This is a genomic window from Pseudomonas sp. GV105, from assembly GCF_003058185.1.
GTDB lineage: Bacteria > Pseudomonadota > Gammaproteobacteria > Pseudomonadales > Pseudomonadaceae > Aquipseudomonas > Aquipseudomonas veronii.
Genome location: NZ_QBUF01000014.1, coordinates 1 through 57,671, shown reverse-complemented (window position 1 = coordinate 57,671; position 57,671 = coordinate 1). Strand labels below are relative to the sequence as shown.

Sequence of the window (57,671 nt, the reverse complement as noted above, 5' to 3'; positions counted from 1 at the left end):
TGGTGCCGGGCGCGCTGACCACGATGCCCTCAGCCTGGGCCAGCAGCGGCTGCCAGAACAGCGCGTTGGCGAGGATCAATGCCAGCCCGCGCTTGGGCAGGCCGAAGAACGCGTCGCGCGGCTTCAGGGCGGCAGAAGGTTGGCGGGCCAGGAAGGCAAATTGGCGAACATCCATTTTCAAATTCTCGATGTAACGGGGCGTTGAATTACAGGAAGAAATCCATGCGGAAGTAGATCGGCGCTTCGCGCTCGCTCATCACTGCCGGGCGTTCCAAAGAATGGGCAAACGTCACGCTGGTGCTGACATGTTTGCCCCGGGCGAACAGCTCCAGGGAGTTGCTCGAGACCCGACCGTGTACGTCGCCGTTGTAGCGACCGTGGCTGATCACACCTTGGTCGTAGCCGACGCTGGCGCCGTATTCGGCAAAGGCCGGGCGCAGCCAATCGAGCGTCACCGGGCGCGCCCAGCGCACGTCGTTGCGCCAGTAGCCGCCGCTGTCGCCGCTCAGTTGCTGGTCCTTGAAGCCGCGCACCGAGGCTGAGCCGCCGAGGCTGATGCGCTGTGGACTGAACAGGATGTCTTCACTGCGTTGGCCGGTGGCCAGGCTGGAAAAGCTGAACGACTCGCCCCACAGCGTGAACGGCTGCAGGAAGCTGGCGGTGGCGGTGTATTTGCGATAGCGCGCGTTGGGCTGCCGATTGCCAGCGTCATCACGCTCGTCCTGGGCCTGGGCATCGAGCAAGCCGATGCCGTTCTGCATGCCCAGGTCAACGTTGACGAACCCGCTGCCGATGCGACGCCCGTGGTTGAAGCCCAGTTGCAATTCGCTGAGGCGGTTGCTGCTCGAGGCGGTACGGGTATCGAGGATGTAGTTGTTGGTGCGCAGGTGCGCCACGCCGACGTTCAGCGATGTCTTGCTCACATCGTCACGATGGACCACCCGCTCGGCGCGCAACTGGTGATTCTGGTTGTCGCCGTTCTGCTTGAATTTGTAGTCGTTGGTCACGCCAAAGGTGCGGTAGTCGCTCTCGTTGTAGGTGTAACTGAAGTTCCACCAGCCCCACGGCACGTTGTAGTAGAGCATGCTGTTTTTCGAGGTTTTCTGGTGGTCGCTGACAGCATCGTGGCCGCCACGCAGCACCAGTTGGTCGGCCAGGCCGAGCGGGCTGTCCCACTCCAGGCCGGCGCCCCATTGCTGTTCGCCGGTGCTTTTCTGCCCATCGTTGTTGCGCGACAGGCTGGCGCGCCAGGGCTTTTGCGGGGTGTTCTTGACCACGACGTCACTGCCGCCTACCTGGGTGCCGGGGGTCAGTTCCATTTGCGCCTGCTTGGAGGGCAGGCGGTTGAGCTGGTCCACCAATTGCTCGACTTCGCGCAGGTTGAGCGCCTCGCCGACCTTGCCGGGAAAGGCCATGGCCAGCTCGCGATCAGTCACGCTGCTGCCTTGGGCGCCTTTGAGTCCTTCGAGTTTGCCTTCAACCACCAGCACCTGGAGGTGGCCGCTGGAAAGGTCTTGTTGCGGCAAGTAGGCGCGGCTGGTGACCCGGCCTTTGTCGATGTAGTAATCGGTGATGACCTTGAGCAGTTCATTGAGCTGCGACACGCCCAGGCACTGGCCGACATAGGGTTTGAGCAGGCGCTCGCGGTCGGTGGCGGGCAGGCTGTCGGCGCCTTTGAGCGTGATGTCCCGGATCGGGAAGCAACGGCTGTCGGCGGGCGTGGCCGGGGCCTGGGGCTTGGCTTCTTTGCCGGGCAGGTCCTTGAGCTCGTCGAGGCGCCGGCGCTGCTCGTCGAGCAGGCGGTTCTGGCGGTCGCGGATCAGGTCCTGATCGCCCGGCGTGGGGGCGGCCGTGGCGCTGTTCAGGCTTAACCAGGCGAGCAGCAAAGTACACAGAAGATACCGAGTCCGTGGCAATAACAAAGACATGTTCGATCCGTCGAAAATCAAGGCGCGGCAAACTAACATCGAACTTCGGCTGACCCAAGGAACTGGATTAGTTGCACGCAAGTTCTAGATAGTTCTGCAACACACTGATTTATAACCATAAAAATAATCAAAACAGATAAGCAAGCGCTCACCGGAAGTATTATTCCGACAAACGGCAACTATTTTGATGTTGATTCAGCGAATAACTTATTAATTGCCACTACTTGGCCATCAAGTTATTGCCGAGTTAGGTTAGTACCGGGAAAGACGGAAAAGTTCGCAGGAGTTTTGTGAACCAGGGCTCATTTATCGAGATTGCAGGGCAAACCGATTGGCGACGAGCGGCAAACCTGATGCTGCAGAACCGCTGGAGGCGCTGTAGAGCCTCGCCGGGGCTCCACAGCGACCACAAAGAGCGGCGTGGTCTGGCCTTCAGCCGATGTCCTTGCCTTTTTCCTGGCCGGGCACCAGGGTCAGCGGCGGGCGTTCCACGTCGCGGGAGACATGCGACTTCACGTCCTCGACGCCGCCGTGCTCGTCGTTGTGGATGACCAGCACACCCGGCCTGCGCAGTTGCTCCAGGGCCCCCTCGTCCAGCTTGAAGCTCTCACTGAGGTTCTTATCACTGAGCGCATTGGCCTCGGCGCGGCGCTGGGCGAACTTGCGTCCCTTGCGTTGCTGGTAACGCGCCCAACTGATCAGGATCACAGCGTTGAACAGGGCGATCCACAGGTAGATCTGCAGGGTGTTGAGCGCCGCGAAAATCGGCGCTTCCAGGCGCGGGCCACCATGGCTGTCCAGCATCGACGTAATGCCGCGCACCAACAACCAAATCAGCCCGGCCCAGGCCAGCAGGGTCAACACCACATCGATAACCCACATCACCGGGTTTTGACGAGTTCTCACCAGTTTCATGATCTCGCGTCCTTATTGACAGGTTTGATACCGCGATCCGGGCTGACCCAGCGCGCACGCTTCTGATGCTGCTTGAACAACACCTTGGGAAAACTGACCAATGTGGTGAGCAAGCTGACCAGCCAGAACACCATCGGGTACCACACGGTCCAGAACAGGGTTTTCCACAGGTCTTTTTCGTAGCGCCGGTCGATCAGGATGCTCACGGCAAACTGCACCAGGCACACCATCGCCAGCACCAGCCCGGTAAAGGCCGGAGGCACCAGGGAGTCCACCGCGATCGCCGGGGGCAGCACGATGAACTTACCCACGGCCCAGAAGATCACCGACAACAGGAAGGTGAAGGCCCAGCCGGTGGACAGGCAGTATTCGAACAGCAGCGGCCACAGGTAACGATGCCGCCATTGCCAGATGCCACGGATGTTCTTGAACAGCACTTCGGCGCCACCCTGGGCCCAGCGCAGGCGCTGTTTCCACAGGCCGCCGACGGTTTCGGGCATGAGAATCCAGCACAGGCCGCGCGGCTCGTAGAAGATGCTCCAGTGATCGAGTTGCAGCTTCCAACTGATATCGATGTCTTCGGTGATCATGTCGGTGCTCCAGTAGTCGACGCGGTCGAGCGCCTTTTTACGGAACGCCACCACCACACCGGAGACCGTGAAGATCCGTCCGAACACACGCTGGGTGCGCTTGATCAAGCCGATGATCGAGGAGAACTCGCCGACCTGCACGCGGCCGATCAAGGTCGAGCGCGTGCGGATGCGTGGGTTGCCGGTGACGGCGCCCAGGCGCGGGTTGTCGAGCATCGGCGCCACCAGGTAGGCCGCCGCGTTTTTGTCGAGCAGCGCATCGCCGTCGATGCACACCAGGTACTCGCTGCGCGCCGCCACGGCGCCCATGCGCAAGGCCACGGCCTTGCCCTGGTTCTGCGCCAGGTGCAGCACCCGCAGGCGCGGATGCTCCAAGGCCAAGGCATCGAGCACCGCTGCCGTGTTGTCCTTGGAGCCGTCGTTGACGGCGATCACTTCAATGTTCGGGTACACCTGGCCCAGCGCCGCATGAATGGTCTCGGCGGCGTTATCGCCTTCGTTGTAGCAAGGGATGATGATCGAGATCAGCGGGTTGCCGGCCAGGGTCGGCGCCGGCGTGTCTTCTTCCCACGGCCAGTGGCGCTCCCAGTGCAGCCAGAAGTACAGGCCGCCGGCGATCCACAGCGCCGACATGAACAGCGGGTAGAAGAACACGAAGTCCATCAGGAATTGCCCGGTGATCAGGAAGATCAAGCCCAGGGGCACGCCCAATACCAACGCCAGTACGAATAAAGCCAGGATTCTATCGAACATGGTCAAGGGTTCCATTGGTTGGAAAGGGCCGGACGCACGGTTTTCAAGTCCGGGGAATTTTCCAGGAAGTTGTCCGGGTAGTAGCCAAAACTCGTGACCCCCTGGCGTTTGAGTACGCCCATCCATTCGGCCAATTGCGCACCGTTCAGGTCCGGCGCGGCCTTGGTGCGCCAGTCTTTGGCTTGCAGTTCGAATACGGTGCGTTCCAGTGCGCCGGGGCGCGCCTTGACCGTGGCGACCAGTTTTTCCAGCCAGGCATTGGAATTCTTGAGCGTCTCGCCTTCCATCAGCGGCATGGCCATCGGCGCGGTCCAGTCATAGGTCTGGAGGAAGTCGTCGAGGTTCTGCGCGAACCACGCTTCGCTCTGCGGGTTGAGCATCGGCTCGGCGAAGATATTGCGCGCGGTCTGCACCTGCGGACCACCGATGGCGCGGACCTTGGCGGTCAGCTCCTGGGTGAAGTCGATCAGGTAACGACTCTTGAAGCGCGTCCAACGCTGCATCACCGCCGGGTCGGCGCGCAGGGCCGCGATGCTGGCGGGCAGGCCGTTGGCGGCATAGACCTTGAGCGCGGCGGGGCTGGCGTCTTCGAAGTCGGACAGCAGCGCATCGTCGTGGTACAGCACGCCGTCGATGGCATTGTTGCGGGCCAGGTCCTCATAGATCTCGCCAATGATCTTGCGCACCTGCGGGTCGAACGGCGACAGGCGCTGGTATTGATCCGGGTCGAGGCCGACCTTGCCGGTCTCCGGGTCCCAGCGGGTCACGCGCGGCAGCTTGGGGTCGAGGGCGAAACTGAGCACCGGCATCCAGGCATACACGCTGGCATGGGCACGGGTGTGCAACTGCCAGGCGACACGGTTGAACAGGTCGGCACGCACCGGCAAGTGGCGGTTGGGGAAGTACAGTTGATGCACCAGGCCATCACCCTTGGGGTCGGCGAAGGCTTGCAGGAACACGGTGCCCGCGCCCATGTCCACCACGCGCTGCACCAGTTGGTCGAGGTTGCGCGCTTGTTGGGCCGGGTCCGGGTCGTAGACGTTGTCCAGGTCCACATGCAGCACCCGCAGCGGTGCCTGGGTTTGCACCGCGACGATGCTGTTGGCGAAATGTTCGCCGTCCGGGTCGGACGCCACCAGGAAGCGCGGGCTGTTCATCAGGTTGGACGAGCTGTCGAGGCCGTCTTCCAGGGTCAGGGCCATCTCATAGCCCTGCTCGCCGACGATCGCCAGCGAGGTGCCCTTGGCTGCGCCGTAGGGCCATACCCACACCCGCGGTGCCTTGCCGGTGACGCTGCGGATCTTGTTGGAGATCGCCACGACATCCGCGCGCATCCGCGCCTCGAACTGCGCCTGGGTTTCATAGCGGCCGGTGGCCGGATCGAAGCGCAGGGAGGTCGCCGCCGGCTCCAGGTTGCCCTGGGGGTTGGCCAATATCCCTTTGTGACTGGCATCGGTGTGCGCGGCGATTTCCACCAGACCCGAGCGGGACACTTCGCGGATCTGCGCCCAGGTCAGGAACTCACCCCGCGGGCGCGGTGAGCCGGCGAAGTCCACCGGTTGGTTCATCGGCGTGTCGATCCAGGTGCCAACCGGCGCGAGCAGGGCCGGCCAGTGATAGGCCCGCAGTATCGGCATCACGCGGGTATAGAAGCTCGAATAGCCATCATCGAAGCTGAGCATCACGGCTTTCGGCGGCAGCGCTGGACCGCCACGGCGGGCCGCGAGGATCTGGTCGACACTGACCGCCTGGTAACCGTTCTCCCGCAGCCAGGCCAACTGCTCGATCAAACGTTCGGTACGCACCGCCACCACCGCCTGGTCGGGGTCGCGATCCTCGACGTCGTGATAGGCAATGCCCAGGAAATGGTTTTTCGGCCACGGCACTTCGTTGGCCGGGGTCGGCCGCTCGGCGGGTGGAGTGAAAGGGGCGGGCTGCTGGGCGCAGGCACTGGCCAGCAATACACCCAGGACCAGCAAGCAACGGCTGAGGACAGTCATGGTCAGGCTCTTCTAGAAACGGTAAGTGAGGTCGACGAGCAGGCGCAGATCGCGTTCGCGATCACCGTCATAGGGTCGACTGATCAGGCTCAGGTTGGCGCCGGCTTCGAGAACGTCGTTCCAGCGAAAGCGTTGGCCGTAACCGATCAAGCCGACACCGCCGGTGGAATAATCCCTCTGGCTATACGTACCCGCTCCGACTTGGAACTGCTGACTCCACTGGGTCTCGTAGCGGTGATAGAGCACATGGTTGACGGTGACGGTGGGCAACACGCTGAAGTCCGACTTCGGGTTGAAGTACACCGTGTCGGCCTTGCTGTTGTGGCTGGCGCTGACTTCCAGGCCCAGGTCCACTTGCACGCCCGGCGAGCTGTAGATGCCCTCGCGGCCAGTGAGCAAGGTTTCGATGCGGTCGTTGCCGTCGCTGAAGTGGGACGGGCTGAGGGACAGCTTCCACTCACGGCTTTCATTGGCGCGCCAGCGGATGAAGCCGCTGCCGCCGTTGGCCGTGATGTCGGCATTCAGCGCACGCAACGGTGTGGTGGCCGAGAGGTAATCGAGGCTGCCGCCGTATTGCCAGTTATCGTTGATGTCGCGGGCGATCGACACGCGCGCGCCTTGTTTGGAGCCAAAGCCGTAGGAGTGGTTGGACACCTCGGCTTCCAGGGTCATGTCGCGGGTCCGCCGCTCCACGCCCACGCGCTGCCAACGGTGCTGGCCGGTGCCTTCGGAAAAGTCGGCGGTGGCGTAGCCGGCGCCGGCGAACAGGCGCCAGTCTTCATCGATGGGCGGCGTGTAGATCACGCTTTCAATGCCCCAGTCACGGCTGCCGGTGACCGCGCCCACGTCGCCGTTATTACCGCCGCCATAGCTTTTGCCGGTGTAGGCCTCGACGCGCACTTCGGCCATGTCGTGGACGTTGCGCAGGCGCTGGAGACGCTGCACCTGGCGGCTGTCGGGGTTGCGGGCGATGACGTCGTCGGCGAGCACGTCGAGTTGGCGCCACTCCTGCAGATCCATGGCGGTGTAGGCCTGGGACACTTCCAGGCTGATGTCGCGCGGCACCTGGGCTTCGGTTTCCTTGAGGGTCGCTTCGGCGCGCCGTGGCAGGTCGCGGGCGCGGTACATGTCCGCCTGGGCCAGGCGCAGGCCGACGTTGCCCGGAGCCCGTGCCACCAGGGCTTCCAGGCCGGCTTCGCTGCCCGGCAGATCGCCCCCGTACACGCCGGACTGCGCCGACAGTTGCTGGGCATCCATCCATGCATCGTTGGGGTTGCCGATGGGCAGGCCTTTGAGTTCGACCCGCGGTTTCTGGTTGTCGGCGAGGGTAGTGGCAACCTTGCGGGCTTCGACACCTTTGTCGCTTTCCTGCAGGGCGTAGAACAAGGCCGTGCTGTCTTCGACCCGGTCATCGGGCTCGGCGTCGGTGGCGCTCAGTGCCTGGCGATACAGCGGCTCGGCCTTTTCCGGCTGGCGCTGGTCGAGGTAGGACGCCGCCACCCAGCGCACTGCGTAGGTCGGCAATTGCACGCCTTCGGCCGTGAGGGTTTCGTACTCGCGAATCACCTCGGCGGTGCGCGCCCGGGCCTTGAGTGCGCCCAGGCGGTCGATGCGCCAGCGCACCACGTCGTCATGGGCGCTGGCATCGGGGGTCCAGCGGGTGAGCAATTTGTCGTAGTCCTGCAGGGCGCGGTCGGCGATCACGTAGCGTTCTTTCTCGGTGCGCGTGGCGAACTCGGCCATGCGTACCCGTTCGGCGGCCAGGTCGCCTTCGAGGCGGCGCTGGGTGACGGGGTCGAGCAGGCCCGGGCGCTGGGTCGCCAGACGCAAGGCCGGCTCCGGCAGGCGGGCCTTTTGCAGGGCGACGATGTATTCACGGGCGACCTCAGGCTTGTCGCCGGCGCGGATAAACGCTTGGTCGAACTCGAACAGGGCGTCGTAATTCAAGCCGGCGCGGGTCAGCGCGTAGCCCAGGGCCATGCGCCGGTTGGGGTCGTCGGGCTTGGCCGCGACCATTGCGCGGGTGCGCTGCACGGCCTCGCTGGCTTGGCCGCCGTCGGCCTGGGTCAACGCCAGGCCGAGTTGCAGGTCGGTATTGTTCGGTTCACGCAGCAACGCCTGGCGATACACCGCCTCGGCCTTGGCCCACTGCTGTTGGTTGCGATAGGTGCGCGCCACCGTGGCGAGCGCCTGGGGCGTGAGGTTGCGATTCTGGCCCTGGGCCTCGTACACCTTCAGTACTTCGGCGTCCTGGCCGGCCCACCCGGCGATCACCAGATGGTCGCTGACCTGGCCCGCTGTCTGCCGTTCGGCAGGCAACTGGCGCAGTTGGGTCAGCGCGGGGGTGAAGTTGCCGTTGCGCGCCTGAATGATCAGGGCGTCATAGGCCGGGTCGGCCACGGCGAAGGTGGGCATCAGCAACTGACTGCACAAGGCGACCCCGATGAGCAGTCGCAACCGGCCTGATGCACTGAGTGGAGGGTTTGGCAACATATCGCGAGCTTCCTTACACACGGAAAGCTGTAACGATAGGTGGTCCTGAGCAATTTGCTGCAGGGTGCCGGCGTCTCGGGACCCGGCCTAGCTTTCCTGTGGGAACTATCCCTCAAGAAAATAGGAAAAAGTCCAATTCAGAACAATTGTTCAGAATTGCCCGACATCCTGAAAAAAATCAATGTGGCGGCGGACTTACCGAAGATAACGGGGCTTCAGCCAATCGCCATGGCGACTATTTGACCCGTTTCACCCGCAAACCCGCCCCCGCTTTTTTTATTTCTGACCGCAGCAGAATATTTTTACTGCGCGCCGCCCATCGCACCGACTTTGGACATGACGAAGGAGAGGAATTGCTCAACCGTCATCTTCTGGCCGTTGAACGTCACTTCGTTGTTGGCGTAGTGCAGCTTGGACACCACGTCGCTGCCGACCAGGGTCGCCAGTTGCGTACCGACGGCCATGCCGCTGATCATCTCGCTGGCCATCTGGGATTGCTGCTCGATGGCTTCAGGGTCGGTCACACCACCGAGCTGCGCTTGCAGGGCGGCAACGTCGGCGATCATCGGCTTGGACAGGCTCAGGTTGGCATCGAGCAATGCGATGATCTGCTTGCCCAGCTCCAGCGGTGGCAGTTCCATGCTGCTTGGCTTGGCCAGGTCCACGACCAGGCTGAATTTGCTTTCGCCACGGGTGGTTTTCAGCGACAGGTTTTCCACCGCCACTTGCGGCTTGGCGGCCAGCAGTTGGTTGACGTTGGTATCGGCCAGGGCCTGCTCGGCGTCGCTCAGTTGCAGCTCGGGTACCGGTTCACCGGCGGCAGCGGCGGCCTGCACGGGTGCCATCTTGTCCTGATAGAGCTTGGTCAGCACCAGCATCGACGGCACGTCGACGTTCTTCATGCTCAGGGCCATGGCGGCCGAACCCACGGGTTTGCCCTGGTAACCGATCTCGTCGATCTTGTAATCGACGCGCCCGGCCAGGTTGTTGTCCTTGGTGTCGCTGGTGTCTTTCTGCTCGAAGCCCTTGAGGGTCAGCACGGCCTTCTGCGGGCCCATGGTGAGCTTGGTGTCGGTCAGTTCCACGGTGTTCTGCCCGGTGTAGAAACCGAACGTGGATTTTTCCAGGTTGCTGGCCACTGTCAGCCCGGCCAGTTCGGCTTCGAACGGCGAGCCATTGGCGTCGACGACGGCGACCTTGAGGCTGTTCATGTAACCGTCGGCCTTGACCTTCTTGCCTTCGGCGCTGCTGTCGAAGTTCAGGTTGGCACCGGAGAAGCTCACCGACGACTTGTCGTCCTTGAACGCCAGGGGCAGCAATTCGACGTTGCCGTTGACCGAGAGGCTGTAGCCGATGTTGGCCACGCCCTTGAGCGGCGACACGTCTTTGGCGGCGGCAAACCACTTCTCGGTGGTGGCGTTCTTTTCCAACTCATAGTGACTGGTGGCCATGACCGGCAGCCACTTCAGCGTGACCAGGCGCGACAACGGCAGCGGGCCGTGTTCGATATGGTCGACGAACAGCAATTCAGGGTTCGGGTTGTCTTCGCCGAAGACCGCACCTTGTGCTTTCAGGCGGTAATGGGCGGTGCTGCTGAACACGCCACGCTCCAGGGACACCAGCTCAAGGGCCATCGTGCCGTCGACGCCGGCCATGGAGGTCTTCAGTTCCTTGTTGGCGTTCTGGATCGCGGTTTGCAGCACCGGTTCCAGTTGCTTACCGGTGTACCAGGCGCCGCCTGCACTGACGACGCCAACGGCGACAACAAAACCCAAAAGAACGACTGCTGGCTTATTCATGAGGTGACCTGATCAAATCCTGTGAGAAGTGGGCTGTCTTCCTTGAACCCCGAGTGAGGTTGGCTCAAGCCCGCCGAAAAACGGGGGGAAGATTAGCACTGGCGGCCGCGAACGGCCCAGACTTTCAGAGGGATCAGTTCCACGCAAGTTCAGGAATATTCCGTTTCGATCTCGTCCAACTGGTGGTCGAAACTCTTCAACCGGGCGGTCCAGGTGTACACCAACACCTCGAATTCACGGTGTATCACGGCATTACCGGGGGTATCGACCTTGGGGTCGCAGAAGTCCAGTTGGTAGCGCTCGCGGGCCATCTGCGTGGCCACATCGGACAATTCCCGCGCATTATTCAGCCAATGCCTACCGTCGGCGACCTGCCGATCCAGCAGCACGCATTGTTTTTTCAGGGTCTCGAGGCTTTTTTCCAGGGGCGTGCCGGTCAGGTCGCCCATGACTTCCTGGAAGGTGCGCCCGGGCTGCCAATAGCTGCCCCAGAAATAGCGGTCGAACACGGTTTCGACCCGGCGCAGGGCGACCTTGGTGTCCCAGATCGCGACGCGGGTCTTGCCTTGTTCGAGGAGTTTTTTCTTCACCTTTTGGTTTTGGTAGGACGCCCAGGCGACGACGCCGATGGACAAGGTGCCGATCACCAGGCAGGCGCTGTCGAGAAACACCATGGCCGTGTCGATTCGGTGAGCGAGCATGACGCCGTAGAAGTAGGCCGCCGATAACAACACCAGTGCGAAGCACACGCACCAGAAAGCGGGAGCATAAGGGTTTTTCATTATTGGAATCCCCATGAGCAAACGCGAGCTGTGTCAGGCGGGCCCTCTGCCGGTCAAAAAGCATGGCGGCCCGCTTGTCAAAGCATAGCTAGCTGCTCAGGGTTTGCCGGGCTGTGAGGCTTGCGTTCGTCCGCTTTCCCAGCCGCCGCCCAGGGCCAGGAACAGATCGATCTGGCTCATGGCAACCTGGGTGTTGGCCGCCGCCAGTTGCGCGCGCACATCGGTGTAGGTGCGCGTGGCTTGCAGGTCGGCGAGGAACGATGCGCGGCCGGCCTGGAAGAAGCGGTGGGTCTGGTCTGCGGCTTCCTTGGCCGATGCGTCGGCTTCGGCCAGGGCATCGCGGCGCTGTAACTGCGCGGTGTACTGCGCCAGGCCGGTCTGGGTTTCGCGGATGGCGTTGAGCACCACCCCGTCGAAGTGCGCGAGGGCGCCCTGGGTTGCCGCTTCGGCTTCGTGGATGCGCGCGCGGGCGCCGTTGGTCGGCACGGTCCAACTGATCATCGGGCCAAAGCCCCAGCGGTTGGTGGCCGGCGTGCCGAGATTTTCGAGCAACCCGACCGTGCTGACCGAGGCGCCGATGCTGATGTCCGGGTACAGCGCGCCCGTGGCCACGCCGATGCGCGCAGTGGCCGCGGCCAGTTGGCGTTCCGCCTGGCGCACATCGGGGCGACGCTTGAGCAGCGTTGCGCCATCGCCCACCGGCAGCAGTTGGGCGATGTGCGGGAGTTCGGCGCACGTACCGGTGCCCGCCGGCAGTTGCGCCACAGGCTTGGCCAGCAGCATCGACAGGCGAAACAGCCCGGCCTGGCGCGCAGCTTCGTAGCGCGGCATGTCGGCGCGCAAGGATTTGTACTGGGTCTGCGAGCGGGTGACCTGGGTTTCATCGCCGCGCCCGGCGTCGCGCAGGCGCTGGGTCAACGTCGTGCTCTGGGCTTGCAGGTCGAGGGATTCGTTGGCGATCGCCAGCTCTTCGTTGGCCGCACAGACTTGCGTGTACGAACGCACCACATCGGCGACCAGGGTGATCCGCGCAATATCGGCCGCGGCCTGGGTTGCGTCGGCGCTGGCCTGGGCGCTTTCGATGCCGCGCTGCAAGGTGCCGAACAGATCGAATTGATACGAGGTGGTGATCCCCACGCTGCCGATGTTGCCCACCGGGACTTTTTCCGAGAGTAAAAACGCTTCGCCGGACTCTTGCAGGCGCTGGGCTTCGGCCTTGGCGCCGGCGCTCCAGCCGCCGACGGATTCAGCCTCCTGCACCTGATAGCGCGCCCGCTGCAAGTTGGCGGCGGCGACGCGCAGGTCGGCGTTGGAAGCCATGGCCTGGCGCACCAGTTCATCCAGGCGCGGGTCGTTGTACAGCTTCCACCAGTCCGCCGGCACCGGCGCCGAGACCACGTTGGCGCCCTCGCCCGCCAGTTGCCCTTGCAGGTCGCCACGGTTCATGGCGGCCTTGTCCGGCAGTCGGTAATCCGGGCCGACCACCTGGCAGGCTGACAACAGCACACCCAGCGCCGCGGTTGCCAAAATCTGCTTCATGGCTGGGCTCCGTCCTTGGGCTTGTCGCCGATGATCGACACCGTCGCGGTGCGCCCGGCGATCATGCGAAAGTCCGCCGGCACCTCGTCAAACGCGATACGCACCGGAATCCGCTGGGCCAGGCGCACCCAACTGAACGCCGGGTTGACGTTGGGCAGCAGGTTGGCGCCGCTGCTGCGGTCACGGTCCTCGATACCGGCGACGATGCTCTGCACATGGCCGTGCAGGCGGGCGCCGTCGCCAATCACACGGATATCGACGCCCATGCCGACGTGGATGCCGTCGAGCTTGGTCTCTTCGAAGTAGCCGTCGATATGGAAGGAGTTGCTGTCCACCACCGACAGCACCGGGCGCCCGGCGGTGACGAACTCCTGCGTGCGCGGCGCACGGTCGTTGACGTAGCCGTCCACCGGGCTGCGGATCACCGAACGGTCGAGGTTGAGTTGCGCCGAGTCCACCGTCACTTGCGCTTCGGCCAGGGCCGACTGGGCACGGGCGACGCGGGACTGGCTTTCTTCCAGTTGCTCGCTCGGCACCAGGTTGCCCAGGCCACGGTTACGCTTGTACTCGCGCTGGGCCTGGGCCAGGGTTTCCTGGCGGTCGGCCACGGCGGCCTGGGCCTGGCGCAGGGCCAGCTTGAAGCGGTCCTGGTCGACGGCGAACAGCACCTGGCCTTTGCTCACCAGTTGGTTGTCGCGCACGTCGACGCGCTGGATCAGCCCGGACACGTCCGGGGCGATCTGCACGATATCGGCACGGATGTGGCCGTCACGGGTCCAGGGCGCAAACATGTAGTACATGACCATGCGCCATACGACGACGACCGCGAAGCTCACGATCAACAACGTCAGGACGACACGGCCGATGGTCAAAAAAGGTTTTTTCATGTCATCAGGTATCGACTGAGTGAGTCCACCGCGCCCAGCAACAGCGCGTAGAGCCCCACGTTGAACAATGCCCGGTGCCAGACCAGGCGATAAAAGTGCAGACGGGTCAACAACCCGTGCACCAGCAGAAACAACACGTAAGCAATGCCCATCAGCACCAGCAGCGTGGGCAGGAACACCCCGCTGATATCCAGATCACCGATCATAAAGGCGCTCCATCAGGCAGCGGCGCCTCGGTCTCGGTGCCGCCAATCAATTCCACGCCGGGCAACAGCGCCAGGCGCAGACCCGCCAGGGCATGCAACAGATGCAGGCGGGTGTCGTCTTCGTCTTGCAGGCCTTGGCCGTTGAGGGCGCGGCGCGTGCGGTCGAGGGTCATCAGCAGGCCGCTGGGCGAAGGCAAGCGTCGGCCCGCCTTGAGGCAGGCCTTGTAGTAAGCGCCGACGCCTTCCACCACTTGGCCGAGCAACACCCGCGGTACGCCGTAGATCCGTGGCGAGTAGGCCAGCAGGTCGAGCAGGTTCAGCGCCACGCGCAAATCGCGCAGGGCGACGCCGGTGTCATGGCCGATGATGGCCAGGCGCGGCAGGTGCTGCATCAAGCGGTCGAGCATTTGCGCGGCCAGGTGCCGTTGTTCGGCCAGGTTCGCCGGTTCGGTCAGGCCGACGATGTCGTGCCAGGTGAACCGGGTCAGGCGCTTGGCGGCCAACTCGGCACCGAAGGGCCGCGCGATCAGCGTCCACACAAAGGCAAACAGCAGGCCCACGGGCCCGGCAAGGTTGACGTTGGCGAAGTTGAGGAAGTCGGCGTCATAGGCGCCCTGGATGCTGATGAACGACGAGGTGTTCACCAACGTCAGCAGCATGCCCAGGTAGAAACGCGGTTGGACCGTGAGTGTGCCGATGCAGATAAACGGCACCGCGAACGCCAGCACCAGCATGGGGAAATCGTGCAGGTTGGGCAGCACCAGGAACAGATACAGGCTGGCGAACAGCACCGACATGGCGGTCCAGAAAAAGAACCGGTAGATCTGCGGCGCCGGGTCGTCCATCGACGCAAAGAAGCTGCAGGCGACGGCTGCCAGGATCACGGCGCTGCCGCCGTCAGTCCAGCCCAGCAGAATCCACAGCACCGAGGCGACGATGATCGCAGTGACGGTGGAAAACGCCGAGTAGAACATCAGGCCACGGTCGAGAAAAGGCGTCAGGCGGCCCAGGCGCCAGTGGCGGTAAACGGCGCGCCAGGTGTCCTGGCTCTCGCATTGGATCGCGGCCTGCAGGCTGCGGCAGTCTTGCCACAGGTCGATCCACTCACCCAGGCGATACAGGGCGTTGGAGAACAGCAGCGTGTGGCGGTCGTCCAGCGCTTCGCCTGCCGGTTGCAGCGCGTCGAGTTGGTCACGCAGGGTGCGCCAGCGCTCCAACGGGGCCGACTCGGTGGTGCTTTGCAGCCACTGATCCGTGGCCTCCAACAGCGGCGTGAGCGTTTCGAGAAACTCCGGCGCACGGTGTTCGATGGCGTATAGCGCATCGTCGAGCGCATCCACCACCGGCAGCAGGTGGATCATCCGCCCGCGCAGTTCCTTGGTGTTGCGCACCGTCTGCGGCCGGGCGCCTTCGTGGGGCAACTGGCCGATCATCAATTCCAACGTGTTGAAAGTGGCGACCATGCCGCCGCGCAAGGCGCTGACTTCGTCGCGCGCCACGTTGCGGCTCATAAAGCGCTGGCTGTAGACCTGGGCGTCGCTGAACCACTTGGCCACCGAGCCATCGAACACCGGCATCAGGCGCCGCGGCCAGAACATTGCGCCGACCACCGCCGCCACCGCGATGCCAAGAAAGATTTCCTCGGTGCGCGCTTCAGCCACGTCCCACACCGTCAGCGGGTTATCCACCACCGGCAAGGCGATCAGCGGCAAGGTGTAGCCGGCCAGCATCAAGGCGTAGTTGTTCGCGGTGCGCAGGTGCATGGAGAGAAACAGCAGGGTGCCCGTCCACAATGCAATCACCACCACCAGCAGGTAGGGCGATTGCACAAACATCGGCACGAACACCACCGCCGCCGCCGCGCCCATGAAGGTGCCGATCGCACGGTACAGCGCCTTGGAACTGGTCGGCCCGACAAACGGGCTGGAGACGATGTACACCGTGGCCATCGCCCAGTACGGACGCGGCATTTGCATGAGCATGGCGATGTACAACGCGATCATCGACGCCGCGAACGTGCGTACCCCGTAGAACCAGTCCCTGGCCGGCGGCATGCCGGTAAAAAATCCTCTCAAGATGCTGCAACCACAGGGTATTGATGCGCGACTTCGAAGGCGCGCAACACGCGCAGCGCAACCTCCATGTCCGCAGGCGCGATATCGGCCAGCACGTCGCGGCGCAGGCGCACCAGTTGCGCCTCCACCGCCTGTACCAGCTCACGGCCCCGCGCGGTGAGGCTCAAGGCCTTGGCGCGGCGGTCGTGGGTGTCTTCGCTGCGGCACACATAGCCGCCGCTGCACAGTTGGTCGAGCAGGCGCACCAGCGACGGGCTTTCCATCCCCGAAGCCTGGGCCACTTTGACTTGATGCACCCCGTCGCCCAGGCGGCCGATCATCAGCAACGGCACGGCGCAGGCTTCGGAAATACCGTAGCTCACCAGCGTGTTCTGGCAGATTTTGCGCCAATTACGGGCGCCCACCACCATGCTGCTGCTGAGGTTCATCTGGAGTTGTTCGAGGGTTTTGGGCACTGGATCGTTCGCATACAGTTAGTTTGCTAACTATCAATATGGTGGATGGCGCTAGATGCGTCAAGTTTTGAAACAAATTTAGCGGATGGGTGGTGTCGGTAAGTAAAGCGGCTTTCAGCACGAAGGTTGGATCTTCAACGATAGCCGCAACGCCGCATGACCCATGTGGGAGGGGGCTTGCCCCCGATAGCGGAGTGAAGGCAATACACGGTTGACTGATCTGCCGCTATCGGGGGCAAGCCCCCTCCCACATTTGGATCGGTGTCGGCTTCAGGATTGCTGTGCGGCCTGCCATTCGGGCGGCGCGTGGGTAAGTAAAGCGACTTTCAGTGTGAGGGTTGGATCTTCAACGATAGCCACAACGCCGCATGACCCATGTGGGAGGGGGCTTGCCCCCGATAGCGGAGTGAAGGCAATACACGATTGACTGATCTGCCGCTATCGGGGGCAAGCCCCCTCCCACATTTGGATCGGTGTCGGCTTCAGGATTGCTGTGCAACCGGCTTATTGACCGCTCAGTCTCCTAAGTGGCTCTGCCGGAAAATATCAGCACCTTTTGCTCCACCGCCAGACGCTCCAGACTTTCACTGCCTCGGATACAACAACTAACGCAGCCATTAACACCACGTTGTAGTTGGGAACAAGCTGAGCACCCACTAGCAACAGCGAAACAGAAGGCACAATAAAAGCCAATCGCAAGGGTGTTTGAAGGTAAGTAATCCACCTCACCTGTTCACGTCCAAGAAAGAACAGCAAGCACGAGATCACAATGGAAACTTGCAGCAGCATGGCAAAGCCGAACATGAATAACTGCACAACGCTATGATCACGCAGCACCCATAAAGCACTTTCAAGATCACTTAAATATGGAATCCTTCCCTCTATTGCGCTGGCCACTGCATAGCGAATCAGATAAAGGGCATCCATGGCTCCCCAAAACCATAAGATCTGTTTGCGTGTCATTTTTTAACATCCTTGTATTCATAGGCCACATCAGGTGTTACAGGTTGCCAGTGCCAGGATTTTCCACCCTGTAGCCAATTGTCATCCCCTTCCAGATAGCGTTGTTTGATATGCCGTAGATCACCATACCGCCGCTCAACCGATCTGTGAGTGAGCTGATCATCGCGACTGTCAAGCCGCACCCACCGTTGAGTCATAACCCTAGTGGTGTTCGCGAGATCCTTGCCATCCGATAAGAACATTCGCCCCTCATCACCCATGGAAACTAATCGATTAGCCACCAATAGTGCGGCGTTTTTAATGCCATCGTAATCGATGCTGACCTTTTCCCACTTACCCGGTCCGATATAAAGCCGACGGCCCATCAGATGCCCGTATTTAACGCGACACGCTCTACTTAAAGGAACGAAGGGATGATCCGTCACGAATAACCAATCACCTGCCGCGAGTTTATCCAACACTCGCCTTTGATCTTTTTCCCCAGAACAAAAAACAGGGGAAATATTGCATTCACCAAGAAGTTCACTCAGTCCCTGCAACGCATAAGGCGCACGGAAAAACTCCCTTACTTTGCTGCCGGCAAAATAGGGACTCTCGATTTTTGTGAGGTCATATTGTTCAATTTCAGCGCGGGGGATCAGTCGTTTCATGTTGTGTTCAGAATAAGGAGTCAGCCCCTGTTGATAAGGGTTCCTCACTCTGCCCACCATCATCCACTTCCTATTAGTCGATAGGAAATTTCCCAACCTCGTGTATCACCCACCCCAGCGCGCAGGTCGATTGCCATGGTGCGAAGCTTTCCAGAAAAAATTAACTGGGCCGCTTACAGCCCAGTTTTTTACCGCACACTAATTTTTTTTACATTACGGCATTTCATCAAAGATTTTTTTACACCTCTCAATTACGCCGCAACATCAGGTTCAACTCATCCACCACTTCAGCCCAATCCGCATCCTCCAGAATTTCCTCACGCAAAAACGCTTTCTGGCTATCCGTCCAGAAAAACGCATCGGCCAGTTTCAGGTCCGCCTTGAGCGGTGAGTGCGCGGTGACGAACTGCTCGATGCCGACGGGGTCGTCGGCCAGGCCGAGTTGTTTGAACAGGGAGGGCAAGCTGTGTTCAGGCGATTGCATGATGAGCTCCGGATAGGTGGGTTTATCCGAGTCTAGCCCTCACCCACGGCAGGCGCGAGCTTGCGCTACAGGGTTTGCAACCAGGCCTGCAGTTGTGCGACGCATTGCTGCACGGATAGCTGGCCGGTCTCCAGGACCAGGGCGGCTTGCGGCGGCGGTTCGTAGGGTGAGCCGATGCCGGTGAACCCCGGCAGTTCGCCGCGTCGGGCGCGGGCGTAGTGGCCTTTGGGGTCGCGGCGTTCGCAGATGTCCAGTGCGGCGTTGCACCACACTTCCCGATAGTCCGCGCCCAGGCGTTCGGCGAGTACCGCGCGTAATTCGACCAACGGCGCGATCAGCGCCAGGATCACGATTTGCCCGTTGTCCACCAGCAACGCCGCCAGTTCGGCGGCGCGGCGGATGTTTTCCAGGCGGTCGCCGTCGGCAAACCCCAGGTCTTTGTTCAAGCCGCCACGCAAGGCATCGCCGTCGAGCACGATGCTGTGTCGGCCTTGTTCGAACAACGCCGCCTGCAGCCCTTGGGCCAGGGTCGATTTACCCGACGCCGGCAGGCCAGTCAGCAGGATCGCCACGCCGCGATGACCGTTGCGAGCCTCACGCTGGGCACGCGTGATGCTCGCGGTCGGTGCCACCAGGTTACTTGACGGCGGCACGGGGCACCGGGGCGGCGATGTTGCCGGCGGCCCATGCCGATTCGCGGCCGGCCAGAGCGGTGGCGATGGACTGCACGCGGTCGGAATCGACCTGCTCCGGCAACGGGTCGAGCCCGGCGCTGGCGAAGATCTGGCCGTAGGCGTTGCGCAGGTCGGCGTAGGCCAGGTCGCGGCGCAGGTCGGCTTGCAGGGTATTGAGTTCGCCCTGGATCAGGTCCAGTTCGCCTAGGCCTGCGGCTTGGTGACGGTTGCGCAGTTGGGTGAGGATCTGCCCGTCGATGTCGGCCAGCTGTTCGTTGGTCTTGAACTGGCGCACGGCGTCCTGGAAGTTCGCGTTGGCGACGTAGAGTTGCGCCAGCACCGCGATGGACATGGCCTGGCGCCGTGCGGTGGCGACTTCTTCGCCGGCCTTGGCGACGTCGATGGCCGCCGGGGCGGAGAGCACGTTGAACAGGTTCCAGGTGACCTTGGCGCCGTAGTCGGCCCAGCGGTTGTCCACCAGGAACGAGTTGCTGTCGTAATGCCCACCGGCCGAGAATTCCAGGCCCGGCAGCAGGCGCAGCATGGCCTTGCGGGTTTCGGCGGCGCTGATGCGGGTCTGGTAGTCCTGCTCGCGCAGTTCAGGGCGGTTGGCCAGGGCTTCCTGTTCCAGGCTGGCGAAGTTGACCTTGAGCTGCGGCACGGCGTAGTCGTCCGGCGTGGCCAGCTTGAGGTCGGTGCCCATGGGCAGGTTGATCAGGGTCGACAGTTCAGTCTTGGCCAGGGAGAGCGCGCGGCGCTGTTCCTGCAATTGGCGCGTGGCTTCGATCAGCGAGCGCTGGTAGCCCAGGGCCTGGATCGGGTCGCCGATACGCTGCTCGCTCATGCTTTGGCTGTTGCTCTGGGCCTGGTCGACCCGCGCCATCAGGCTGTCGATCTGGGTCAGCAGGCGTTCGGCCGCGACCGCCCGCCAATAGGCCGAGCGCACGTCCTGGACGATGGTGTTGATCACCTTGCGGCGCCGCTCCTGGACGATCAGGCGTTGGTCGCCTTGCTGTTTGGCACTGATGTAGCTGACGCCAAAGTCGAGGACGTTCCACACCATGGTCAGGTCGGCCACGCGACGGTCGCGGTCCTGGGATGTCGACGGTTCCAGGGACTGGGTGCCGGTGCGAACACTCTGGCTGCTGGAGGCGTTGGTGTTGTTGCGCCCGGCGTAACCGGCGGACAACGCCATGCGCGGCAGCATGTCGAAACTGGCGAGGTCGAGTTGGCGCTTGGCCAGCGCCTCCTCCATGATCTTCAAGCGCCCTTCGAGGTTGTATTTAACCGCCCGGGCCATGGCCTGGTGCAGTGTCAACGGGCCGTTCAATGGCTCCTGATCCGTGTACATACCGTGCAGGTCGCTGCGGGCTCGCTGCTCACTGACACTGCGCTCAATCGGCTCGCTGGTGACCGCACAACCGCTGATCGCCAGCGCCAGCACGCTGGCGCCGAACAACTTATGAACTGTATTCATCCTTGGACTGCCCCTGTTACTGCGCCTTGATTTAAGTGTGTCAGGCCTGCATTTCGCTGATGCCGACCTGTTGCAATGCCTTCGCCAGGTCAATCACCTGACGCTGTTCCACGTCTTTGATCTGCTGCAATTGCTGGCCCAGGGTCGGGGCGCCGAACACGCCCCGCAGGCCTTGCGCTGCGTCACCGCCGCCCTGGATCGCTCGGCTGTCGAACGCCTTGAGGCCACTGTCCCCGCCGCCACTCTCGCGATTGAACAACCCCGACAAGGTGCTTGAACCAAACACCCCGCCATCGCCGCCGCCAAAACCGAGGAAGCCCTGCGCGCCGCCGGTCGCGCCACTGTCGCTGTTGAACACCTGGGCAATGAAGCTGGGCGCCAAGGCACCGTTGCGAATGAAGATGTTACCGATAGGCGGCAAGCCCGCGCCCATCTCGCGCTGTTCGAACAACGCCGGGAAGCCAATGGGTGAACCCAGGTCGCCCACGGGCCGGCCAAACACGATCGGTTGCAGCGGCACATCCGGCGCGCCGGGTGGCGGTGCCGGCTCGGTGACGCGGAACAGCGGGTCGCCGGTCAGGGCAATGGTGTTGATCGCGTAGTTGTTGGAATTGGCATAACCGCTGCCGGCGTTGCCCGTCATGTCATTCACCAGGCCGGTGTCGAGGGTGATGAAGTTGCTCGGGTCGTTGAGGTTGGCCGTCGGTGTGAGGGTCGCGGTCCAGGTTTTGCCGCCGTCGTTGCTGGCCAGGTTGGACAAGGTGCCATTGGCCACGCTGAGGTCATCCAGCGCGAAGCCGCTGACTTTTTCACTGAAGGTAAACGTGACGGTGGTGGTCTGGCCGACGGTCAGGTTCGGGTTGGCAATGGTGATGGTCGCCGTCGGGCGTTCGCCATCGATCACAAAGTTGTTCGAAATCGCAATGCCGCTGCCGGCGTTACCGGCAGCATCGTTGACCTGGCCGGCGTCCAGCACGATCACGTTGGTCGCATCGGTAATCGCCGCCGTCGGGGTCAGGGTGGCGGTCCAGGTTTTGCCGCCATCGTTGCTGGCCAGGTTGGACAGCACGCCGTTGGCCACGCTCAGGTCAGACAGATCGAAACCGCTGACGGCCTCGCTGAAGCCGATGGTGACGGTGGTGGTCTGGCCGATGCCCAGGGTGCCGTTGGCCACCGAAATGGTCGCGGTCGGGCGCTGGGTATCAATCGCATAGTTGTTCGAATCGGTGCTGCCGCTGCCCGCGTTGCCGGCGGCGGTCTGTACGCCGCTGTTGTCCAGGCTGATCAGGTTGCTGGTGTCGGTCACGTCGGCCGTCGGCGTCAGGGTCGCGGTCCAGGTCACGCCGCCGTCGCTGGAGCCCAGGTTGCTCAGCACGCCGTTGGCCACGCTCAGGTCGGCCAGGGTGAAACCGCTGACAGCCTCGGAGAAGGTGATGGTCACCGGGGCGGTCTCGCCGGCCTTGAGGGCGGTGTCGCCGACCACGATAGTCGCCGTCGGCAGCACGGTGTCGATGCTGTAGTTGGCCGAGTCGGTCGTTCCCGTACCGGCGTTGCCGGCCAGGTCGGCAATGCCGGTATTGGCCAGGGTGATCACGTTGCTCGCGGCGCGGATACCCGCCGCCGGTGTGAAGAGAGCCGTCCAGGTGATGCCGCCGTCGCTGCTGCTGACCGCGCTCAGGGTGCCATGGGCGACGTTCAGGTCGCTGTTGTCAAAACCGCTGACGGCTTCCGAGAACGTGACCGTGACCAAGGAGGTTTCGCCGGCACTCAATACAGGGTCGGCCATCACGATGGTCGCCGTTGGCCGCTGGCTGTCGATGGTGTAGTTGTTCGAGTCGGTGGTGCCGCTGTCGCTGTTGCCCGCCAGGTCGGCGATGCCGGTGTTGTCCAGGGTGATCACGTTGCTGGTGTCGGTGATGCCGGACGTCGGGGTGAACGTCGCGGTCCAGGTCACGCCGCCGTCCGCGCTGCTCACGGTGCTCAAAGTGCCGTTGTTGATCGTCAGATCGGCGTTGCTGAGCCCGGTTACCGCCTCCGAGAAGGTGATCACCACCGCTGAGCTGTCACCCACGCCGAGGGCCGGGTTCGCGACCACGATGGTGGCCGTTGGGCGCACGGTGTCGACGGCGTAGTTGTTCGAATCGGTGGTGCCGCTGCCGCTGTTGCCGGAGCCGTTTTGCACACCGCTGTTGTCCAGGGTGATCACGTTGCTGGTGTCGCTGATCGCGCTGCTCGGCGTGAAGGTGGCTCTCCACGTCACGCCGCCGTCGTTGCTGCTGACGGCGGTCAGCGTGCCGTTGGCGATCGTCAGGTCGGCGTTGGTAAAACCGCTGACCGCTTCGGAGAAGGTAATGGTGACCAGCGAGGTGTCGCCGATTTTCAGGGCATTGTCGGCGACGACGATGGTTGCGCTCGGCTGCACCGTGTCGATGGTGAAGTTGCCCGAGTTGGTGACACCGCTGCCGGCGTTGCCGGCCAGGTCGGTGTAGCCGGCGTTGTTCAGGCTGATCAGGTTGGTGGTGTCGCGGACGTTGCCGGTCGGTGTGAAAGTCGCCGTCCAGGTGACGCCGCCATCCGCGCTGCTGACTGTCGAGAGGGTGCCGTTGGGTGCGTTCAGGTCGCTGTTGTCAAAACCGCTGACGGCTTCCGAGAACGTGACCGTGACCAGGGAAGTTTCGCCGGCACTCAACACAGGGTCGGCCATCACGATGGTCGCCGTTGGCCGCTGGCTGTCGATCATATAGGCGTTGGACGACGTGGTGCCAGACCCGACGTTACCGACGCCGTCGACCACGCCGGTGTTATCCAGGACAATGTGATTGTTGTTCTGAGAGACGCCTGCCACAGGCGTCAACGTCGCGGTATAGGTGATGTTGTCGCTGGTGCTCAGGCTGCTCAGGGTGCCATTGTCGGTGGTCAGATCGGCCAGGCTGAACCCGGTCACTGCTTCGCTGAAAGTGATGGTCACCAGCGACGAGCCGCCGATCCCCAGGTGGTCGTTGTTCACCACCACCGTCGCGGTCGGACGTTGGGTGTCGATGGCGTAGTTATTGGAATTGCTGGTGCCGACGCCGACATTACCCGACACCGCCGCCTGGACACCGCTGTTGTCCAGGGTGATCAGGTTGGTGGCGTCGCTGATCGCGCTGCTCGGGGTGAACGTCGCGCCCCAGGTAATGCCGCCGTCGCTGCTGCTGACCGCGCTCAAGGTGCCATTGGTGATCGTCAGGTCGGCATTGCTGAAACCGGTCACGGCCTCGTTGAACGTAATCATCACTTGGGAGGAGTCACCGATTTTCAGAGTCGGGTTGGCCACCACGATGGTCGCCGAAGGCAACACCGTATCGACGGTGTAATTCGCCGAGTTGGTGGTGCTCGCGCCTGCGTTGCCGGACAGGTCGGCGATGCCGGTGTTGGCCAGGGTGATCACGTTGCTCGCGCTGTTGGTGTTCGTTCCTGGGGTGAAGGTCGCGGTCCAGGTGATGCCGCCGTCGGCGCTGCTCAGGCTGCTCAGGCTGCCGTGGCTTGCCGTCAGGTCGGCGAGGGTGAAGCCGGTCACGGCTTCGCTGAAGGTGATCGTCACCAGCGACGTTTCGCCAGCGGTCAGCGCCGGGTCGGCGACCACGATGGTCGCGGTGGGACGCACGGTGTCGATGACGTAGTTATTGGAGTCGCTGGTGCCGGTGCCGGTGTTGCCGCTGGTGTCGCTGTAGGCGGTGTTGTCCAGGGTGATGACGTTGGTGGTGTCGGTGAGGTTCGCACTCGGCGTGAAGGTCGCGGTCCAGGTGATGCCACCGTCGTTGCTGCTCACCGCACTCAGGGTGCCATTGGACACCGTCAGGTCGACATTGGAGAAACCGACCACGGCTTCCGAGAAGGTAATGGTCACCAGCGAGGTCTGGCCAATGCCCAGGGAGTTGCTCGCAACCACCAGGGTCGCGGTCGGACGCACGCCGTCGATGGCCACGTTGTTCGACGTGGTAGTGCCGCTGCCGGCGTTGCCCGCCACGTCCTGGACCCCGGAGTTGTCCAAGGTGATGTGGTTGCTCGCGCTGACGATACTCGCCGTCGGGGTAAAGGTGGCGGTCCAGGTGGTACCACCGTCGTTGCTGCTGACCGCGCTCAGGGTGCCATTGGACACTATCAGGTCGGCGTTGGTGAAACCGGTCACGGCTTCACTGAAGGTGATGGTCACCAGCGAGGTCTGGCCGATGCCCAGGTTGGTGTTGGCGAACACGACAGTCGCGTTCGGCCGCGCGGTGTCGACCGCATAGGTGTTGGAATTGGTGGTGCCACTGCCGGCGTTGCCCGCGCCATCACTGACCGCGGTGTTGTTCAGGGTGATGACATTGCCGGTATGGGAGGCCCCAGGGGTCGCAGTCAGGGTTGCGGTCCACGTGAGACCACCGTCGTTGCTGCCCAAGTTGCTCAGGACGCCGTCGGCGACCGTGAAGGCGCCGACGGTGAGCCCGGTGACCGCCTCGCTGAAGGTGATGGTCACCAGGGACGTGTTACCGCTGATACTCAGTGCGGTATCGGACACCACAATGGTCGAGGTCGGCAGCACCGTGTCGATCGCATAGGTGTTGGACGTGGTCGTGCCGGTACCGGCGTTGGTCGCGGTATCGGTATAGAGGGTGTTGTCCAGGGTAACGACATTGCCGCTGCTGCTGTTGCTGGCGCTTGGTGTCAGGGTCGCGGTCCAGTGGATATTGTCACTGGTGGTCAGGTTGCTCAGGGTGCCGTTGGACGCCGACATGTCAGTAAGGCTGAAACCGCTCACCGCTTCGCTGAAGGTAATGTTCACCGTCGAGTTGACCGTGGTGCTCAACGTCGGCGCAACGACCGTAACGGTCGCGGTTGGGCGCACGGTATCGATGCTGAAGCTGTTGGACGAGGTGGTGCCGGTCCCTGGTGTCCCCGTCGACGTGGCGGTGACGCCGGTATTGTCGAGGACAATCTGGTTGGTGGCGCTGGTCACGCTCGCGCTCGGCGTAAAGGTCGCGGTGTAGGTGATGTTGTCGCTGGTAGTCAGGGTGCCCAGGGTACCGTTGCTGATCGTCAGATCGGCGCTGGTAAAGCCGGTCACGGCCTGGTTGAAGGTAATGGTCACCTGCGAGGTGCTGCCGATGTGCTGCGCGGTGTTGCTGACCACGATGGTCGCGACCGGGGCCGGACTGTAAGCGGTGTTCGCCGTTCCGCCGATATCGTTGAACAGACCGTTGACTGCTGTGGGTTTGCTGCCCGCCGAGGCGTTGGTGGCCAAGCCTCCGTTACCACTGGCACCGGTGTTGGCCGAACCGCCCAGCGCCGCGAAGTTGGCCGCCGTGATCAATACCGTGCCTTTGTTCCAGATGGCACCGACACCCAGGCCACCGTCACCGCCATTCAGAGTAGTGCCGCTGCCGGTAGCCGAACCGCCACCGCCGCCGCCGCCGGCACCGATGTTACCGGTAATCGAGCTGGTGCCGACGATGGTCAGGGTGGCGCCGCTGGCGTTGTAGATACCGCCAGCCGCTCCGCCGCCCTTGCCACCGGCACCATCCCAGCCGGAACCACCCCCGCCGCCGCCGATCGACAAGGCGCCAGAGCTCGCTGTGCCACCCGCGGAGCCGTTGGTATAACCCCCGACACCGGTCGAGCCGGCGCCACCGACGCTCGAACCACCGCGACCGCCCATGGTGTAGGCGCCCCCGCCTGCCCCCCCAAGGTTGGTTGAACCTGCGATACCGGCGTACAGGTTGGCCCCGGAGTTGCCGCCAGTCCCGCCGATGCCGCCGCCCAACGCGCCGCCACCACCACCGCCACCGCTGGCATTACCAACGCCCGCGCCACCACCACCGCCGCCGCCTGAGGCCGCGTTCGCTGTCACGCTGACATTATTCAGGGTCAGGACACCGAAGTTACTTATCCCCGCCCCCAACAAATTGGCTGCGGTGGCACCGCTGCTATTGGCGCTGCCATTGCCGCCGTTGCCAGCCGCTAGACCCTGGGTGATAACCAAGCCGTCCAAGGTCGCGGTGACACCGCTGTTAACCTTGAGCACCTGGGTCTTGTGCTGCCCGCTGAGGGTCACATCAGCAACGCCATCGAGGTTCAGGTCGCCCTCGACGGTCAGGTTCTTGCTGATGACCAGTTGCGAATTCAGGTTGACCGTCATGCTGGAGTTGAAGGTGACGATATCACCCGCCACCGCGCTGCTCAGGGCCGAACGCAGTGAACCGACGCCACTGTCAGCGTTGCTGGTCACGGTAATGGTCGCCAGGCCGTACTGATACGCCGACATCGCCTGGTACGACAACGCCGTATGACTTTCGATGGAGCCGGTGGCGACTTCCAGGGTCCAGTCGCCGCCCAGGCCGGTGCGGTTGGTGGACGCGGCAACATCGCGCCCGGTCAGTTGCGCCAGGGAGTCGACAAAGTTGATGCCTTTGTCGCCAGCGGCGGTGTTGCAGGCGTAGATCAGGATATCGCCGCCCACGTTCATGTCCTGACCGATCTGCGCCAGCACTTCGCTGCGGGCCGCGACGTTGTCGGCAGACAAATAGGTACTGCCCAGCCACAGATCACCGGCATTGCCGTGGGCGATGATCTGCACCGAGCTGACGCCCTGATGGCTGCCCAGGTAATCGGCGATCTGCTGCAGGCCGTCCTTGCTCGCATCCAGTTGCACCACTTGGGTGCCGGGTGCGACGCCTTTGAGCAGCTCGGCGGAATCCTTCACGCGGGCATCGACAAACACCACGCTCTGCCCCGGCACGGCAACCGGTGCGGGGGTGGCGGGCGCGTCGGACTGCGCGTGGCTTTCGCTACCGGTGGCGGCGTGTTCGGTGGTCGTCGGCGCCTTGGCCGCAGCATCTGCGGTGGCGTGGCTGCCGGCCTGGGCCGCATCGGCCACGGTGGCGGCCACTGCGCCGTCGAACAGCATGCGCGGTTCCAGGGACATAATCATCGGCGTCGCCAGGGTGCTGGCATTGGTTGTTGCTGGCCGTGCCTTAAGGTTGTTCCACCACATGCTGCTCACCCGTCGGTCGAATGCTGATTTGCGCAATGAAAAAAACCGCAATCAACTGATCGCGGCATCGGCTTTGGTACGGATCACATTGGCGGCGCTGGAAGTGCCATCACGCCAAAAAGACATATGCGCGAACTGCTCGAAGAGATCGGGCGGCAGGATGGTCCGCCGGGGCTGCAGTTCCACCTTCGGCTTGACCCGATGCAAACCGCTCACGCCGAGGGCGTCGTCGAAGTCCGGCGCGTCGTAGCTCAGGTGCTCGAAATCGTGCTCGAACCAGGGCTCGCCGATAAATTCGTAGACCAGCCGCATGACCCGCTCGGGGGCCTGAGAGAGCAAGTCGTAGTCGACCACCAGCATCGAGTCGGCATGTTCGCCGTAGTACGCCTCTTTGAGCGCCGACCAGGCGTACCCCACCAGGCGATTGCGCTGGCCAAGGGTTTCGACACGGCTGTAGACGGTGTTGCGCTCGACGTCGTCGTTGAACAGCTTGGTGTTTTCGAAGGGGTTGGCGCGGTACACACGCTCGAGGCTGTCCATGATCCACGCCACATTACGCACGCAGGCGATCACCTTGGCCTGGGGGAACAGGTCGTGCAGCGCCGGCATGCGGGCGCACCATTGGCGATTGGTGTCGAACACCACCGGCACAGGGGCGCGGTCGGCGTAATAGGCATCGAACAACCCGCGCAGCAAGCGGCGCCGGGTGTTGGCATCGATGACCGAGCCGAACTCGCTGCCAGCACTGCATTGCCCCAGCACGCCGTTGAACAGAGTGCCCACGGGGCTGCTCATGCCAGCGTGAAAGCGCGGGTTCTGCAAGAGGATCGCAGACAGCAGCGTCGAACCGGAGCGGGGCAAACCGGAGATAAAGTGATACTGCATCCCTTCACCACTTTTGTAGGACAAAAATCCATTTGTATACGAATCGTAACTGATGATTACAAAGTTCACTAGTGGTCAAATGCCACTGTTTTGATATTCCCTTCATTCCAAATGGATATTAGCGGCAGGCCTCTGGCTGCGAAGGCTCTGGGCCGAGGCATAGCACGAATAATCGCGCCCTGGCACCGCCCCCGTCCTGCTGCATTTTTTCACGCCATCCGTCCGGTAGCGGCGCAAAATCGTCCGGTGCTTCGTTGCTGCTGATCAGCCAGACACGCTGGGTATCGGCCGGTAATGCCGACAAACGGTCGAGGTAAATACGCCCGCCGTCCTGATCCACCAGCGTGCCAAAACCATAGGAGTTCGGCCGCGTCGGCGTGCCATCCGGTTTGGGCGGGGTGTAAAGCTGCAATTGGGCGTCGGTCCGGTCGTAATACACGTAGCTGAGGTACCACAGCATGTCGCTGAGGACGATGCGGTCACCTTCCTGGTAGTTGCGATTGACGAACTCCACCGGCACGTTGAACTGATCATCCACATCCACGGTGGCATTGTTCTTCACCCCCAGCAGTTCCACACCGACGCACAGCACGAACAATGCCGCGCCCAGCCATGAAAGACGTCCGGGCAGGCGGTCGATGGCCAGCGCCAGGATGATCGGCAAAGCCAGGGCATAGACGGTGAGGTAACGCTCGATAAACACCGACGAGATAAACGACACCCCGTACACCAGTAGCAACGGCAGCAAGAAAAACAGCGCCAACAGACCGGCCGACCGGTAGCGCGTCTGATCGCGCCAGGCGCAGACGCCGACCACGGCCACCAGCAGCAGCGGGAATGACCAGAACAGCACAGGCGATAAGCCAAGACCCTCGTCCTGCAACATGAACTGCCAGATCATCGACGGCACGGAGAACAGGTTGATCGGCTCTTCCCAGCCGATGTCGCCGCCGACCTTGAGCTGTTCGACATGCTGCACCAGGCCCACCAGGTTCGGCAGCCAAGGCAGGTACACCAGCACGATCGCGACGTTGGCCACCCACCAGGCCGGACGCGTGATCAAGCGCCGACCGGGGGGCTGGGACGCACTCAACAGGCCCAGCCAGGCCCAATGCACCAACACACACAACGCGGTGAAGTAATGGGTATAGAAACCGGCGGCCATCAGCAGCCCATACCCCAGCAGGTAGCGCGTGCGCTCGGGGTGGCGCACCCAATACACCAACGCCAGCGTCGCGCCCAGCAGCCACACGCCGAGCAGCGAGTACATACGCACTTCCTGGCTGTAGCGCACCGCGCTGGGAAACAGCGCCAGCAGCACACCCGCCAGCACGGCGGCACGAAGGGTGGACAACTGCCGCGCAAGGCAGATGCCCAGGCCCACCACGACCACACCGGGAATCGCACTCATGCTGCGAATCGACCAGATGCCGTCGCCGAACAGCTCGATCCAGCCGCGCAGCAAGAAGAAATACAACGGCGGATGCACATCGTGGGCGGCGTGAAACCACAGGTCGGTCGCCGCATATTGGCTGAGCAGCAGGCTCGAGCCTTCGTCGCCCCAGATCGCCGCGGCCGTCAGGCCATAAAAACGCACGGCCAGCGCCAGCGCCAGAATCGGCACCCACCATAACTGGCGCAACCAATTGCCACCGTCACGGGCCTTTGCGAGGCGATTGACAGCAGAAATCACCCCAACTTTGTCGTCTTGCTCTACCACAGACCGTCGCACCCCGATTCCCCCGCCACTGCCCATTTCCAGGGCCAAACCTGCGCATGCGCAAACAAGCGCCACTCTAGGACAAAAGCCCCGGATTCGCTCGTTGTTTCGCAACCGGCAGGCAGCGCTCAAAACCTGCGTCTACGCTCTGCGATGAAGCCGGATCGACTGGCTTTATATCCCCTTGAACAGCTCACACAAGGATGAACGATTCATGGAAGTATTCATCGGCACCATCCAACCTTTCGCCTTTAATTTCGCCCCAAGAAACTGGGCCTTCTGCGCCGGCCAGCTCCTGCCCATCAGCCAATACCAGGCGCTGTACGCGCTGATCGGCACGACATATGGCGGGGACGGCACGCAAACCTTCAAGCTGCCTGACCTGCAAGGTCGCCTGCCCATCGGCCAAGGCAATGGCCCGGGCCTGTCGCAGCGGTTGATCGGCGACGTCGACGGCGTCGAAAGTGTGATGGCCACCCAGGCCAACCTACCCACGCACACCCATAGCACGGCGGCGCTGGCAGTCAGCGCGGCGGTGCAACTGGCCGCCACCGCCAGCAACCCGCTTACAGCGCCGAGCGCCGCCAACGCGTTTATCGGCGCCTCCGGCGGCGGGCCGGGCAGTGCCTCGATCTTTTCCGACCAGCAGGGCGCCAGCCCGGTACCGCTCAAAGGCGTCAGCACGAGCTTGACCGGCACGCTGGCCTTGGCCGGCCAAGGGTTGCCCATGGACACGATGAACCCGTTCCTGGTGATCAACTTCAGCATTGCCCTGAACGGGGTCTTCCCGTCACGCGACTGACCCGCACCCGGGCCGGGGCACTTGGGCCTCGGCCTCTCTGACACGGAGCCGATGTATGTTGAACCTGGTCACCCCCGAGCACTTTCGCCCTCTGCTTGCGCGCACGAGTGTGTTGTACCTGCCGGATGGGTCGGCGCTGCCGATCCAGATCCAACAGGTGACTGATGCGCCCAAAGCCAGCGTACCGGGCAGCCCGCGCACGGCCTTCAGCGTGTTGCTCGACAGCCTGGAGCCGACGGATTTCGTCGACGGCCTCTGCCGTTTGCCGCTGGCGCAGACCTGCCTGGAGCAGGTGTTTGTGTCCCGCGAACCCGCCATGGGCCGCGACAACGCCCGCGGTTATTTCTGCATCGTGTTCAACTGAGACGGGTACCACACCAGCCGCTGCGCGGCGGGCGTCTCTTCCTCCAACCGAAACCCCAGCGCCAGGTAATGCTGGCGCGCATGGGGGTTGCTCGCCCACACCACCGTGGCCACCGGGCAACACACCTGCTGCGCGGCCCGTTGCACGCCGTGCAGTACCGCGCGGCCAAAACCCTGGCCTCGGGCAGCGGGGATAAACGCCAGGTACAGCACACGGATTTCATTCGGGCCGAAATCGGCACTCAGGGCGCCAATGGGCGTGTCGAGTTTTTCGATCACATAATGCAAGGCCCCGGGAAAATGCTCGCCCATGCCGTTTTCCTGCACTTGAAACTGTTGCGCGATCACCGCCTCGACCAGCCCCTGCTCACCGTCGATCCACTGCAAATCGGCACGCGCCGAGCGGTAGAGGCTTTGCAGAAATGGCCCGTCGGTGGGCCGTGACGGGCGCACCACCAGGCCCTGCGCCAAAGCGCCGTCCTTGTTCAACATGCCTTTGCACTCCTGTCAGAATCCGCTTTCCCGCACGCCCAAGGCCGCCGCTCGACGCCAGGCCACGCCCAGCACCGACTCGCTGCGCCCTTGCAACACCACCACGCCGCGCAGCGGTTGATGGGGGGTGGCGATCGGTTGCGCACTGCGCAACCGCACGCCGTACTGCGCCTGCACTGGCGCCGGGCGCTGGTTTTCGTCGCGGCGCACGGCAATCGGCCCGTGGTGGTCGGAGGTCAGGGCTTCCTGGTCCAGATAGGCCACGCCGTTGGCATCGATATCGGTCAGCACCACCGGGATGGCGGCGCGCATCGGGTCATCGGCGATAAAGCGCCCGCTCGCCCCAGGCGTCACCCGCCACAGCTCGGCTTCCGCCAGATACCCGCGCAGGCGCGCGCCCTCCTCGACCACTCGCGCCAGCGCGTCTTTAGGCGACAGCCAGCGGCCCACGCTCAACTGCGGCAGCACGTCGCGCACGGTGCCGGCATGGGGCGCACGCAACAGCAGGCGTTCGCGCTGGGCGGCAAGCCCGCGGTATTCGGCCAGGGCCTGGGACAGGCGCTGATCGTTGATCCCGGCGTCGGCCGCGGTTTCACTGCGTCCGGCCTGGCGACGCATCTGCAACTGCAGGATCTCCACTTCGCGGCGCACGATGCTTTGCCGCGCATCCAAATCCGGCGATTCCAATTCGATCAGCACCTGGCCCTGGGTCACGACTTGCCCATCCACCACCCGCAACTGTTTCACCCGCGCCGCCACCGGCGCGTGCAAGGCACTGGCGCGCCCGGCCTCGAGCATGCTCGGCAACTCCACGGCACTGCGCCACGGCACCACCAGAGCCAGCACGATCAACAGCAGGCCCAGGCCGCTGAGCAGCACCCGCGGCGCATGGGCCTGGCTGCGGCGACTCCACCATTCGCGCCACTCCTTGAAGATCGGCAGGCAGATGAACCACACCAGTTCCACCAGCATCAGGAAGATCCCCAGCAGCTTGAAGAACAGGTGATACACCGCCAGGGCAATCCCCAGGAACAGCGCCGCCCGCCACAACCAGGCCAGGTAACCCCACCACAGCAGGCGCCGTTGCATGTTCGGCGCCCAGGGTTCCGGCGCCGGTTCGCCATAGCCGAACAACCACTCGCGCAGGCGCCAGCGGCAAAGGGCGAAGGCGCGACCTTGCAGGTTGTCGACGCCCCACAAGTCGCTGATCAAAAAATAACCATCGAAACGCATGAACGGGTTGAGGTTGATCGCCAGGGTGGTCAGCCACGTCGCACTGGCCAACATGAACGCCGCCGTGCGCGCCGCGCCGTCCGGCAGCAGCGACCAGGCCAGCAAGGCCACGCAGGCCAGCAACAACTCGGCCATCACCCCACCGGCGCCGATCAGCAATCGCGCACGCCGATCATTGACCCGCCAGGCGTCACTCACATCGGTGTAGAACATCGGCAGCAACACCATGAACGCCACGCCCATGCTTTGCACGCGGCACCCGGCGCGCTTGGCCATGAAGGCATGGCCGAATTCATGGCACAGCTTGGCGAAGAACAGCGCCACGCCAAACGCCAGGGCACCGCCGAGGCTGAACAGGTGCGGGAACGTCGCCAGAAAACGCTGCCAGTCCCGCGCCACCAGAAACACGCCCAGGCCCAGGGTCAGCGGCAAGCCGTAGCGCAACAGCCCCGGCCCGAAGCGCGCCAGCCACGGCCAGGCGCGGTTGAGGAACGCGTCCGGGCGCCACAGCGGGATGCGGAAGAACAAATATTGATGCAGCAGGATTTGCCACAGGCTTTGCTTACGAGCGGCGGCCTTGTAGGCGTAACTGGCACGTTGCTGCGGGTCCAGCGCGGCGATCAGGTCATGGGCGCGCAGGAAACTCAGCAGCTCATCCACTTCACTGGCGCCCAGGGGCAGGCCCGGCTCACGGTTGGCGGCTTGCAGGACGTGTTGCGGGTCGCCCAAGGACCAGTGGCGCAGCAGCCGAATGGCGGTGGCGCCGAGCTTGAAGTAACGCCCGCGCACCGGGTCGGCCAGGGTCCAGCGCGGCGAGCCGTCCAGGGCCGCGCCGGCGCTGGACAGTTGCAGGTCTTCGCGCAGTGGGGGCAGGTTCATCAGAGCCCAACGCTCTGGCGCAAGCCGGCCAATGGCCGACGCAACAGGTACAGGGCCAGGGGCGCGCGCTCACCGAAGAGCTTCGCCGTGCCGCGCAGGCCGATGCGTGGCGGTGCCTCATCGAAGCGCGCATCGAGGCGATAGGCGAGTTGCCCGCCGGGCGTGGGCTGCGCCTCGTAGGCGGCGCGTTGCAAGGTGGCGAGGTGGCGCTGCAACGGGTCGCTGTCGAGGAACAGCGCAACCTGGGCGTCGGGCGCCAATGCGATGGCATCGCCCACCGCCAGTTCGATGCGCAACTCTGCCTGGCCGGGATCGGCGATCTGCAGCAGACGCTCGCCGGTCTGTACCGGTTTGCCGGTCCAGCGTTCGGCGTCGGCAAACACCGCGATACCGTCACGCTCGGCGCGTACTTCGCTGCGCTTGAGCAGTTCGCGGGCATAGTCGCGCTCGGCGCGTTTTTGCTCGACCCGGGCCGCGAGCAGGTCGATACGCGAACTCGATTCGGCATCGGCAAAGGCGCGCTGGGAATTAGCCTTGAGCTCCGCTTCGGCCACGCCCAGGGCACGCGCTGCCACATCGGCCTGGGCCGTGAGGGTGGTGCTTTCGAAGCGCAGCAGCAGGTCGCCGGTTTTCACCGTCTGGTTGGGCTTGACCAGGAACTCGGCGATCACCCCATCCAGCGGCGCCGCTACCACCTGGCCGGCCAACGGCACCACTTCGGCGGGCGCCAGTACCGATTGGCGCACCGGAATCAGCAGCATCAGCAGCAACGCGACCACCACCAGCACCTGGCGTTTGCGGGTCAGGCGCAGGCGCCACGGCTGGCGCGGTTGCAGCGCACGCCAAGCGTGGCTGTAGGTGTCGCCCAACTGCGCCAGCAGCACCTGCTCGGCCGGGTTCCAGGGCGTATCCCGCGCCAGCCACACACCGCCGAACACTCGGCCTTGCGGGTCGATCAAGGGCAACCAGAACACATGGCCGGCGGACAGGCTCTGCCAGTCGGCCTGCAGTTGCGCGCTCAATTGCGCGGCCGGCACTTCCCGGGCGGTCTGGCCCAGCCCGTGTTTGTGCAGTTGGGCCACGGCCTGCTCGACGAAGGCCACGAACGGCGCGTTCGGGTCGACGCTGCTCACCGCCGTCACCGCCCGCACCTTGCCGGCGATCAACAGCGCCGCATGGCGATAGCCGAACAGCGGTTGCCCATCGTTGACCAGGCTGTAGGCCAATTGCTCAGTGCTGTGGGCGGCGCGGGTCTGGCGTTCCAATTCGAGAAACTGCGCGAATACCCGCTCGGCATTGCCCGTCATCGGTGCGTTCATTGCAGTTGTGCAAAGTGCGCGGTGCCGCTCATGCCGGCCATCAACCCACTGGCATTGGGCAAGGTCGCGACCAGCAACAGGGTCTGGCTGCCTTCGTCGATGCGCGCGCCAAGGCGTTTGACGGTGGCGTTGAATGCCTGGCCGGTTTCGTCGGGGGTGAAGCTGAACGTCTGCCCGGGCTTGAGTTTGCCCATCCAGCGCGACGGCACCAGCAGGTGGATCTCCAGGCTGCGGTTGTCGACGATTTCCAGCAGCGGCGCGCCGGCCGAGACGCTTTCATAACGTTGGACTTTGCGCTGCACCACCTGGCCGTCATACGGCGCCAGCACGCTGCAGCGCTTGACCTGCACCTGATAGACCTGGGACTGGGCCTGGGTTTCGGTGAGTTTGGCTTCGGCGCGGGCCACTTCGAACCGGCCGACCGAATTCAGCGCCGCCAGTTGTTTGTTGTGGGCCAGTTCTTCGCCAGCGCCACGGCTGGCGGCCGAGGCGGCATTGAGTTGGGCCTGGTAGGCCGAGCAATCGAAACGCGCCAGGGTGTCGCCTTTCTTGAACGACTCGCCCTCGCTGAACGGCAGTTCGACAATCCGCCCCGACAATTCACTGGCAAGCATCGCCTGGTCACGGGCGCGCAATACACCACGGGCTTCGCTGTCGGCGCTGACGGCCGCTGCGGGCGCGTGGTCCAACAGCGGATCGTCCGCCATGACCATCGGCGCCAGGCTCACCAAGCAGGAAAATCCCAGTACCGATCTACATAACTGCTTCATACATTCGACCTCCCTGACGATGTGCGCAGTCTAGGGCAGCGGAGTTAAATTGCCACTACCCCCAGTCAGACAAATCAGCATTTTTTGTAGGCCTTTGCCGAAGCCTTCGCCGGATCACGTTATGATTGCCGACCTCCAAGGACTCAGGATCAAGGACACGTCATGCACATTGGTTTTCTGTCACCCCTGGCACTGGCCCTGCTCGCCGGTCTCTCCCTGCCGGCACTCGCCAGCTCCGACGACTCGTGCTACCCCGACTGGAGGGTCTCGCGGGACAGCCTGGACACCTGCAACAACCTGCCGTTCCTGAGCCCCGGCAATGACAGCCGAACCAACCTGCGCCTGTTACTGGCCGACAAAAAAGCCGCGCCCCTGGCACCGAACGCCTTGAGCGAGGACGACCTGTCCCAAGGCTTCGGTCCGGTGCCGTTCCCGGTGTACCGCCTGGTGCCGATCGCCGCCGCGCCGGCCGAAGCGGATAACACATCGCACACCTCGCCCAGCGCCGAACTCGACACCCTGCTCCAGCCTTTGGGCATCAAGCGCGACGAATACAAATCGGCGGGGGCTGACTTCCTGAATGGCGAAGGCAGCCGCTGCCGCAGCAACGACGATGACAGCGCCACCGCGTTTATCCGCCAGGTGCTCAAGGCCGACATGCCGGCAGCCGAACGCGAGCTACTGGTGAAGGCGCGTTTGCAATTGCTCACGGCCTGTTCTTGGGAAGGCCAAGTGCTGGATGCACAGCAGATCCAATCCAGCGAAGGCCAATTGTTCCGCACTTATCTGCAGGCCGCCGCCGACTTCTATAGCGGCCGTTTCAGCGACGCCGAGCGCGGTTTCGCCGGCGCCAGCACCAGCAATGTGCCCTGGCTGAAGGAAACCGCGCTGTACATGACCGCGCGGACGTCACTGAACCAGGCGCAGGCCAACGCCTTCGACGAATACGGCATGCCGCAACTCGAGCATGTGGATAAGTCCGCCCTGAGCGACGCCGAAGAAGGCTTCCTCGGTTACCTGAAGACTTATCCACAGGGTGATTACGTCGCCTCCGCCCGTGGCCTGCTGCGCCGGGTGTATTGGTTGGCGGACGATCAAGCCAAGCTCGCCGAGGCCTATGCCTGGCAACTGACCCAGGCCACCGACGCCCAGCGCAATGTGTCCGTGGATGAGCTGGTGGCCGAAGCCGACGTCAAGCTGCTGATGGTCAACGGCAAGGCAGTCCAGAACCCGATGATCCTGCTCGTCAGCGACCTGATGCGGATGCGCGCTCACACGCCGCCGGCCCTCAGCCGCGCCGATCTCGATCAGCAAAAAGCCGTGTTTGCCGACACGCCGGCGCTGTTCGACTACCTGCAAGCGGCGTATGCCCTGTACGTCGAGCATCAGCCCGACAACGCGTTGAAACACCTGCCCCAGGACGTGCCGTCGAACCCGGATTACTTCGCCTTCAGCCAACAGACCCTGCGCGGCCTGGCCCTGGAAGCCAAGCAAGACTGGAAAGCCGCCGAAACCCTGTGGCTGCAACTGCTGCCGCTGGCCAAGCAACCGTTGCAACGCGACCAGTTGGAGCTGGCACTGGCGATGAATTACGAACGCAGCGGCCAGTTGGCCAAGGTGTTCGCCGCCGATTCGCCGATCAGCGCCAAACAGGTGCGCTACATCCTGCTGCGCCACATCGCCGGGCCGGACTTGCTGCGCCAACAGATCGCCCAGGCCCATGACCCGCTGGAGCGCCAGACCGCCCAATTCGTGCTGCTCTATAAAGACCTGCTGCGCGGCCAGTTCGCCACCTTCGACGACGACCTCAAGCAACTGCCGGCGTCGGTCCCGGACGACAAGCTGGGCACCAGCCTGGGTTATGTCTACAGCGCCAGCCAGACGTTGAAACTGTTCCAGTGGAACGGCGAAAAAGCTGAATCCGGCTACGCCTGCCCGAGCATTGCGCAAACCGCCGCGACCTTGCAGAACGACGCGAAAAACCCACAAGGCCTGAACTGCTTCGGCGAGTTCATCCTGCGCAACAACCTCGACGGCATGCCCCTTGAACAGGCACGCGCCGCCGGCAGCCTGGGCAGCACGCCATCGGACTTCAAGGGTGACACCTTCTCGCGGCTCGACGGCTACCAACAGGTGATCGGCAACCCCAAGGCGCCGAAAACCGACAAAGCCTACGCGCTGTTCCGCGCCATCAACTGCTACGCGCCCGCCGGCTATAACAGCTGCGGCGGCGAAGACGTCGCACCGGCCGTGCGCAAGGCCTGGTTCCGTCAACTCAAGACGGGCTTTGCCGACACGCAGTGGGGCAAATCCCTGCAGTACTACTGGTGAAACCGCTGTGGCTCGGCTTGCTGTTGCTGGCAAGCCCGGCTTTCGGCGCGGTCGACGCCCGCGACTATGACGCCTTCTGGCTGTGGAGCGGGGTCACGCCGCAGCCGGTGCTCAAGCAGGCAAACACCCTGTACATCCTCCAGGGCCAGATCAACGCCACCCGCCGCGCCCCCCAACGCGGCGTGCAATTGATCGCCCAGGGCATAAGCGTGCCGCGCATCACCCAGGGCGACATCTGGCTGGTCTACCGCGCCCACACCCTGCGCTGGCCGGACCGCGTCTACACCCAACTGCTCGGCCAGGTACAACGCTGGCGCGACGCCGGCAACCCGGTGATCGGCATCCAGATCGACTTCGACGCCCGCACCCAGTACCTGCACGAATACGCCGACTTCCTGCGCGACCTGCGCCAGCGCCTGCCCGCCGACCTGCGCCTGAGCATCACCGGCCTGATGGACTGGAGCAGCAACGCCGACCCAACCGCCATCGCCCGGCTCAACGGCGTGGTGGATGAGGTGGTGGTGCAGACGTATCAGGGGCGCCAGAGCATCCCGGATTACGCCGCGTATCTGCCACGGATGAATCGGCTGGGGCTGCCGTTCAAGATCGGCTTGATCCAGGGCGGGGAATGGACGGCGCCGGGGTATTTGAAGGGGAGTGAGTGGTTTCGCGGGTATGTGGTGTTTTTGCGCAACCCCTGATCAATCCTGACGCCCAATTAAAATATGCAAGAAGCCATGCGTCTTTGCTCCAACGGAGGCCCGGGCTAACCTCGACCCCTTTCTAAATCTTCGCCTCGCAGGAAATGACGAGAAGATTTTCCCATTTCAGCGTCGAACGTCCGTCAACGGGTAGACCGACTCCCAGCCGCCGCCCAGCGCTTTATACAACCCCACCATCGCCAACGACACGCCGGTAGAGCTTTCCACCCACTGCTCTTGCGTGGTCAGCAGCGCGCTTTGCACGGTGAGTACGTTGACGAAATCCACCACGCCTTCGACGTACTGGTGTTGCGCGGTGGACAGGGCGATCTGGTTCTGGCGCACCGCTTCGGCGAGGCTGTCGCGGCGCAGTTGGCTGGTGTTGTAGCGGGTCAGTTGATCGTCGATTTCATGCCAGGCACGCAGCACGGTGTGTTGGTAGGCCAGCGCGGCTTCCTGCTGCTGGGCTTCGCGCAGGTTCAACATGCCTTGCAAGCGCCCGCCGTTGAACAGCGGCAGGCTGAATTGCGGGCCGAAGGCAAATGCGCGGGAGCCCCAGGAGCCGAAGTCCGACAGTTGCATGGCCTGGGAGCCGAGACTGCCGGACAGGGTGATGCGCGGATAGAAGTCGCCCCGGGCCACGCCGATGCTGGCGGTGGCGGCGTGCAGGCGCGCTTCGGCCTGGCGGATATCGGGGCGGCGTTCGGCGAGTTGCGAAGGCAGGCCGATGGCAACCTGACGCGGGGTCTGCGGCACGGCCGCGTCCCTGGACAGTTGCGCATGCAGGGCTTGCGGCGGTTCGCCCATCAGCAGGCTGAGAGCGTTGATCAACTGGTCCTGGCGTTGCTGCAAATCCGGCAGGCGCGCTTCGATGGCCGCAACCTGGGCGGCGGCTTCAGCCACGTCCAGGTCCGTCGCTACACCGTCAGCCAGGCGAAGTTGCGACAGTGAGAGGCTGCGGCGGGCGACGGCAAGGTTTTGTTCGGTGACGGCGCGGGTGTTCTGCACGCCGCGCAGTTGGATGTAGTCCTGGGCGGTCTCGGCCAGCACCGACAGCAACACGGCGCGGCGGTCGTTTTCGGCGACGTGCAGGGTGGCGTCGGCGGCCTCGGTTTCGCGCTTGACGCGGCCCCAGAAGTCCAGCTCCCAGGAGGCGGAGAAGCCCATGTCCCATTGGCTGAATGCCGAGCGGCCATTTTCGCCGGAAGGGTCGCTCAAGCCTTTGCCGCTGTTGCGTTTGCGTTGAGAGCCACCCGTGGCATCGACATTGGGGTAACGTTCGGCGGTGATCACCTGGCGCATGGCGCGGCTTTGTTGCAGGCGGCTGCTGGCCAGTTTCAGGTCCAGGTTATCGGTGAGGGCGCGACGGGTGAGGGCCGACAGTTGCTCGTCATGGAACACGTCCCACCAGCGCTCTTGCAGCGCATCGCTGACCGCGCGACTGGCCGCCTGACGGCCCTGGGGTTCGGCCCATTGCGCCATGGGCAGGCCTTGTGGCCGCTGAAAATCCGGGCCGACGCTGCAGGCGGTCAGGCTGATGAGGCTCAAGGTAAGCCAGGCGACCTGTCTCATTGCTGGGCCACCTCACGCTGTTGCGCGACGGACCGGGTGTCGACGCTGGCTTCCACCGACATGCCGACGCGCAGGCGTTCGGTCAGCGCTTGGTGGGGTTCGAGGACGATCTTCACCGGAATGCGCTGCACCACCTTGGTGAAGTTGCCGGTGGCATTGTCCGGTTTGACCGCGGAGAACGTCACCCCGGTCGCGGGTGCCAGGCTTTCGAGGTGACCGTCGAGCAACTCGCCGTCGAGGCTGTCGACGCGCACCTGCACGGCCTGGCCGGCATGCATATGGAGAAGCTGGGTTTCCTGGAAGTTAGCGACCACGTATGCCTCGGCCAACGGCACCACCGCGAGGATTTTGCTGCCCGGCGTGACGTAGGCCCCGACCCGCACCGCGCGTTCGCCGACCATGCCATCCAGCGGCGCGACGATGCGCGTATAGGACAACTGATAGCTGGCCATTTCCAGAGCGGCCTGGGCGCGCTTGAGTCCACCGGCGGCGGCGTCGCGCAAGGCGCTGAGGATCTCCACCTGCTTGCGCTCGGCCGCCAGCACCGCCGTGGCATTGGTCAGGCGCGCGGTGGCCTGGTCGATGCGCGTCCTGGCTTGCTGGGCGTTCTGCACAGTGCCCGCACCGACACCGGCGAGGTGGTTGTAGCGGTTCAGTTCGTGTTCGGCGAAGGCGACTTCGGCGCGCTCTGCCGCCACCGTGGCCTGGGCCTGGGTGATCACCGAGCTTTGGCGCTCAAGGGTGGCGGTGGCGTTTTTCAGTTGAGCCTGGGCCACCAACATATCCGCATCGGCAGCCTGGGCGGCGGCGCGAAAATCGCGGTCGTCGATCAGCGCCAACAACTGGCCGGCCTTGACGCGCTGGTTGTCTTCCACCAACACCTCCTTGATAAACCCGGCCACACGGGGTGCGACCAGGGTGAAGTCGGCGGCGACGAAGGCGTCATTGGTGGTCTGGCGCTGGCTGCCCAGCAGACCCGGCACAGCCTGGTACAGCAGCACGCCGACGGCGAACACAGCGATGGCGGAGACAGCCATTTTGTCTTTGCGTTTCATGGAAAGTCCTTAGGGCTCGGTGAGCAATCAAGTCGGCGCGCGGGGCGGAAAAATCCGCGTGGGCATCCAGAAAATCAGCAGGATCAACGTCGCCGCGACAACCGCCATGACGTAATAGAGATCCGAGGAAGTGAGTACCACGGCCTGCGCGTGCAGGCGCTGGGCCAGGCCTGGCGCGTCGCTGTCGGCCAGTGGCGAGTTGCCCAGGCGGTCGACCAGCACAGTCGAGTGGAAATGCAGGCGCCGGGTGGTCAACACATCGAGAACGGCGGTGGCGATCACGGCGGCCAACCCCTTGACGGTGTTGAACCAGGCCGAAGCGAACGGCCCGTCCGCCGGTTGGATGCTGCCCGTGGAGAGCATCAGCAGCGGCAACACGGCCATGGGTTGGCCGAAGATTTGCAGCAGATACAGGCCATAGAAATCGTCGCGCACCCACGCCGACGTCAGGTGCACACTGCCGATGCAAGACAGCGCCAACAGGCCCAGCCCGATCCCCAGCACCCAACGGCAATCGACCCAACGCAGGTTGCACATCGCCGCCACCAGCGGCAGCGCGATCAATTGCGGCAGCGCCATCAGCAACATCAGCGGCGCGGTTTGCAGCGGCCGGTAACCCTGAATCTGGGCAAGGAAACTCGACGGGATGATGATCACTGAGGTCAGCACTATCAACACCCCCGCGAGCACGATCAGGGCAAACGCTAAGTTACGCAGGCCAAGCATCTGCAAATTGAAAAACGGCATCGGGTGCGACCATTCATTGAACATGAACAGCACCAGCAACAATGCGCCGCCGCCCAGCAAGCCGGTGATCAGGCCCGACTCGAACCAGTCCAGGCGGTTGCCCTGCAACAGGCCGATCACCAGCATGCAGATCGCCGGAAAACCCAGCAGCAGGCCGCGCCAGTTGAACTGCTTGAAGCGCTCCAGCCGCAGCGGGTCTTGTGGCAGGCCGTAAGCCACGGCGGCCATTGCCAGCAGGCACGGCCCGACGATCTGCCAGAACGCCCATTGCCAGCCGACGTATTCGGTCCACAACGCCGCCAGCGGCGTACCCAGACTCGGCCCGAAGGTGGCCGTGAGCGCGTAGCCGGCCAGGCCATACAGTTTGACGTTGGCCGGCAGAAAACGCAGCGCCACGGTCATCAGCATCGGCGGCAACGCGCCGCCCGCCAGGCCTTGCACAGTGCGCAACAGCAGCAGGCTTTCGTAGTTCGGCGCAAACGGACACAGGATGCCGAGCACGGTGAACAGGCCGATGGCGCACAGGGTGAAACGGCGCAGAGAAAACGTCACCGAACACCAGGGCGCAAACGCCATGGCCGCTACGGAAGTGGCCGTGTAGGCCGCGACCAGCCAGGTGCCTTCGTCAAAACCGATGTACAGCGCGCCACGGATATCGGCGAGGGCGACCTTGGTGACCATTTCGTTGAGACCGGACACCAACACCGCGAGCAAAACGCCGACCAGGCCAACGATGATACGCGGGCCGAACACGGGCGGGCTCGGGGCAGTGGGTTTGGCCGCGGCCAGGGGGGCCGGGGCAGCGAGGGACGTCATGAACAGGTAACTCGGGATGAGAAATACCCGAGCAGTTTAATTGGGCACATTCATGACAAAAAGTTACTTATCGGAAGGTTATAAGTGCGCCGGACGCAATCCTGGGCTCACCCCTTCCACCCTTGATCATGCACGCTTAAAGCCTGGGCAGGCTGGGCTTCCAACCAGGTGGCGTGGCAACTCTCGCGCAGGGTTTCGCGCAGCCATTTGTGGGCCGGGTCCTTGTCGAAACGCGGGTGCCAGAATTGGGCCAGGACCAGGGTCGGCAGGGAAATCGGCAACGGGAACACACGCAACGGCAACTTCAAGCGATTGACGCTGTAGAGCGCTTCCTTGGGCACCGGCAGTAACAGGTCGGAGTCGGGCAACATGAACATCGCGCCGTGAAAACCCGGGGCGATCATTGCCACGTGGCGCTCCAGGCCCAGGGCATTGAGCGCAGTGTCGATCGGCCCTCGGGCGATGCCGCGTCGCGAGATGCTGATGTGGGAATAGCTGGCGAACCGTGCGGCGGTGATCTCCTCATCGAACAAGGGATGATCTTCCCGCGCGAGCCCGACGAAGGTGGTGGAGAACAGGTTCTGCACCTTGACTTCGGGACTGGCGGGCAGGGTATTGCTCACCCGCAAGTCCAGGCGCCCTTCGCGCAGCGCTTCGTCGTCGGTATCGCCTTCGGGCACGAAGCACAGCTCGCATAACGGTGCCGAACGCTCCAGGGTGTCGAACAGACGACCGCCATACACACCGATGAAAAAGTCGTTGGCCCGCACGCTGAAGCGCCGGCGCAGGGTGCTCAGGTCGACCTGATCCGCCGAACGGAACAGCAGCGCCGCCTGTTCCACTACGCTGCGCACCTGGCCCTGCAACGCCAGCGCCTTGGGCGTCGGCACCAGGCCACGCCCGGCGCGTACCAGGATCGGGTCACCCACCGCCTCGCGAATACGCGTGAGGGTGCGGCTCATCGCCGCCGGGCTGAGGTTCATCCGCCGCGCAGCACCGACCACGCTGCCCTCGTCGAGCAATGCGTCGAGAGCGACCAGCAGGTTCATGTCCGGTAGTTGCATGCCAAGCACTCGTGATCGATAGGGAGTGAACTGGGCGCAATCGTAACAGGGATGTCGCGTGGGGCTACAGCATCAACGCTGCATGCCCCAACGCTTCACGGTGAGCCGCTCGAACGTGTCGAATACCAGGTTCTCCACCAGCAAGCCGATCAGGATCACCACCGCCAGCCCGGCAAAAACCTTATCGGTGTACAGCTCATTGCGGTTCTGGAAGATGTACCAGCCCAAGCCACCTTTACCGCTGGTGGCGCCGAACACCAGCTCGGCGGCAATCAGCGTGCGCCAGGCAAATGCCCAGCCGATTTTCAGGCCGGCGAGGATCGACGGCAGTGCCGCCGGGATCAGGATGAACAGCACGAAGCGCATGCCCTTCAACCCGTAGTTGCGACCGGCCATGCGCAGGGTTTCGGACACGCCGAGAAACCCCGAATAGGTGTTGAGCGCCAACGCCCACAATACCGAATGCACCAGCACGAAAATCAGGCTGTTCTGGCCCAGGCCAAACCACAAGAGTGCCAGCGGCAACAGCGCAATCGCCGGCAGCGGGTTGAACATCGAGGTCAGGGTGCTGAGCAGGTCGCGGCCCAGTTGGGTCGACACCGCCAGTGTGGTCAGGGCAAATGCCAGCACAATGCCGATCAGGTAACCCTTGATCAGCACCACCAACGAAATGCTGACTTTGCTCAGCAGCTCGCCACTCAGAAGCCCGTCGTAGAGCGCGTGAAACGTCTGCAAGAAACTCGGCAGCAATAGGTCATTGTTCTGGTAGCGCGCAACCGCTTCCCAGAGGATCGCGAGCACGATCAGGATCAACCCTTTGCGCAACCAGCCTTGTTGCCACAAGCGTTGGCGCAGGGGCAGCTCGCGCTCCACGGGGACGCTGAGCAGCGGTTCGAGGGTGACTTCATATTCCTGGCGCATGGGAGGGGCCCTTCAGTAAGCGATGCGGATATCGGCGAAGCCCAACTCACGTTCGGCTTCGGGGGCTTCATCGAACAGCAGGCGATGAATCCTTCGCGCCGAGGCCTGGAATTGCGCACCGCCAAGGCTGTGCAGATCGTATTGATGGCTGTGGATTTCCGCGCGCACGCGCCCGGGATGGGGCGACAGCAACAGGATGCGATTGCCCACCACCAGCGCCTCTTCGATGGAGTGGGTGACGAACAGCAAGGTGAAACGCACCTCTTCCCAGAGCCGCAGCAACTCTTCCTGCATCTTGCGTCGGGTCAGCGCATCGAGGGCGGCGAAGGGTTCGTCCATCAACAGGATTTTCGGCTGCATCGCCAGGGCGCGGGCGATGGCCACGCGGGCTTTCATGCCGCCGGAGAGGGTGTGCGGATAGGCGTCGGCAAAGGCGCCGAGGCCGACTTTGTCGAGGTAGTGCAACGCGCGTTCTTCGGCGTCCCGCCGCTTGAGGGTGTTCGACGCCAGCAGCGGGAACATGACGTTTTGTTTGACGGTTTTCCACGGCGGCAGCTGGTCGAACTCCTGGAACACCACGATGCGGTCTGGACCGGGCTGTTCGACCTTCTGCCCCAGCAGGCGGATCTCCCCTTCGCAAGGCTGGATAAACCCGGCGATGGACTTGAGCAAGGTGGATTTGCCGCAACCCGACGGGCCGAGCAACACGTAGCGGTCGGCCGGGTCGATGTCGAAACTGACTTGGTGGGTGGCCCGCACCACGCGCTCGGGGGTGCGGTATTCGAGGCTGACGTTGTCCACCGCCAGCAGCGCAGTGGCGGTGGGCAGGTTGCTGGCCGTGTGGCCTTGCAGGGGCGCGTTCATCTCAGCTTCCTTGCAGGGGCTTGGCGTCCTGGAAGAAGTAGTCCTTCCACGATTCCGGCTTGTTCTTGATTGCGCCGACGCGGTAGAGGAACTCCGCCAGCGGGTAAGTGTTTTTCGGCGTGACACTGAACTCGAATTGCGGGTTGTCGATGATTTTCAGCAGCTCGGCACGGTCGATCTTGGCCTTGGTTACGCGGATGTATGTGTCGGCGGCGGCGCCTTTGTCGTGCTGGGCGAACTGCGCGGCTTCGGTCAGCGCATCGACGAATGCCTTGTAGGTTTTCGGGTTGTCGTTACGGAATTTTTCAGTGGCGAACAACACCGTCGGCGAGTTCGGGCCCAGCAGGTCATAAGTGTTGAGCACCACATGCACATTGGGGTTCGCCAGGGCCTGGTCCTGGAACGGCGGGTTGGAAAAGTGCCCGGTCAGCTCGGTACCGCCGGCGATCAGCGCCGCCGTGGCGTCGGGGTGCGGGACGGCGACGGTGTACTGATCGAGGCGATTGAATTGCTTGTCGCCCCACTGCTTGGCAGCTGCGTATTGCAGGAAGCGCGACTGCACCGACACCCCCACCGCCGGTACCGCGATGCGGTCGCTATCGGTGAAATCGGCGATGGTCTTGACCTTGGGATTGTTGCTCACCAAGTAGTAGGGAAAGTTACCGAGGGAGGCGACGGCCTTGACGTTCTGCTTGCCGCGGGTACGGTCCCAGATGGTCAGCAGCGGCCCGACGCCGGCACCGGCAATGTCGATGGAACCGGAGAGCAACGCATCATTCACGGCCGCGCCGCCGGAGAGTTGGGTCCAGTCGACCTTAATATCGAGGCCTTCCTGCTTACCGTATTTTTCGATGAGGTGCTGGTCGCGCACCACGTTGAGCAACAGGTAGACGATGCCGAACTGCTCGGCGATGCGAATCTCACCTTCAGCCTGCGCCACCGCCGGGACGACGAGGCTGCCGGCCAGCAGGCTGATACCCAGGCCGAACGTGGCGGCCAGCCGCGCAAATGGAGTGTTTCTGGACATGGTCATGCTCCGAATCAGAAAGGCGCGTCGCCCTGGATGGTGGTGCGGTACAGCTTGCGGCGCAGATGGCTCGGGCAACCGGTAGCCAGGTGGATCAGCGAGCGGTTGTCCCAGAACACCAAGTCGTGGGGCTGCCAGTGGTGGCGGTAGATATTGTCCGGCAGCACGCTGTGGGCGTAGAGCTGGGCCAGCAGGTCGCGGCTTTCGTCTTCCGGCAGGCCGACGATGCGGGTGGTGAAGCCTTCACTGACGAACAGCGCCTTGCGGCCGTTTTCCGGATGGGTACGCACAATCGGGTGGACCACTTCGGCGACCTGGGCGAGCTGCTCGGGAGTCAGTGTCGGGCGCCAGCTGCCTTCGAATTTGGTTTCGCTGTAACGCGCGGTGTAGGAATGCGCAGCGCTGCGGCCGTGTACGGCGTTGCGCAGGTGCTCGGGCAAGTGGTCCCAGGCCTTGTGCATGTCGGCAAACAGGGTGTCGCCGCCTTCGGCTGGCAGTTCCCGGGCATGCAGCATCGAGCCCAGGCTGGGCAGTTCTTTATAGGAAAGGTCCGAATGCCAGAACTTGCCCGCATCGCCCAGGCCGATGGCTTGGCCGTTTTCGATGATGTTGGAGACAATCAGGATTTCCGGGTGGTTGGCCAGCAGGAACTGCTTGAGCACATGGATCTGCAGCACGCCAAAGCGGCGACTGAAGGCGATCTGCTGGTCGGGGGTGATGCGCTGGTCGCGAAAGACCACCACATGGTGATCCAGGTGCGCGCGGTGAATGCGGGCGAAATCCTCGTCATTGACCGGGCGGGACAAATCCAGGCCGATGATCTCGGCCCCCACGCTGCCGGGGAGTGGACGAATCTCGAAGGTTTGGGCGTTAGGGATCGCTGCTGGAACAGTAGAGGTGGCTGACATGAATTCACTCCCGATCGGACAGGAGAGTGACTTTATAGATATAAGAACTGTATTTTAAATACCGTTAGAGAATATGCATAGACAGGAATGCACCGACGAAACCCTGCGTTGGGCGGCGGGAATGGAACAAACGATGGCGGTGAAGTGTTCAATGCAGGGCAATCCGACACCTCCGTGTAAGACAGCGCAAAAGCTCGATGTGGGCACCCAGAGTGGCGTGTTTAGCCGCTTACAAGCCGAAAACCTTGCTCGTTTGACAAGCCTGTAGGCAATCTCTAGTGTGCATTGGATCCAATAAGCCATTGCCATTCTATGAGGAGGCTAGCGTAGCCGTGACGCAAAAGCCGAGCCCTTTGAGCAGTATCAAGGTCAGCGGGCCTATTCCCGCCCATCTTGCTCGTTCCGTAATCGAAGAAACCTTGCGCAACGCCATCCTCGATGGCCGATTGCCTTGTGGTACCGCCATGCGCCAGCAGGAGCTGGCCAGCCTGTTCGGCGTCAGTCGCATGCCCGTGCGTGAAGCCCTTCGGCAGCTGGAAGCCCAGTCGTTGCTGCACGTCGTGACGCACAAGGGGGCGGTGGTTGCACCGCTGATCGAAGACAATTCGGCCGAGACCTACGCCCTGCGCATGCTGCTGGAGTCCGAAGCGCTGCGCTTGTCGATTCCGTTGCTCAGCGCAGACGACATTGCCCAGGCCGATGCCTTCATCACGGCGCTGGAACAAGAGAAAGACTATACCGAGATCGGCCGGCTCAACCGCCTGTTCCACATGGCGCTGTATGGCAAGGCCCCCAACCGGCGGCTACTCACGTTGGTCGAACACGGTTTGAATGAAGAGGAGCGCTTCCTGCGTTTCAACCTTGAGGCGATGGGGCTCGGCGAGACGTCCCAGGAAGATCACCGCGAACTGCTGAGCCTGGTGGCGCAGAAGAAGGTCGACGAAAGTATCCTGACGTTGCGCAATCACTTGATGCGAGGCATGGAGGTCATCAGCACTTACCTCAAGGGCCTTAAGGCGACCGGCAACTGAACTTTCCCAGCCTGCTTCACCGATCAAGCATTGCGGGGCGGCCTTCGCTGTTGGCAGAACCTGCATCAAGGCGCCCCGGTTAAAACTATTCGACTGCGTAATGCCTGCTAATGCTCGAGAAACTTCCCACGTTTAATAATATAACTTACCCACAATCGGAATCTTTTCGAAAAAACATCTAATACATTTATAAGCTCGCCCAAACGTTTAATCGGCTTATTATCTTTCTTCAATAAACCAAGCACCTCAACAGCCTGCACGAACCCTTGTTTGGGCAGCGCTGCGCGCGCTGCTTGGCTAAACGTTATCTGTCCGCTTTTGGGCTGCAAAAGCCCAGCACTGTTTTCAGAGCAGTCGCAACAACTTATAGGCATCAACTATGTATCAAGGTTTACTTAAACAAAAAAAACTGCAGTTATGCAGCCATCCGTTATTTGAAGAAATAACTTCACTTGGCAAGTTACAACTCTTTATGGAAAACCATGTATTTGCCGTTTGGGACTTCATGAGCCTCACCAAACGCCTGCAACGGGACCTGACCTGTACGCAATTACCCTGGCTCCCGCCGACCGACCCGCAAGCCGCCCGCCTGATCAACGAAATCGTGCTGGGCGAGGAGTCGGACGAACACCCCCGGCGCGGTCATTGCAGCCACTTCGAGCTGTACCGCGAAGCCATGCTCGAAGTGGGCGCCAGTACCCACGCTATCGATACGTTCATCACGCTGCAACGTCGGGGCGTCGAGGCCAATGCCGCCCTGGGCCAGGTCGATGTGCTGCCCGGCGTGGCCCGCTTCGTCGCCAGCACGTTGCACATCGCGTTGAATGCGCCCACCCATTGTGTGGCCGCCGCCTTCCTGCACGGCCGCGAAAGCATTATCCCGAGCATGTTCGAACGGCTGTTGCAGGGCAGTGAGATCATCAGAAGCCAGGCGCCAACCTTGGGCGAGTACCTCAACCGCCACATCGAACTGGACACCCAAGACCACGAGCCAGGGGCGCAGAGGATGCTCCAGGGCCTTACCGACAACGCACCCGAGCGCCAGCAACAGGCGGCTGAAACCGCGGTCAACGCCGTGGAAAACCGCATCAAGCTCTGGGACGACGTACACACCTTGCTGCAACAGGTGCGCCCATGAACATCAGCGCCTACCGCTCCATCGCCGAAGACTGGGAACGCCGCGCCACCATCCGCACACGCCCTCGCCGCCTGCTGGAAAACGACGACAAACTGATCTACCCGCTGTGCCGCCAGCCCCTGGTGCTCAGCGCGACCTTCCTTGAACATTGCCCGCAGTGGCGCGACTTCGTGCTGTTGCAAAGCTTCTACAAATTCATCAATGACGTGGTGATTTTCGAAACCGAGATCGTCGACAGGACCGCGCGCAACATCGCCAAGAACCGTTTCGCCCTGCCCTTCCCCCTTGTGTGTCGCTATGACGCGATGACCGTCGTGGTGGACGAGGACTATCACGCCCTGGTCGCGCTGGACTTCCTGCAACAGACCGTGAAGATGACCGGTATATCACCGCTGGATCTGCCCGGGCAGATCGAACTGAGCCGCGCCCTGCCGGCGGCGCAGGCGCAAGCCCCGGCGCACCTGCGCGATGCGGTGGAATTGATTGCCGTGGCCATTGCCGAAAACACCGTGACCCATGACGTGGCGGCGTTTTCCAGGGACGACAGCGTCAAGGCCTCCATCCGTGGCTTGATGGCCGATCACCTGTTCGACGAAGGGCGCCATGGGCAGTTCTGGACACGCCTGGTGCGCCTCTATTGGCAGGCGGCAAGCCCGGCTGACCGCGACAGCATTGCGCCGGTCTTGCCCATCTTTCTGGCGCATTACCTGACTAACGAGCTGCAAAAATCCTTCGACCTGCAACTGATTGATCAGTTGGACGTCAGCGCTGACGTTCGCCATGCGCTGCGGGCCGACATGGCGGCACTGGAGTTCCCCATCACCCGCCACCACCCGCTGATCGGCAACATCATGGGCTTTCTGCAACACAGCGGTTTGCTGCAGACACCGAGCGTGGCCCTGGCATTGGCCGACTATCTGCCGGTGGCCGGGAGAGCGGCATGAGGCGCCTGACAATTGGATGGTTGGGTATCAGCCGTGCCCTGGATGCGGTGAGGGTGGAGCTGGAACAGTATGGTCATCTGTCGGGGCATGACGCTGCCGACCTGGTGATCGAGGACGGTAGCGAGTCACTGCCCGCGCACCTGGCCGCCGCTCCACGCATCAGCCTGCGCCTGGGCGTCGGCCCGCTGACGGAGCATGGGTTGCCGCGGCTGCAGTTACGCGCTTATGCCGCCGGCCAATGCTTGCTGGCCGTGCTGGACCTTGCCGACGCGCCCAGCGGCAATGGCCAGCGACTGCGCCTGCAAGCGACAAGCGCGCTGGTGGAATGGGTCGCCGTGCTGGTCAGCGGCTTCGCCCGCGACCCGGAGTATTGCCCCGCCGCGGCCGGCATCAATGCCTGGCCCGAACACAGCTTGCAAAAGCTGGAGGCACTGGCGTTCGTGCATCGGTTCAATCACACCGCCGATGTGCAATTGCTGCAGGCAGCGCAGGTGCCGATAATCGAACGACTGCAAGCCAGCCTGCTCACCTTCGCCGCACGACCGGCGCTGAACATTGCCGGCCGTGTGCTGACCTACCGACAATTGCACGCTCAAGCACGGGCGATCCAGCAACGCCTCGGCCCACTGCTGGAAGGCCTCGAGGTACCACCGGTGGTCGGGGTGTGCCTGGAAAAAACAACGGCGTTGTATGCCAGCATTCTTGCGGTGCTGGGCTGTGGCGCGGTTTACCTGCCACTGGCACCGGATCATCCGGCGCAACGCCAACAGGCCATGCTGGACAGCGCGGGAGCCAGGCTGTTGCTGGATGATGGCGGCCACCCGCTGCGCGAGTACTTCGTTTCATTGGATGTCAGTGCCCTCGATCAGCACGACACGTCACCGTTGCTGCAGCATCGCCCCTCCCCGGATGCACCGTGCATGGTGCTCTTCACCTCGGGCACCACCGGTCGCCCCAAAGGCGTGTTGCTGAGCCAGAGCAACCTGGCCCATTTCACCGCCTGGTTCGGCGGTTGCATGGGGCTGGACGAGCAGAGTCGGGTACTGCAGTTCGCTTCGTTGAGCTTCGACGCCTCGCTGATGGATATCTTCCCCAGCCTGATTGCCGGCGCCGAGTTGATTGTTCCAAGCGAGGCGCAACGACGCGACCCGCAGCAGCTGGTAGAACTGATCCGCCAGCAGCAGATCACCCATGCCTTCCTGCCGCCGGCGCTGCTGAGCATCCTGCCGCTGGACCAACCGCTGGGCCTGACGCACCTGCTGACCGGCGGCGATGCCTGTGAACCCTATGTGATCGAACGACTGGCCGGCCAATGCCAGTTGCACAACCTCTATGGCCCCACCGAAGCCACGGTGCTGGTCACCCATCGCACGTTGCGGCCCGGGGACAGCAATCGCAACGCCGGCCGTCCCATCGCCAACAGCCAGGTGCTGATACTCGATGAGCATTTGCAGCCAGTGGACGAACAGGTGATGGGCGAGCTGTACATCGTCGGGCCGGGCGTGAGCCTGGGGTACTTGAACGCAACACAACTGCACGACGACCCTTTTGTCGAACTGGTACTGCCGGGAGGACAACCCGTGTGCGCCTACCGCAGCGGTGATTACGCAAAGTGGACCGGCGACGGCATCGAGCTGGGCGGGCGTCGGGACGAGCAAGTGAAGATTCGGGGGTTTCGAGTCGAACCCCAGGAGATCGAACAGTGCCTGCGTGCCAGCCGCCTGTTCCGCCAGGTGGCGGTGGTGATCGACGGTGATCGCAGGATTCGCGGTGTGGTCGCCCAGCCGGAACCGGGTGCCACGATGGACGACCTCAAGCAGCATGCACGGCAGTGGCTGCCTGATTACATGCAACCCGAGCGGTGGATCGAACTCGCCGGCCTGCCTTACGCGAGCAACGGTAAAGTCGATCGCCAGGCCTTGTTGCAACTGCCGGTGCAGCGCCCTTCGAATCACACCGTAAAGGCCGCGCAAACGCCGCTGCAGGTTGAGCTGTTGGCGCTGTGGCATGAGTTGTTGCAGCTTCCTACGGGCACGTTGTCCATCGATGACAGCTTCTTTAACGTCGGCGGCCACTCCATTTTGCTGTCGAGCCTGCTGCTGCGGGTTCGCGAACAATTTGGTCGCAGCCTGCCCCTGAACAGCTTTTTTGAAATGCCGACCATTCGCACGCTCGCGGCGCTGCTGGAGGACGGCCCGCGCGCTGTCGCACCCGTCGGCCAGGCGGTTCAAGACGCACAGCGGGAACCGGCTTTTGAGGTGCTGCCCGAGGACCGCGCCGGTGATCGTCGCAAAGTGATCGTGACGGGGGCCAACAGTTTTATCGGGGTCCACATTGTCGAAGCCTTGCTGGCCGGCGGTGCGACCGAAGTGGCATGCCTGGTGCGGGAACTGCCGGACCAGCCGGCAACGGTCCGGTTCACCCAGGCGTTGCAGGAGTACCGCCTGGAACATCTGGACCGGAGCCGGGTGCAGGTGTACGCCGCCGATGTCAGCCAGCCTGGCCTGGGCCTGGCCGCTGAGGTGTACGAGCGCCTCGCCAGGGACTTTGGCGTGCTGGTGCATAACGCGGCGCGGGTCAACCATGTGATGGACTACGCGTCGCTGGTGAAAGACAACGTCGACCCGGTACTGGAATGCGTGCGCCTGTGTGAAACCCACAGCAAAAAGGTCTTCAACTTCATCTCGACACTCTCGGCATGCAGCGCCATCGACGCCGCTGGACAGGTCCTCGAGTCGCCTGCTGCGGCGACACCGCCGATCTACATCAAGAATGGTTACAACCTGTCCAAATGGGTGGCCGAGCGGCTATCGGCGCGCGCGCTGGAGCAAGGTGCCTGGGTGAATATCTATCGTCCGGGCAATATCAGTTTCAACAGCCAAAGCGGTGTTTGCCAACCACAGAAAAATCGCCTGATGCTGATGCTCAAGGGCTCGCTGCAGTTGGGCCTGGTTCCGCGCTTAGCGGTGAACTTCGACCTGATGCCGGTGGACTTTTTTGCACGCTTCATCGCGTTCCACTGCGCTCATTTCGCAACCGGGCGCAGCGTGTACAACCTGCATAACCCACAACCCCTGAGCTGGGAGCAGTACCTCGATGCATTCCGCGACGCCGGCTACACATTCGAGCGGGTCAGTGTCGCGCAGTGGCAACGGCAACTGCGAACGGTGGGCCGCGAAAATGCGCTGTTTGGCGTGCTGGGTTTTTACCTGGACGGGTTGGGTGAAGACATCGGCGATACGTCGATGATCCGTCACGACAACGCACGCCGGGGCGTGGAAGAAATGGGTAAGCCGTACCCCGAGAAAAGCCCCGCGCTGTTAGGCAAAGGCTGCGACTACCTCAAGGCCATCGGCTTTCTCTGAACCGCCTCAGGACAACCTCATGAAACCGTTGCAACCCGATACATTGATCCGCAACCCCCGGGGCACACCAGTGGTGGCCTCTGTCGTAGTCACCTGCGAGGCCGCCAGGCTGTGGGGCTTGGTGGGGGACTTTGCAGGCTTTGATGCGTTCATTCCCGCCTTGTCGCACATCGAAATGACCGGCACCGGCGTAGGCGCTTTGCGCACGAAGTATTTCCACGATGGCCATTGTGCGGTGGAGCAGCTCAACAGCCGTGACGAAGAGGCCATGTTCATGACCTGGACCACGGTCTACAACACCTTGGGCGTGGCCCGCCTGTGGGCGGCAATGCGTGTGGAGCCATTTGGCTGCGGATGCTCCAGGGCGACCTGGACGCTCATCGGCGAACCGGTCGACACCGCGCAGGAAGGGTTCGAACACTTTATGCAGAACTTCGCCGACGGCGCACTGGAAAATGTCCGACAAATGCTCGGCTAAGCAGTAGGAGCGAGAGGCCTCGCTCCTATGCCGCTGAGGTCAGATCTTGAAACTGTCGACCAGTTGTTTCAAGCGGCTGGCCTGTTGAGACAACGCGTCACAGTCCTTCAATGTTTCATTGAGGTTGGCCACGCCTTGCTGGTTCAGCAGGTTGATCTGGTTGATGTCGACATTGAGGGTTTCCACCACCGCGGTCTGCTCCTCGGTGGCAGCGGCGACCGACTGGTTCATGCCGTCGATTTCAACAATCCGCTGCGTCACGCTGATCAGGCGCTCACCGGCCTGGTTGGCGACTTCGACGCTCTCTTCGCTGGAGGTCTGGCTCGCGTTCATGGTGGTCACCGCTTCACGCGAACCCACTTGCAGCGAAGTAATCATTTTGTGGATTTCCTCCGCCGACTCCTGGGTACGGTGAGCCAGGTTGCGCACTTCATCGGCGACCACGGCAAACCCGCGACCCGCTTCCCCGGCACGGGCGGCCTCGATCGCGGCGTTGAGCGCGAGCAGGTTGGTCTGCTGGGAGATGCCTTTGATCACATCGAGAATGTGGCCGATGTTATCGGTGCTGGCGTTCAAGGTTTCGATCTGGGTGCAGGACAGGCTGATCTTTTGCGACAGTTCCGACATCGCCAGGATGGTTTTTTCCACCACTTTGCGCCCATCGTCAGCCTGCTCGCTGGCACCACTGGCGTGCTGGGAAGCGTCAGCGGCGTTACGCGCGATTTCCTGGGTCGCGGCGCCCAGTTCGTTGATTGCCGCCGCTACGCTGTTGGTGCGCGCGCTCTGCTCGTCAGAACCGACGATCGAAGCGTTGGACGACGCCATTACGCGCTGGGACAAGTCATGCACCTGGCGTGTTGCCGAGGACACCTCGGAAATCGAGGCGTGGATACGCTCGACGAACTGGTTGAAGGCACTGCCCACCTCGCCAAACTCATCTTTGCTGGTCACGTCCAGGCGGCGGGTCAGGTCACCCTCACCCTGGGCGATGTCCTGCATGGCAACGCCCATGGTGGTCAGCGGCCGCAGCAGTACTTGGATCAGCAAGCTCAAGAGCACCGCAATCGCCACCACGGCAATCAGCATGGCAATCAGCGCGGAGGTGCGGAATTTACCCAGGGGTGCGTAAGCTTTGTCTTTATCAATCGACAAGCCGATGTACCAGTCCGCACCTGGCAAGCCGGCGATAGGGGTGAAGGACAGAATGCGATCCTGACCGTTGAGGACAACATCCTGGTTAAGCTTCTCGATGCGGACGCTGGTGCCTGGGTAGATGTCCTTGAGGTTCTTCATCACCTGGCCCTGATCGGGGCTGACGATGACCTGACCGTCGCCGCTGACCAGGAACGCATGGCCGATGCCGCCGAAGTCTACCGAGTTGATGATCTTCACCAGCGTTTGCAGGCTCAGGTCACCACCGACCACGCCCAGCAACTCGCCGTTCTTTTTCACCGGCATGGCGATGGTCACGATCTGCCCACCCACGGCTGCCATGTAAGGCGGGGTCAGCATGGGTTTGTCAGCCGCCACGGCTTGCTTGTACCAAGGACGCTGGCGCGGGTCATAGCCATCGGGCATTTTTGCGTCGGGACGTTGGGTGAACACGCCGTTGGTTTGGCCGACGTAAGTGAACTGGAAGTTCGAGGTGAGTGCGGGCTGATCAACCAAGCCTGGAAGATCTGCAGTACTGCCCTGGTGGGCCATGTTTTGTGCCAGGTTTTCGAGTATCAACACGCGGCCACTGAGCCAGTTCTGCACACTGCTGGCGGTGAGTTCTCCGGATTGCTGGATGGACGACTCCAGGTTCTGTTTGATGGTGCTGCGCTGTAAGTAATCGTTGTACAACGTGAATAACGCGAAGGCCAAGACCACGACGCCTGACGCGGCCAACAGAATTTTATGACTGAACTTTAGATTCATTTCATCGACTTCTTTTGCCAAAGGGGGGGAGCGTGCTGGGTGGAACATTCCATGTAACGTCTGGGCAGACGCTTGATCTGCTCCAAATCGGTGCACGCATGGCTCGTCAGGCTTTCGGCCAAATGAAGTGGAATCTTAAGGTTTTGTCAGAAAGATCCTCTTTTTGAGTGGGAAACAGACCGGCGGTACAAGCAAGGCGTCCGAAACTGCAAAGTCTTGCAGTTTTCGAGGACGGATGAGCATCGATCAGATGCAGGGAGTCAGCTGAGCAGATATGCGACCGAAGCAGACCTCTTAAACGACAAAACCCCTGTCTGCGCAAGCAGACAGGGGTTTCGGAATTTAATCTTGACGATGACCTACTCTCACATGGGGAAACCCCACACTACCATCGGCGATGCATCGTTTCACTGCTGAGTTCGGGATGGGATCAGGTGGTTCCAATGCTCTATGGTCGTCAAGAAATTCTGTGTACCAGACCGTTGCCTTGGCAACGCTCCAGTGAAATTCGTGGACTTCTACTAAAACAAAACCCCTGTCTGCGTGAGCAAACAGGGGTTCTGGAATTTAATCTTGACGATGACCTACTCTCACATGGGGAAACCCCACACTACCATCGGCGATGCATCGTTTCACTGCTG

At 62.8% G+C, this 57,671-nt stretch carries 43 protein-coding genes and 1 rRNA gene (1 of these 44 running past the window's edge); 9 read left to right on the top strand and 35 right to left on the bottom strand.

Annotated elements, in window-relative coordinates:
• The 21 genes from C8K66_RS24405 to C8K66_RS24305 all read right to left on the bottom strand — a co-directional run.
• On the bottom strand, positions 1–175 hold the beginning of the coding sequence (locus C8K66_RS24405; RefSeq protein ID WP_256591050.1) for a DUF637 domain-containing protein. The gene continues 7,682 nt to the left of window position 1, outside the view; the window shows 175 of its 7,857 coding nt (coding positions 1–175); its start codon is at positions 173–175; its stop codon lies off the left edge, out of view.
• Positions 176–206: 31 nt separating this feature from the next.
• Entirely contained in the window at positions 207–1,928 is a 1,722-nt protein-coding gene (locus C8K66_RS24400) for a ShlB/FhaC/HecB family hemolysin secretion/activation protein (RefSeq protein ID WP_102618703.1), read from the bottom strand.
• Between the two features lie 432 nt (positions 1,929–2,360).
• Positions 2,361–2,843, bottom strand: coding sequence for a poly-beta-1,6-N-acetyl-D-glucosamine biosynthesis protein PgaD (gene pgaD / locus C8K66_RS24395; protein ID WP_046385105.1), 483 nt, complete (start codon positions 2,841–2,843; stop codon positions 2,361–2,363).
• A complete protein-coding gene (gene pgaC, locus C8K66_RS24390) occupies positions 2,840–4,186 on the bottom strand; it encodes a poly-beta-1,6-N-acetyl-D-glucosamine synthase (RefSeq protein ID WP_108526166.1) in 1,347 nt (448 codons plus the stop codon). The genes pgaD and pgaC overlap by 4 nt, the downstream gene beginning before the upstream one ends.
• Before the next feature lie 2 nt (positions 4,187–4,188).
• The gene (gene pgaB, locus C8K66_RS24385) at positions 4,189–6,186 is read right to left on the bottom strand and encodes a poly-beta-1,6-N-acetyl-D-glucosamine N-deacetylase PgaB (RefSeq protein ID WP_046385107.1); all 1,998 of its coding nucleotides are present in this window, start codon (positions 6,184–6,186) and stop codon (positions 4,189–4,191) included.
• Positions 6,187–6,198: 12 nt separating this feature from the next.
• A complete protein-coding gene (pgaA, locus tag C8K66_RS24380; protein ID WP_057006045.1) occupies positions 6,199–8,679 on the bottom strand; it encodes a poly-beta-1,6 N-acetyl-D-glucosamine export porin PgaA in 2,481 nt (826 codons plus the stop codon).
• A 302-nt stretch (positions 8,680–8,981) separates the two neighbouring features.
• The gene (locus tag C8K66_RS24375; RefSeq protein WP_079442589.1) at positions 8,982–10,478 is read right to left on the bottom strand and encodes a YdgA family protein; all 1,497 of its coding nucleotides are present in this window, start codon (positions 10,476–10,478) and stop codon (positions 8,982–8,984) included.
• A 149-nt stretch (positions 10,479–10,627) separates the two neighbouring features.
• Entirely contained in the window at positions 10,628–11,260 is a 633-nt protein-coding gene (locus tag C8K66_RS24370; protein ID WP_026139839.1) for a hypothetical protein, read from the bottom strand.
• Between the two features lie 96 nt (positions 11,261–11,356).
• Positions 11,357–12,799: an efflux transporter outer membrane subunit gene (locus C8K66_RS24365; protein ID WP_108526164.1), complete on the bottom strand. Its 1,443-nt coding sequence runs from the start codon at positions 12,797–12,799 to the stop codon at positions 11,357–11,359.
• Positions 12,796–13,686, bottom strand: a complete 891-nt coding sequence (locus C8K66_RS24360) for an efflux RND transporter periplasmic adaptor subunit (RefSeq protein ID WP_017845524.1) — start codon at positions 13,684–13,686, stop codon at positions 12,796–12,798. The genes C8K66_RS24365 and C8K66_RS24360 overlap by 4 nt, the downstream gene beginning before the upstream one ends.
• Entirely contained in the window at positions 13,683–13,892 is a 210-nt protein-coding gene (locus tag C8K66_RS24355) for a DUF1656 domain-containing protein (RefSeq protein ID WP_046385111.1), read from the bottom strand. The genes C8K66_RS24360 and C8K66_RS24355 overlap by 4 nt, the downstream gene beginning before the upstream one ends.
• Positions 13,889–15,967 (bottom strand): FUSC family protein, encoded by a 2,079-nt coding sequence (locus C8K66_RS24350; protein WP_108526162.1) that lies wholly within the window; start codon positions 15,965–15,967, stop codon positions 13,889–13,891. The genes C8K66_RS24355 and C8K66_RS24350 overlap by 4 nt, the downstream gene beginning before the upstream one ends.
• The gene (locus tag C8K66_RS24345) at positions 15,964–16,395 is read right to left on the bottom strand and encodes a MarR family winged helix-turn-helix transcriptional regulator (RefSeq protein WP_017845527.1); all 432 of its coding nucleotides are present in this window, start codon (positions 16,393–16,395) and stop codon (positions 15,964–15,966) included. Before C8K66_RS24345 ends, C8K66_RS24350 begins: the two co-directional genes overlap by 4 nt.
• Before the next feature lie 573 nt (positions 16,396–16,968).
• Complete coding sequence (locus C8K66_RS24340) at positions 16,969–17,385, bottom strand: hypothetical protein (RefSeq protein WP_108526160.1); 417 nt, start codon at positions 17,383–17,385, stop codon at positions 16,969–16,971.
• Complete coding sequence (locus tag C8K66_RS24335; RefSeq protein ID WP_132849955.1) at positions 17,382–18,035, bottom strand: hypothetical protein; 654 nt, start codon at positions 18,033–18,035, stop codon at positions 17,382–17,384. Before C8K66_RS24335 ends, C8K66_RS24340 begins: the two co-directional genes overlap by 4 nt.
• 247 nt (positions 18,036–18,282) lie before the next feature.
• Positions 18,283–18,519 (bottom strand): DUF2789 domain-containing protein, encoded by a 237-nt coding sequence (locus C8K66_RS24330; protein ID WP_108526155.1) that lies wholly within the window; start codon positions 18,517–18,519, stop codon positions 18,283–18,285.
• A gap of 65 nt (positions 18,520–18,584) precedes the next feature.
• On the bottom strand, positions 18,585–19,172 hold the full coding sequence (gene cysC / locus C8K66_RS24325; RefSeq protein ID WP_046385115.1) for an adenylyl-sulfate kinase: 588 nt from the start codon (positions 19,170–19,172) through the stop codon (positions 18,585–18,587).
• Positions 19,156–20,670 (bottom strand): TolC family protein, encoded by a 1,515-nt coding sequence (locus C8K66_RS24320; RefSeq protein ID WP_108526153.1) that lies wholly within the window; start codon positions 20,668–20,670, stop codon positions 19,156–19,158. The genes cysC and C8K66_RS24320 overlap by 17 nt, the downstream gene beginning before the upstream one ends.
• A 40-nt stretch (positions 20,671–20,710) precedes the next feature.
• Positions 20,711–27,598, bottom strand: a complete 6,888-nt coding sequence (locus tag C8K66_RS24315; RefSeq protein ID WP_178087552.1) for an Ig-like domain-containing protein — start codon at positions 27,596–27,598, stop codon at positions 20,711–20,713.
• Positions 27,599–27,736: 138 nt separating this feature from the next.
• Entirely contained in the window at positions 27,737–28,570 is an 834-nt protein-coding gene (locus C8K66_RS24310; RefSeq protein ID WP_017845533.1) for a sulfotransferase, read from the bottom strand.
• Positions 28,571–28,688: 118 nt separating this feature from the next.
• The gene (locus C8K66_RS24305) at positions 28,689–30,302 is read right to left on the bottom strand and encodes a glycosyltransferase family 39 protein (protein ID WP_108526241.1); all 1,614 of its coding nucleotides are present in this window, start codon (positions 30,300–30,302) and stop codon (positions 28,689–28,691) included.
• A 202-nt stretch (positions 30,303–30,504) separates the two neighbouring features.
• On the opposite strand from C8K66_RS24305, the gene C8K66_RS24300 reads away from it, so the two are divergent.
• Together C8K66_RS24300 and C8K66_RS24295 are read left to right on the top strand one after the other, a co-directional pair.
• Complete coding sequence (locus tag C8K66_RS24300; protein WP_046385118.1) at positions 30,505–31,092, top strand: phage tail protein; 588 nt, start codon at positions 30,505–30,507, stop codon at positions 31,090–31,092.
• Positions 31,093–31,147: 55 nt separating this feature from the next.
• A complete protein-coding gene (locus C8K66_RS24295) occupies positions 31,148–31,456 on the top strand; it encodes a hypothetical protein (protein WP_046385119.1) in 309 nt (102 codons plus the stop codon).
• Here C8K66_RS24295 and C8K66_RS24290 read toward each other — a convergent pair.
• Genes C8K66_RS24290 through C8K66_RS24275 form a run of 4 tightly spaced genes read right to left on the bottom strand, consistent with a single transcriptional unit; the run spans position 31,432 to position 36,091 of the window.
• Positions 31,432–31,947 (bottom strand): GNAT family N-acetyltransferase, encoded by a 516-nt coding sequence (locus C8K66_RS24290; RefSeq protein ID WP_046385120.1) that lies wholly within the window; start codon positions 31,945–31,947, stop codon positions 31,432–31,434. The genes C8K66_RS24295 and C8K66_RS24290 overlap by 25 nt on opposite strands.
• A 15-nt stretch (positions 31,948–31,962) precedes the next feature.
• Positions 31,963–34,059 carry a biotin/lipoyl-binding protein gene (locus C8K66_RS24285; RefSeq protein WP_046385121.1) on the bottom strand — a complete coding sequence of 699 codons (2,097 nt, stop codon included), beginning with the start codon at positions 34,057–34,059 and terminating at the stop codon, positions 31,963–31,965.
• Positions 34,059–35,378 (bottom strand): efflux RND transporter periplasmic adaptor subunit, encoded by a 1,320-nt coding sequence (locus C8K66_RS24280; RefSeq protein WP_046385122.1) that lies wholly within the window; start codon positions 35,376–35,378, stop codon positions 34,059–34,061. The genes C8K66_RS24285 and C8K66_RS24280 overlap by 1 nt, the downstream gene beginning before the upstream one ends.
• Entirely contained in the window at positions 35,375–36,091 is a 717-nt protein-coding gene (locus C8K66_RS24275; protein ID WP_231590069.1) for an efflux RND transporter periplasmic adaptor subunit, read from the bottom strand. Before C8K66_RS24275 ends, C8K66_RS24280 begins: the two co-directional genes overlap by 4 nt.
• A 219-nt stretch (positions 36,092–36,310) precedes the next feature.
• Between C8K66_RS24275 and C8K66_RS24270 the strand changes: the two genes are divergently transcribed.
• Positions 36,311–38,479, top strand: coding sequence for a hypothetical protein (locus C8K66_RS24270; protein ID WP_057006030.1), 2,169 nt, complete (start codon positions 36,311–36,313; stop codon positions 38,477–38,479).
• Positions 38,476–39,180 carry a DUF3142 domain-containing protein gene (locus tag C8K66_RS24265; RefSeq protein WP_046385125.1) on the top strand — a complete coding sequence of 235 codons (705 nt, stop codon included), beginning with the start codon at positions 38,476–38,478 and terminating at the stop codon, positions 39,178–39,180. The genes C8K66_RS24270 and C8K66_RS24265 overlap by 4 nt, the downstream gene beginning before the upstream one ends.
• 126 nt (positions 39,181–39,306) lie before the next feature.
• On the opposite strand, the gene C8K66_RS24260 is transcribed toward C8K66_RS24265, so the two are convergent.
• The 8 genes from C8K66_RS24260 to C8K66_RS24225 all read right to left on the bottom strand — a co-directional run bounded on the left by C8K66_RS24260 (position 39,307) and on the right by C8K66_RS24225 (position 48,154).
• Positions 39,307–40,752: an efflux transporter outer membrane subunit gene (locus tag C8K66_RS24260; protein WP_108526149.1), complete on the bottom strand. Its 1,446-nt coding sequence runs from the start codon at positions 40,750–40,752 to the stop codon at positions 39,307–39,309.
• Complete coding sequence (locus C8K66_RS24255) at positions 40,749–41,807, bottom strand: HlyD family secretion protein (RefSeq protein ID WP_046385127.1); 1,059 nt, start codon at positions 41,805–41,807, stop codon at positions 40,749–40,751. Before C8K66_RS24255 ends, C8K66_RS24260 begins: the two co-directional genes overlap by 4 nt.
• A gap of 27 nt (positions 41,808–41,834) precedes the next feature.
• Entirely contained in the window at positions 41,835–43,370 is a 1,536-nt protein-coding gene (locus C8K66_RS24250; protein ID WP_046385128.1) for an MFS transporter, read from the bottom strand.
• Positions 43,371–43,477: 107 nt separating this feature from the next.
• The gene (locus tag C8K66_RS24245) at positions 43,478–44,434 is read right to left on the bottom strand and encodes a LysR family transcriptional regulator (protein ID WP_057006033.1); all 957 of its coding nucleotides are present in this window, start codon (positions 44,432–44,434) and stop codon (positions 43,478–43,480) included.
• A gap of 72 nt (positions 44,435–44,506) precedes the next feature.
• A complete protein-coding gene (locus C8K66_RS24240; RefSeq protein WP_108526147.1) occupies positions 44,507–45,355 on the bottom strand; it encodes an ABC transporter permease in 849 nt (282 codons plus the stop codon).
• A gap of 12 nt (positions 45,356–45,367) precedes the next feature.
• A complete protein-coding gene (locus tag C8K66_RS24235; protein ID WP_079442576.1) occupies positions 45,368–46,219 on the bottom strand; it encodes an ABC transporter ATP-binding protein in 852 nt (283 codons plus the stop codon).
• Position 46,220: 1 nt separating this feature from the next.
• The gene (locus C8K66_RS24230; RefSeq protein WP_108526145.1) at positions 46,221–47,246 is read right to left on the bottom strand and encodes an ABC transporter substrate-binding protein; all 1,026 of its coding nucleotides are present in this window, start codon (positions 47,244–47,246) and stop codon (positions 46,221–46,223) included.
• Positions 47,247–47,260: 14 nt separating this feature from the next.
• Entirely contained in the window at positions 47,261–48,154 is an 894-nt protein-coding gene (locus tag C8K66_RS24225) for a TauD/TfdA family dioxygenase (protein ID WP_057006036.1), read from the bottom strand.
• A 332-nt stretch (positions 48,155–48,486) separates the two neighbouring features.
• Here C8K66_RS24225 and C8K66_RS24220 point away from each other — a divergent pair, with 332 nt between their 5' ends.
• The 5 genes from C8K66_RS24220 (at position 48,487) to C8K66_RS24200 (ending at position 55,110) form a co-directional block, all read left to right on the top strand.
• Complete coding sequence (locus tag C8K66_RS24220; protein ID WP_057006037.1) at positions 48,487–49,185, top strand: GntR family transcriptional regulator; 699 nt, start codon at positions 48,487–48,489, stop codon at positions 49,183–49,185.
• Between the two features lie 379 nt (positions 49,186–49,564).
• On the top strand, positions 49,565–50,323 hold the full coding sequence (locus tag C8K66_RS24215) for a DUF3050 domain-containing protein (protein WP_057006038.1): 759 nt from the start codon (positions 49,565–49,567) through the stop codon (positions 50,321–50,323).
• Complete coding sequence (locus C8K66_RS24210; RefSeq protein WP_046483732.1) at positions 50,320–51,267, top strand: diiron oxygenase; 948 nt, start codon at positions 50,320–50,322, stop codon at positions 51,265–51,267. Before C8K66_RS24215 ends, C8K66_RS24210 begins: the two co-directional genes overlap by 4 nt.
• A complete protein-coding gene (locus C8K66_RS24205; protein WP_108526143.1) occupies positions 51,264–54,632 on the top strand; it encodes an amino acid adenylation domain-containing protein in 3,369 nt (1,122 codons plus the stop codon). The genes C8K66_RS24210 and C8K66_RS24205 overlap by 4 nt, the downstream gene beginning before the upstream one ends.
• Positions 54,633–54,651: 19 nt before the next feature.
• Entirely contained in the window at positions 54,652–55,110 is a 459-nt protein-coding gene (locus C8K66_RS24200) for an SRPBCC family protein (protein ID WP_108526141.1), read from the top strand.
• 39 nt (positions 55,111–55,149) lie between these two features.
• Here the strand turns inward: C8K66_RS24200 and C8K66_RS24195 are convergent, their stop codons facing one another.
• Together C8K66_RS24195 and rrf are read right to left on the bottom strand one after the other, a co-directional pair.
• Positions 55,150–57,030: a methyl-accepting chemotaxis protein gene (locus C8K66_RS24195; RefSeq protein ID WP_046385139.1), complete on the bottom strand. Its 1,881-nt coding sequence runs from the start codon at positions 57,028–57,030 to the stop codon at positions 55,150–55,152.
• Positions 57,031–57,376: 346 nt separating this feature from the next.
• A 5S ribosomal RNA gene (gene rrf / locus C8K66_RS24190) occupies positions 57,377–57,492 on the bottom strand.
• Positions 57,493–57,671 lie beyond the last annotated feature (179 nt).

Excerpts from the sequence above, each read along its gene's own strand:
- C8K66_RS24400 (WP_102618703.1), bottom strand. The coding sequence starts at position 1,928 with ATGTCTTTGTTATTGCCACGGACTCGGTATCTTCTGTGTACTTTGCTG.
- pgaD (WP_046385105.1), bottom strand. The coding sequence starts at position 2,843 with ATGAAACTGGTGAGAACTCGTCAAAACCCGGTGATGTGGGTTATCGAT.
- pgaC (WP_108526166.1), bottom strand. The coding sequence starts at position 4,186 with ATGTTCGATAGAATCCTGGCTTTATTCGTACTGGCGTTGGTATTGGGC.
- pgaB (WP_046385107.1), bottom strand. The coding sequence starts at position 6,186 with ATGACTGTCCTCAGCCGTTGCTTGCTGGTCCTGGGTGTATTGCTGGCC.
- pgaA (WP_057006045.1), bottom strand. The coding sequence starts at position 8,679 with ATGTTGCCAAACCCTCCACTCAGTGCATCAGGCCGGTTGCGACTGCTC.
- C8K66_RS24375 (WP_079442589.1), bottom strand. The coding sequence starts at position 10,478 with ATGAATAAGCCAGCAGTCGTTCTTTTGGGTTTTGTTGTCGCCGTTGGC.
- C8K66_RS24370 (WP_026139839.1), bottom strand. The coding sequence starts at position 11,260 with ATGAAAAACCCTTATGCTCCCGCTTTCTGGTGCGTGTGCTTCGCACTG.
- C8K66_RS24365 (WP_108526164.1), bottom strand. The coding sequence starts at position 12,799 with ATGAAGCAGATTTTGGCAACCGCGGCGCTGGGTGTGCTGTTGTCAGCC.
- C8K66_RS24360 (WP_017845524.1), bottom strand. The coding sequence starts at position 13,686 with ATGAAAAAACCTTTTTTGACCATCGGCCGTGTCGTCCTGACGTTGTTG.
- C8K66_RS24355 (WP_046385111.1), bottom strand. The coding sequence starts at position 13,892 with ATGATCGGTGATCTGGATATCAGCGGGGTGTTCCTGCCCACGCTGCTG.
- C8K66_RS24345 (WP_017845527.1), bottom strand. The coding sequence starts at position 16,395 with ATGAACCTCAGCAGCAGCATGGTGGTGGGCGCCCGTAATTGGCGCAAA.
- C8K66_RS24340 (WP_108526160.1), bottom strand. The coding sequence starts at position 17,385 with ATGACACGCAAACAGATCTTATGGTTTTGGGGAGCCATGGATGCCCTT.
- C8K66_RS24335 (WP_132849955.1), bottom strand. The coding sequence starts at position 18,035 with ATGAAACGACTGATCCCCCGCGCTGAAATTGAACAATATGACCTCACA.
- C8K66_RS24330 (WP_108526155.1), bottom strand. The coding sequence starts at position 18,519 with ATGCAATCGCCTGAACACAGCTTGCCCTCCCTGTTCAAACAACTCGGC.
- C8K66_RS24320 (WP_108526153.1), bottom strand. The coding sequence starts at position 20,670 with ATGAATACAGTTCATAAGTTGTTCGGCGCCAGCGTGCTGGCGCTGGCG.
- C8K66_RS24315 (WP_178087552.1), bottom strand. The coding sequence starts at position 27,598 with ATGCTGTTCGACGGCGCAGTGGCCGCCACCGTGGCCGATGCGGCCCAG.
- C8K66_RS24310 (WP_017845533.1), bottom strand. The coding sequence starts at position 28,570 with ATGCAGTATCACTTTATCTCCGGTTTGCCCCGCTCCGGTTCGACGCTG.
- C8K66_RS24300 (WP_046385118.1), top strand. The coding sequence starts at position 30,505 with ATGGAAGTATTCATCGGCACCATCCAACCTTTCGCCTTTAATTTCGCC.
- C8K66_RS24295 (WP_046385119.1), top strand. The coding sequence starts at position 31,148 with ATGTTGAACCTGGTCACCCCCGAGCACTTTCGCCCTCTGCTTGCGCGC.
- C8K66_RS24290 (WP_046385120.1), bottom strand. The coding sequence starts at position 31,947 with ATGTTGAACAAGGACGGCGCTTTGGCGCAGGGCCTGGTGGTGCGCCCG.
- C8K66_RS24285 (WP_046385121.1), bottom strand. The coding sequence starts at position 34,059 with ATGAACCTGCCCCCACTGCGCGAAGACCTGCAACTGTCCAGCGCCGGC.
- C8K66_RS24280 (WP_046385122.1), bottom strand. The coding sequence starts at position 35,378 with ATGAACGCACCGATGACGGGCAATGCCGAGCGGGTATTCGCGCAGTTT.
- C8K66_RS24275 (WP_231590069.1), bottom strand. The coding sequence starts at position 36,091 with ATGGTCATGGCGGACGATCCGCTGTTGGACCACGCGCCCGCAGCGGCC.
- C8K66_RS24270 (WP_057006030.1), top strand. The coding sequence starts at position 36,311 with ATGCACATTGGTTTTCTGTCACCCCTGGCACTGGCCCTGCTCGCCGGT.
- C8K66_RS24260 (WP_108526149.1), bottom strand. The coding sequence starts at position 40,752 with ATGAGACAGGTCGCCTGGCTTACCTTGAGCCTCATCAGCCTGACCGCC.
- C8K66_RS24255 (WP_046385127.1), bottom strand. The coding sequence starts at position 41,807 with ATGAAACGCAAAGACAAAATGGCTGTCTCCGCCATCGCTGTGTTCGCC.
- C8K66_RS24250 (WP_046385128.1), bottom strand. The coding sequence starts at position 43,370 with ATGACGTCCCTCGCTGCCCCGGCCCCCCTGGCCGCGGCCAAACCCACT.
- C8K66_RS24245 (WP_057006033.1), bottom strand. The coding sequence starts at position 44,434 with ATGCAACTACCGGACATGAACCTGCTGGTCGCTCTCGACGCATTGCTC.
- C8K66_RS24240 (WP_108526147.1), bottom strand. The coding sequence starts at position 45,355 with ATGCGCCAGGAATATGAAGTCACCCTCGAACCGCTGCTCAGCGTCCCC.
- C8K66_RS24235 (WP_079442576.1), bottom strand. The coding sequence starts at position 46,219 with ATGAACGCGCCCCTGCAAGGCCACACGGCCAGCAACCTGCCCACCGCC.
- C8K66_RS24230 (WP_108526145.1), bottom strand. The coding sequence starts at position 47,246 with ATGTCCAGAAACACTCCATTTGCGCGGCTGGCCGCCACGTTCGGCCTG.
- C8K66_RS24225 (WP_057006036.1), bottom strand. The coding sequence starts at position 48,154 with ATGTCAGCCACCTCTACTGTTCCAGCAGCGATCCCTAACGCCCAAACC.
- C8K66_RS24215 (WP_057006038.1), top strand. The coding sequence starts at position 49,565 with ATGTATCAAGGTTTACTTAAACAAAAAAAACTGCAGTTATGCAGCCAT.
- C8K66_RS24210 (WP_046483732.1), top strand. The coding sequence starts at position 50,320 with ATGAACATCAGCGCCTACCGCTCCATCGCCGAAGACTGGGAACGCCGC.
- C8K66_RS24205 (WP_108526143.1), top strand. The coding sequence starts at position 51,264 with ATGAGGCGCCTGACAATTGGATGGTTGGGTATCAGCCGTGCCCTGGAT.
- C8K66_RS24200 (WP_108526141.1), top strand. The coding sequence starts at position 54,652 with ATGAAACCGTTGCAACCCGATACATTGATCCGCAACCCCCGGGGCACA.
- C8K66_RS24195 (WP_046385139.1), bottom strand. The coding sequence starts at position 57,030 with ATGAATCTAAAGTTCAGTCATAAAATTCTGTTGGCCGCGTCAGGCGTC.